This is a genomic window from Janthinobacterium sp. GW823-FHT06H09 (assembly GCF_058794735.1).
The window spans coordinates 374,211-431,060 of sequence record NZ_JBXAHC010000001.1 but is presented as its reverse complement, the minus strand read 5'-3'; the positions used below and the strand labels follow the sequence as shown (position 1 = coordinate 431,060).

General features: G+C 63.3%; 49 protein-coding genes, 1 tRNA gene and 2 pseudogenes (2 of these 52 running past the window's edge). 23 read left to right on the top strand and 29 right to left on the bottom strand.

What is annotated here, in order from left to right; genetic code table 11:
- Window positions 1–415, top strand: partial view of an ABC transporter ATP-binding protein gene (locus AC1Q6X_RS02075; RefSeq protein ID WP_070219149.1) — the 3' portion only. Its footprint begins 659 nt before the window's first position; 415 of the gene's 1,074 nt are visible here — the last part of the coding sequence; its start codon lies off the left edge, out of view; it ends in the stop codon at window positions 413–415.
- A 2-nt stretch (window positions 416–417) separates the two neighbouring features.
- Window positions 418–1,464 carry an AbrB family transcriptional regulator gene (locus tag AC1Q6X_RS02070; protein ID WP_070290559.1) on the top strand — a complete coding sequence of 349 codons (1,047 nt, stop codon included), beginning with the start codon at window positions 418–420 and terminating at the stop codon, window positions 1,462–1,464.
- Here AC1Q6X_RS02070 and AC1Q6X_RS02065 read toward each other — a convergent pair.
- From AC1Q6X_RS02065 to AC1Q6X_RS02055, 3 genes are read right to left on the bottom strand one after another with little or no spacing between them, the layout of a single operon-like run.
- Window positions 1,461–2,243 carry a DUF2145 domain-containing protein gene (locus tag AC1Q6X_RS02065; RefSeq protein WP_492494776.1) on the bottom strand — a complete coding sequence of 261 codons (783 nt, stop codon included), beginning with the start codon at window positions 2,241–2,243 and terminating at the stop codon, window positions 1,461–1,463. The two genes, AC1Q6X_RS02070 and AC1Q6X_RS02065, sit on opposite strands and share 4 nt — an antisense overlap.
- Window positions 2,244–2,248: 5 nt before the next feature.
- A complete protein-coding gene (locus tag AC1Q6X_RS02060) occupies window positions 2,249–2,662 on the bottom strand; it encodes a hypothetical protein (protein ID WP_230505773.1) in 414 nt (137 codons plus the stop codon).
- A 23-nt stretch (window positions 2,663–2,685) separates the two neighbouring features.
- A complete protein-coding gene (locus AC1Q6X_RS02055) occupies window positions 2,686–3,108 on the bottom strand; it encodes a hypothetical protein (RefSeq protein ID WP_230505774.1) in 423 nt (140 codons plus the stop codon).
- A 160-nt stretch (window positions 3,109–3,268) separates the two neighbouring features.
- Here AC1Q6X_RS02055 and AC1Q6X_RS02050 point away from each other — a divergent pair, with 160 nt between their 5' ends.
- Complete coding sequence (locus AC1Q6X_RS02050) at window positions 3,269–4,012, top strand: helix-turn-helix domain-containing protein (RefSeq protein ID WP_230505775.1); 744 nt, start codon at window positions 3,269–3,271, stop codon at window positions 4,010–4,012.
- Window positions 4,013–4,036: 24 nt separating this feature from the next.
- Here AC1Q6X_RS02050 and AC1Q6X_RS02045 read toward each other — a convergent pair whose 3' ends face one another.
- A complete protein-coding gene (locus AC1Q6X_RS02045; RefSeq protein WP_492494773.1) occupies window positions 4,037–5,491 on the bottom strand; it encodes a DUF3999 family protein in 1,455 nt (484 codons plus the stop codon).
- A complete protein-coding gene (locus tag AC1Q6X_RS02040) occupies window positions 5,488–8,670 on the bottom strand; it encodes a DUF2339 domain-containing protein (RefSeq protein ID WP_492494771.1) in 3,183 nt (1,060 codons plus the stop codon). Before AC1Q6X_RS02040 ends, AC1Q6X_RS02045 begins: the two co-directional genes overlap by 4 nt.
- Window positions 8,671–8,916: 246 nt before the next feature.
- Here AC1Q6X_RS02040 and AC1Q6X_RS02035 point away from each other — a divergent pair, with 246 nt between their 5' ends.
- Window positions 8,917–10,803, top strand: a complete 1,887-nt coding sequence (locus tag AC1Q6X_RS02035; protein ID WP_492494769.1) for an MFS transporter — start codon at window positions 8,917–8,919, stop codon at window positions 10,801–10,803.
- 3 nt (window positions 10,804–10,806) lie between these two features.
- On the opposite strand, the gene AC1Q6X_RS02030 is transcribed toward AC1Q6X_RS02035, so the two are convergent.
- Both AC1Q6X_RS02030 and AC1Q6X_RS02025 read right to left on the bottom strand, forming a co-directional pair.
- Window positions 10,807–12,348: a hybrid sensor histidine kinase/response regulator gene (locus AC1Q6X_RS02030; protein WP_492494767.1), complete on the bottom strand. Its 1,542-nt coding sequence runs from the start codon at window positions 12,346–12,348 to the stop codon at window positions 10,807–10,809.
- Window positions 12,349–12,355: 7 nt separating this feature from the next.
- The gene (locus tag AC1Q6X_RS02025) at window positions 12,356–13,870 is read right to left on the bottom strand and encodes an ATPase domain-containing protein (RefSeq protein ID WP_492494765.1); all 1,515 of its coding nucleotides are present in this window, start codon (window positions 13,868–13,870) and stop codon (window positions 12,356–12,358) included.
- Between the two features lie 421 nt (window positions 13,871–14,291).
- Here AC1Q6X_RS02025 and AC1Q6X_RS02020 point away from each other — a divergent pair, with 421 nt between their 5' ends.
- From AC1Q6X_RS02020 to AC1Q6X_RS01985, 8 genes are all read left to right on the top strand, one after another.
- Window positions 14,292–15,512 (top strand): efflux RND transporter periplasmic adaptor subunit, encoded by a 1,221-nt coding sequence (locus AC1Q6X_RS02020; RefSeq protein WP_121670150.1) that lies wholly within the window; start codon window positions 14,292–14,294, stop codon window positions 15,510–15,512.
- Window positions 15,513–15,527: 15 nt separating this feature from the next.
- Window positions 15,528–18,692, top strand: coding sequence for an efflux RND transporter permease subunit (locus AC1Q6X_RS02015; RefSeq protein WP_070219160.1), 3,165 nt, complete (start codon window positions 15,528–15,530; stop codon window positions 18,690–18,692).
- A 1-nt stretch (window position 18,693) separates the two neighbouring features.
- Complete coding sequence (gene adeC, locus AC1Q6X_RS02010) at window positions 18,694–20,142, top strand: AdeC/AdeK/OprM family multidrug efflux complex outer membrane factor (RefSeq protein WP_070219161.1); 1,449 nt, start codon at window positions 18,694–18,696, stop codon at window positions 20,140–20,142.
- A 63-nt stretch (window positions 20,143–20,205) separates the two neighbouring features.
- Window positions 20,206–20,820 (top strand): TetR/AcrR family transcriptional regulator, encoded by a 615-nt coding sequence (locus AC1Q6X_RS02005; protein WP_230505781.1) that lies wholly within the window; start codon window positions 20,206–20,208, stop codon window positions 20,818–20,820.
- Between the two features lie 103 nt (window positions 20,821–20,923).
- A tRNA-Pro gene (locus AC1Q6X_RS02000) sits at window positions 20,924–21,000 on the top strand.
- 126 nt (window positions 21,001–21,126) lie between these two features.
- Window positions 21,127–21,435 (top strand): hypothetical protein, encoded by a 309-nt coding sequence (locus AC1Q6X_RS01995; protein ID WP_230505782.1) that lies wholly within the window; start codon window positions 21,127–21,129, stop codon window positions 21,433–21,435.
- Window positions 21,436–21,694: 259 nt separating this feature from the next.
- Complete coding sequence (locus AC1Q6X_RS01990; protein WP_162995750.1) at window positions 21,695–21,832, top strand: hypothetical protein; 138 nt, start codon at window positions 21,695–21,697, stop codon at window positions 21,830–21,832.
- A 251-nt stretch (window positions 21,833–22,083) separates the two neighbouring features.
- Complete coding sequence (locus AC1Q6X_RS01985; RefSeq protein WP_230505783.1) at window positions 22,084–22,524, top strand: hypothetical protein; 441 nt, start codon at window positions 22,084–22,086, stop codon at window positions 22,522–22,524.
- Between the two features lie 236 nt (window positions 22,525–22,760).
- On the opposite strand, the pseudogene AC1Q6X_RS01980 reads toward AC1Q6X_RS01985, so the two are convergent.
- A pseudogene (locus AC1Q6X_RS01980) lies at window positions 22,761–22,931 on the bottom strand (integrase core domain-containing protein); the annotation flags it as partial.
- 35 nt (window positions 22,932–22,966) lie between these two features.
- Window positions 22,967–23,962 carry a cupin domain-containing protein gene (locus AC1Q6X_RS01975; protein WP_492494761.1) on the bottom strand — a complete coding sequence of 332 codons (996 nt, stop codon included), beginning with the start codon at window positions 23,960–23,962 and terminating at the stop codon, window positions 22,967–22,969.
- Window positions 23,963–24,021: 59 nt separating this feature from the next.
- On the opposite strand from AC1Q6X_RS01975, the gene AC1Q6X_RS01970 reads away from it, so the two are divergent.
- From AC1Q6X_RS01970 to AC1Q6X_RS01960, 3 genes are all read left to right on the top strand, one after another.
- Window positions 24,022–25,272, top strand: coding sequence for an MFS transporter (locus tag AC1Q6X_RS01970; RefSeq protein ID WP_492494759.1), 1,251 nt, complete (start codon window positions 24,022–24,024; stop codon window positions 25,270–25,272).
- Between the two features lie 204 nt (window positions 25,273–25,476).
- A complete protein-coding gene (locus AC1Q6X_RS01965) occupies window positions 25,477–27,486 on the top strand; it encodes a S9 family peptidase (RefSeq protein WP_492494757.1) in 2,010 nt (669 codons plus the stop codon).
- 49 nt (window positions 27,487–27,535) lie between these two features.
- Entirely contained in the window at window positions 27,536–28,585 is a 1,050-nt protein-coding gene (locus AC1Q6X_RS01960; RefSeq protein WP_492494755.1) for a hypothetical protein, read from the top strand.
- 4 nt (window positions 28,586–28,589) lie between these two features.
- On the opposite strand, the gene AC1Q6X_RS01955 is transcribed toward AC1Q6X_RS01960, so the two are convergent.
- The 10 genes and pseudogenes from AC1Q6X_RS01955 to AC1Q6X_RS01910 form a co-directional block, all read right to left on the bottom strand.
- Entirely contained in the window at window positions 28,590–29,330 is a 741-nt protein-coding gene (locus AC1Q6X_RS01955; RefSeq protein ID WP_230505787.1) for a glycosyltransferase family 2 protein, read from the bottom strand.
- Entirely contained in the window at window positions 29,327–29,971 is a 645-nt protein-coding gene (locus AC1Q6X_RS01950; RefSeq protein ID WP_070219170.1) for a class I SAM-dependent DNA methyltransferase, read from the bottom strand. Before AC1Q6X_RS01950 ends, AC1Q6X_RS01955 begins: the two co-directional genes overlap by 4 nt.
- Window positions 29,968–30,738, bottom strand: coding sequence for a PIG-L deacetylase family protein (locus AC1Q6X_RS01945; protein WP_492494752.1), 771 nt, complete (start codon window positions 30,736–30,738; stop codon window positions 29,968–29,970). Before AC1Q6X_RS01945 ends, AC1Q6X_RS01950 begins: the two co-directional genes overlap by 4 nt.
- A 1-nt stretch (window position 30,739) precedes the next feature.
- The gene (locus AC1Q6X_RS01940; protein ID WP_492494750.1) at window positions 30,740–31,768 is read right to left on the bottom strand and encodes an acyl-CoA dehydrogenase family protein; all 1,029 of its coding nucleotides are present in this window, start codon (window positions 31,766–31,768) and stop codon (window positions 30,740–30,742) included.
- A gap of 172 nt (window positions 31,769–31,940) precedes the next feature.
- Window positions 31,941–32,087: pseudogene (locus AC1Q6X_RS01935) on the bottom strand (IS1595 family transposase); the annotation flags it as partial.
- Between the two features lie 80 nt (window positions 32,088–32,167).
- Window positions 32,168–32,782 (bottom strand): hypothetical protein, encoded by a 615-nt coding sequence (locus tag AC1Q6X_RS01930; protein ID WP_492494749.1) that lies wholly within the window; start codon window positions 32,780–32,782, stop codon window positions 32,168–32,170.
- Between the two features lie 141 nt (window positions 32,783–32,923).
- Window positions 32,924–35,014 (bottom strand): methyl-accepting chemotaxis protein, encoded by a 2,091-nt coding sequence (locus AC1Q6X_RS01925; protein ID WP_492494747.1) that lies wholly within the window; start codon window positions 35,012–35,014, stop codon window positions 32,924–32,926.
- 57 nt (window positions 35,015–35,071) lie between these two features.
- Window positions 35,072–35,830 carry a TorF family putative porin gene (locus tag AC1Q6X_RS01920; RefSeq protein ID WP_083293424.1) on the bottom strand — a complete coding sequence of 253 codons (759 nt, stop codon included), beginning with the start codon at window positions 35,828–35,830 and terminating at the stop codon, window positions 35,072–35,074.
- Window positions 35,831–36,117: 287 nt separating this feature from the next.
- Entirely contained in the window at window positions 36,118–36,531 is a 414-nt protein-coding gene (locus AC1Q6X_RS01915) for a hypothetical protein (RefSeq protein WP_492494744.1), read from the bottom strand.
- A gap of 83 nt (window positions 36,532–36,614) precedes the next feature.
- Window positions 36,615–37,316, bottom strand: coding sequence for a FadR/GntR family transcriptional regulator (locus AC1Q6X_RS01910; RefSeq protein ID WP_256267148.1), 702 nt, complete (start codon window positions 37,314–37,316; stop codon window positions 36,615–36,617).
- Between the two features lie 152 nt (window positions 37,317–37,468).
- On the opposite strand from AC1Q6X_RS01910, the gene AC1Q6X_RS01905 reads away from it, so the two are divergent.
- The 4 genes from AC1Q6X_RS01905 to AC1Q6X_RS01890 all read left to right on the top strand — a co-directional run bounded on the left by AC1Q6X_RS01905 (window position 37,469) and on the right by AC1Q6X_RS01890 (window position 42,222).
- Window positions 37,469–38,266: a (Fe-S)-binding protein gene (locus AC1Q6X_RS01905; RefSeq protein WP_492494742.1), complete on the top strand. Its 798-nt coding sequence runs from the start codon at window positions 37,469–37,471 to the stop codon at window positions 38,264–38,266.
- Window positions 38,263–38,979 (top strand): LutC/YkgG family protein, encoded by a 717-nt coding sequence (locus AC1Q6X_RS01900; RefSeq protein ID WP_492494740.1) that lies wholly within the window; start codon window positions 38,263–38,265, stop codon window positions 38,977–38,979. The genes AC1Q6X_RS01905 and AC1Q6X_RS01900 overlap by 4 nt, the downstream gene beginning before the upstream one ends.
- On the top strand, window positions 38,976–40,421 hold the full coding sequence (locus AC1Q6X_RS01895) for a LutB/LldF family L-lactate oxidation iron-sulfur protein (protein ID WP_492494738.1): 1,446 nt from the start codon (window positions 38,976–38,978) through the stop codon (window positions 40,419–40,421). The genes AC1Q6X_RS01900 and AC1Q6X_RS01895 overlap by 4 nt, the downstream gene beginning before the upstream one ends.
- Window positions 40,422–40,515: 94 nt before the next feature.
- Window positions 40,516–42,222, top strand: coding sequence for a lactate permease LctP family transporter (locus tag AC1Q6X_RS01890; protein ID WP_492494736.1), 1,707 nt, complete (start codon window positions 40,516–40,518; stop codon window positions 42,220–42,222).
- Window positions 42,223–42,280: 58 nt separating this feature from the next.
- Here AC1Q6X_RS01890 and AC1Q6X_RS01885 read toward each other — a convergent pair whose 3' ends face one another.
- Window positions 42,281–42,808 (bottom strand): NADPH-dependent FMN reductase, encoded by a 528-nt coding sequence (locus AC1Q6X_RS01885; protein WP_409028145.1) that lies wholly within the window; start codon window positions 42,806–42,808, stop codon window positions 42,281–42,283.
- A 111-nt stretch (window positions 42,809–42,919) separates the two neighbouring features.
- Window positions 42,920–43,153, bottom strand: a complete 234-nt coding sequence (locus AC1Q6X_RS01880) for a DUF3563 family protein (protein ID WP_080698581.1) — start codon at window positions 43,151–43,153, stop codon at window positions 42,920–42,922.
- Between the two features lie 435 nt (window positions 43,154–43,588).
- Between AC1Q6X_RS01880 and fucP the strand changes: the two genes are divergently transcribed.
- The gene (gene fucP, locus AC1Q6X_RS01875) at window positions 43,589–44,890 is read left to right on the top strand and encodes an L-fucose:H+ symporter permease (RefSeq protein WP_070290605.1); all 1,302 of its coding nucleotides are present in this window, start codon (window positions 43,589–43,591) and stop codon (window positions 44,888–44,890) included.
- A gap of 51 nt (window positions 44,891–44,941) precedes the next feature.
- Here the strand turns inward: fucP and AC1Q6X_RS01870 are convergent, their stop codons facing one another.
- Complete coding sequence (locus tag AC1Q6X_RS01870) at window positions 44,942–45,835, bottom strand: LysR substrate-binding domain-containing protein (protein WP_492494733.1); 894 nt, start codon at window positions 45,833–45,835, stop codon at window positions 44,942–44,944.
- Between the two features lie 160 nt (window positions 45,836–45,995).
- On the opposite strand from AC1Q6X_RS01870, the gene scpC reads away from it, so the two are divergent.
- Entirely contained in the window at window positions 45,996–47,492 is a 1,497-nt protein-coding gene (scpC, locus tag AC1Q6X_RS01865; protein ID WP_070219210.1) for a succinyl-CoA:acetate CoA-transferase ScpC, read from the top strand.
- Between the two features lie 60 nt (window positions 47,493–47,552).
- Here scpC and AC1Q6X_RS01860 read toward each other — a convergent pair whose 3' ends face one another.
- Together AC1Q6X_RS01860 and AC1Q6X_RS01855 are read right to left on the bottom strand one after the other, a co-directional pair.
- Window positions 47,553–47,924, bottom strand: a complete 372-nt coding sequence (locus AC1Q6X_RS01860; RefSeq protein ID WP_070219183.1) for a hypothetical protein — start codon at window positions 47,922–47,924, stop codon at window positions 47,553–47,555.
- Between the two features lie 96 nt (window positions 47,925–48,020).
- Complete coding sequence (locus tag AC1Q6X_RS01855; RefSeq protein ID WP_070219184.1) at window positions 48,021–48,683, bottom strand: TetR/AcrR family transcriptional regulator; 663 nt, start codon at window positions 48,681–48,683, stop codon at window positions 48,021–48,023.
- A 299-nt stretch (window positions 48,684–48,982) separates the two neighbouring features.
- Between AC1Q6X_RS01855 and AC1Q6X_RS01850 the strand changes: the two genes are divergently transcribed.
- The gene (locus AC1Q6X_RS01850) at window positions 48,983–50,104 is read left to right on the top strand and encodes a M14 family metallopeptidase (RefSeq protein ID WP_070219185.1); all 1,122 of its coding nucleotides are present in this window, start codon (window positions 48,983–48,985) and stop codon (window positions 50,102–50,104) included.
- Window positions 50,105–50,116: 12 nt separating this feature from the next.
- The gene (locus AC1Q6X_RS01845) at window positions 50,117–50,581 is read left to right on the top strand and encodes a CYTH domain-containing protein (protein WP_492417545.1); all 465 of its coding nucleotides are present in this window, start codon (window positions 50,117–50,119) and stop codon (window positions 50,579–50,581) included.
- A 257-nt stretch (window positions 50,582–50,838) separates the two neighbouring features.
- On the opposite strand, the gene AC1Q6X_RS01840 is transcribed toward AC1Q6X_RS01845, so the two are convergent.
- The 5 genes from AC1Q6X_RS01840 to AC1Q6X_RS01820 form a co-directional block, all read right to left on the bottom strand.
- A complete protein-coding gene (locus AC1Q6X_RS01840) occupies window positions 50,839–52,092 on the bottom strand; it encodes a DUF2863 family protein (protein ID WP_070219186.1) in 1,254 nt (417 codons plus the stop codon).
- A 213-nt stretch (window positions 52,093–52,305) separates the two neighbouring features.
- The gene (gene acnA, locus AC1Q6X_RS01835) at window positions 52,306–55,026 is read right to left on the bottom strand and encodes an aconitate hydratase AcnA (RefSeq protein ID WP_070219187.1); all 2,721 of its coding nucleotides are present in this window, start codon (window positions 55,024–55,026) and stop codon (window positions 52,306–52,308) included.
- Between the two features lie 87 nt (window positions 55,027–55,113).
- Entirely contained in the window at window positions 55,114–55,659 is a 546-nt protein-coding gene (locus tag AC1Q6X_RS01830) for a hypothetical protein (protein WP_230504977.1), read from the bottom strand.
- A 13-nt stretch (window positions 55,660–55,672) separates the two neighbouring features.
- Window positions 55,673–56,671: an HpcH/HpaI aldolase/citrate lyase family protein gene (locus AC1Q6X_RS01825; RefSeq protein ID WP_070219189.1), complete on the bottom strand. Its 999-nt coding sequence runs from the start codon at window positions 56,669–56,671 to the stop codon at window positions 55,673–55,675.
- Between the two features lie 113 nt (window positions 56,672–56,784).
- Window positions 56,785–56,850 carry the end of a malate dehydrogenase gene (locus tag AC1Q6X_RS01820; protein ID WP_070219190.1) on the bottom strand. 924 nt of this gene lie beyond the right edge of the window, so the window shows 66 of its 990 coding nt (coding positions 925–990); its start codon lies beyond the right edge, outside the window; the stop codon is at window positions 56,785–56,787.

The following is a 56,850-nucleotide window of genomic DNA, read 5'->3' as shown; positions in this document are numbered from 1 at the left end:
CAAGATCGAGCAGCAGGGCACGCCGCAAAGCATGTATGAAACGCCCGACACCCTGTTTACGGCCGAGTTCATGGGCAGTAACAACCGCCTGCCGGGCAAGGTGGTGCAGCGCGATGGCAGCGCCGTGCGCCTGCTGGTCGACGGCGCCTCCATGCAGGGCGTGGCGCGCGGCGCCAACGTGGGCACGGAAGTGACGACCATGATACGCGTCGAGGAAGTGAAGATCAGCGCCACGCAGGTGGACAACGCCATCGAGCTGCCGCTCCTGACCTGCATGTACCTGGGCGACCGCTGGGAATGCCTGTTCGAGCGCGGCGGCGCCGAGAACATCAGCCTGCGCGCGTATTCGCGCCACAAGCTCGACGCGGGCAAGTACTGGCTGCACATGCCGGCCGATAAGCTCTGGGTGTTTTAACGGTGCCGTGGTGGCCGCGCTGGCGCGCCTTTGCTGCCGCGCTGGCCGCCGGGCTGGCGGGCGCCGCCATCTGCCTGTGGCTGCACACGCCGCTGCCGTGGATGATCGGCCCCCTGTTTGCCACGGCCGCACTGCGCCTGGCAGGGCGCGAACTGGCCTGCCCCGTGCGCGTGCGCGAGGCGGGCCAGTGGGCCATCGGCACGGCCCTGGGCCTGTATTTCACGGCGCCCGTGCTGGCCGTCCTCATTCTCTATATGCCGTGGATCGCCGGCGCCGTGCTGTTCGCGCTGGCGCTGGGGGCGTCCGGCGCCATGCTGCTGCGGCGCCTTTCCGGCGTCGACCAGGCCACCGCCTTTTTTGCCATGGCCGTCGGTGGCGCGTCGGAGATGGCGGTGCAGAGCGAGCGCCATGGCGCCGATGTGGGCAAGGTCGCCGCCGCGCACAGCTTGCGTATGATGCTGGTGGTGGCGACTATTCCCTTCGGCGTGCGCTACTGGGGCAGCCATGGTCTGGCCGCGGGGCATGAAAGCTTCGTGCCGGGCGCCGCGCTGGTCGACTATGGCGGGCTGACGCTGCTGGTCGGCATCACGGTGCTGGCGGCCCTTGCCTTCAAACGGGGCCAGTTGCCCAATGCCTGGGTCATCGGCCCGCTGCTGGCCGCGCTGCTGCTGACGGCGTGCGGTATCCATCTGTCGCGCCTGCCAGAATGGATGATACGCGCGGGCCAGCTGTTCATCGGCATCGCCCTGGGCACGCGCTTGAGTCCCGCCTTCCTGCATGCCGCTCCCCGCTACCTGGCCGGCGTTGCCCTGTGCAGTGTCCTGATGCTGCTGCTGGCGGCCGCCTTCGGGCTGGGCTTGGCGCACTGGCTGGGCATCCACCCGGGCACGGCCATCCTGGCCACTTCACCCGGCGGCATTGCGGAAATGTCGCTGACGGCCAAGACCCTGCAGTTGGGCGTGCCCATCGTCACGGCGTTCCACGTGGCGCGCATGGTGGTGCTGGTATTGCTGACAGGTCCGCTGTTCCGGCTGCTGCAGCGCCCTTAGTTCCGTACGACGATTTCCTGCACCTGCGGTTCGCGCTGGCGCATGAAGCGCACGATGGAGTCGACGGTGACGACGTCGATCTGGCGCGTCATGCGGCGCTCGAACGGGTGATCGTCGAAGGCGATATTGGCGCGGAACATGCGCGCGCCCAGTCGCGTGGCGGCGGGGATGCTCAGCGTTTGCGGCGCGTAGCTGGCGCTGCGCAGCCAGCCTTGCGCTTCGGCGCGCGTTTCGATCTTGCCAGGCTCGTTGCTGGCGGCGGCCAGGGTTTCCAGCACCCACTGGTTCGAGTTCTGGTACTTGGTGGAAAACGGGTAGGCCAGCATATTGTAGTGCGGCTCATGCAGGCGCTTGGGCGTGTTGCTGGTCAGCAGGCGCACCAGTTGCTGCTGCGTATCCTGGCCGGGAATCAGGATCAGCGTTTCGTACATGAACACGTCATCCATGAAGAAATTGCCCAAGCCTTCGTTGTACAGCGACGACTGCGCCGTGCCGCATTCATTGAGTTCATGCACCACCAGCCAGCGGCCCTTCGGGTGGTCGCGCCAGGCCAGCGCCATGTGCGAATAGCGCAAATTGTACTTCGACAGGTCCTGGCCGGCGCGCGCCACCAGCGCCACCTGCGCGCCCGAGGCGTCGAGCGCCTGCAGGGTCTTTTGCGCCAGGTCCATCGATTTGACGAGGGTGGTCGCATCCGTTTGCTTTTCCTCGCACGAGCGCCCCGCATGGGCGGTGCCGGCCAGGGCCAGGCTGAGAACAATGACGGTCAGGCGTTTCATGGGGTTCACGCTTTCGAATGGTGGAGGATGGCGTTGCCGGCCGCGTTCGGCACATAGGCGATGGCCTTGCCCGACAGCATCAGCATGTGGCCCGTCGAGACGGCCACTACCTTGACGGCCGTGCCGGCCGCCAGCGACAGGCCTTGCATGGCTTTCTGGCTCAGCTTGACGGAGGCCGTAGCCGCCTGCGAGGCACCGTTGGCCGCGCTTTTGAGCACGAGCACGCTGCCGTCGGCCACGTCTTCCACCTTGTCGATGACGATTTCACCGGCGGCGGCCAGCACCGACATGGAGCCGACCAGCACGATGGCCGAGACCATGCTGGCGTTGTCGGACGCGTTGGTGGTATCGGAGTTGGCCTGGGCCAGCGGCGCCGTGGTGGCGGCGCACAGCAGGGTCATGGCGAGCAACTGTTTCATGGAATTTCCGTTCTTCATGGTGGTTACACTTTGGAATGGTGCAGCAGCGCCTTGCCCAGTTCGTTCGGGATGAAGGCGATGGCCTTGCCGGAAAGAACCAGCATGTGGCCGGTGGACAGCGCCACCACATTGACCACGGTGCCGGCCGCCAGCGACAGGCCCTTGGCCGCTTGCGTGCTCATCTGGATGGATGCGCCGCCCGCTTCGGAAGCGCCTTTCAGCACGATGACGATGCCTTCGCCCACTGTTTCCACGCTGGCAACGACGACCTGGCCGGAGGCGACCAGCATCGACATGGACCCGGCGACGACGATGGCGGAACCGTCGCTGAGGTTTTGCGAGCCTTTCGACAGGTTCTCCGAGGCGGCGGCGTGGACCAGGCCGGGGGCGGCCACGGAAAGCGTCAACAGCGACAAGGACAGGCAGAGGGGCAGCAGGCGTTTCATGTGTTTCTCCTTCAAGTGTGCCAAGTGGCAACGCCATCATTGTAGACTGTGGGCAATTGGTCAATGAAAACGCTACTCGTAGCGGGCAGGCATACCGCAGGTAGCGTATTGCGCTACTTTTTTGCCGCCTGAATCAATGCTATTTTTATAAAGGAAGTGCATGCCGCAAACCCACGCCCTGATCGAGGCCTTGAAACGCTTGTTGAAAGCGCGTTCCGTCACGTATGCCGAGCTGGCCCAGCGCATCGGCGTGTCCGAAGCCAGCGTCAAGCGGATGTTTTCGCAGAAACAATTTACCCTGCAACGGCTGGACCAGATCCTGGTGGCCATCGGCAGCGATTTCCAGCAGCTGGCGCTGGCCGTGCAGTCAGCCCAGGCCGCGCCCACCCTGATCACGGGCCTGACGTATGCGCAGGAAAAGGAAATCATCGAAGACACCCGGCTGTTCGTGGTGGCCGTCTCCGCCCTCAACCTGCTGCCGCTGGAGCAGATCGTCGCCATCTACGACATCAGCGAAGCGCAAGCCGTGAAATACCTGCTGCGTCTCGACAAGATCGGTTTTCTGGAACTGCTGCCGAATAACCGGGTCAAACTGCTGGTGGCGCGCACGTTTGCGTGGATACCGAACGGTCCGATTCACACCTATTTCAAACAGGAAGCCTATGGCGACTACCTGAATTCGCAATTCGATGGCGAAACGGAATTGCTGCGCCTGGTGAACGTGATGCTGTCGAAGAAATCCACGGCAGCCTTGCTGGAGCGCTTGAAGCAAGTGGCGGTGGAATTTTCGCAGCAGCACCAGGAAGACGCGCGCCTGCCTGGCGACGAGCGTCTGGCCATCAGCTTCATGCTGGCGGCACGTCCCTGGATGCCGCAGACGTTCAAGGCGCTGCTGCGGCAGTGAGGCAGCAATGTCGCGGCCAAGCGGCTAATGTTCCTGCTTGTCCGTACTGCTTTGTTCCTCTTTCATTTGCGTCAGCAGGCGCCAGGCAAAAAAGCCCAGTACGGCCACGCCCAGCAGAAGCGCGGCCCACAGTGCGGCCAGGCGCCACGGTGCCCCGTCCTTGGTGACGCGTGGAGGGGCTTCAGCGCCGGCGTTGGTCTGGAGCGGGCCGGCGCTGGCCGTCTTGAGCGCCAGCAATTCGTCTGCCTTGAAGCCGGGCGCCACTTGCGACAGCGGCTGCGCGACGGCGGCGGCGTTGCTGTTGCCGAACGCCAGCTGATAGGGCGGCTTGCCGTTGACCAGGAAGACGACAGTGGCCGGTGTCCAGCCCAGGCGCAAGGCGGGCGCATTGCCGGCGGCGAGCGGCTGTTCCGTGGATGTCTGCAATACCCATTCGCCGGTCTGCGTCACGGGCATGGCCAGGTCGCCCGAGATCCGTTCCTTGCCATCGAGGCCGATGCGGTAAAACGTCGTGCTCAGCAGGGGATCGAAATACGCGCCTTGCGCGGGACGCGCCTGCTGGCGCAGGTGCAGCCGGTGCCGGGGAACATAGCTGTTCTGGCGATACACGCCCAGGGTCACGGGCAGCACCGTATTGGTCTGCGTCAATTGCAGGGCGATGCTGTCGGCGGGAATGGCGAGGGGCGTGGCGTAGCGCCATTCATTCGCCTGCTTGCCGGGCAAGCCTTGCAGCACGACGCTGGCGCGCGGCGCGGCGATGTCCGTTTCGCTGACGGCTTGCGCCGTGATCGCCGCAAAGGCCAGCGGTTCGCCCGCTTGCCAGCTCAGGCGCGCATAGCGAAACGCGCGCGGCGCAAAGGCGATGCTGTCATTGGCCAGGGTTTGCGTGTCGCTGTTGCTGAGCCAATTCAGGGTGGTGGTGCCGATGGCGTCCCATTGCTTCAGGTCGTCGCTTACTTCCAGCAGCACTTGCGCACTGTAATTGTCCGTGCGGGCCGGCGGCGTGAAGCGCAGGGCGGCGATGCGCTTGTCTTGCCCTTGCTTGCCCAGGTCGAGGATCAGCGCCTGCAGCGCCGCCGTGGCCGCTGCCGTGCCGGCGCGGGTGCTGACCGACAGCAGCCGGCCATCGTCTGCCGTGCGGATATCGATGCCTTGCAAGCCATCGCCAGTTGCCGGCGCGCCCGTCACGGGGAAGATACGGGCTGGAATGTTCGTGCGCTGCGTGGCCGATTGCGCCGGTGGTGCACCGATGGCATAGGCCAGGCGCTTGCCGTCGGCGTCGAACAGGCGCACGTCGGCCAGGCTGGCCGAGCTGGCGTGCAGGTAGACTTCCCTGGGCAACGATAGCTGGACGATGCCCGCGCCCGTCGGCACCTGCACGGGCATGCTCCAGGCATAGTCCTGCGGCCGGTCCTGGCCAGGCGCGGCCAGCGCGGCGCTTGCCGCCAGCAGGCTGCAACAGATCAATATGGGTTTCATGCGGCTCCCGGGTGCGGTTCGGCCGGCGCTGTCGCGGCAGCCTTGGGAAAAGGTGCCAGGTAGCCGATCAAGACCATCAGCAAGCCGACACCCACGAAAGAGATGATGCGTTCGATGCCGCCCACGTTCGACAGGTCGATCAGGAACAGTTTCAAGACAACCAATCCCAGCAGCACGGCGCCCATGCTCCATTGCTGGCGCCGCTGCTGGCGGGCCGCATGGCGCATCAGCAGCAGGGCCGTGACACTCCACACGAGCGACAGCATCGCTTGCACGAACTGCGAGGCCAGCATGGCGTCAAAGGTGTACGGCACGCCGAGGTAGTGCGAGACCGTGCGCAGCAGCATCAGGTTGAACCAGCAATACAGCAAGCACGCGGCCACGACGGGCAAGCGCGCCTGCCACAGGGGCGGCAGCGGGATCTGTCCGGCCGGGAATAAACGGTAGCTGGCAATGGCCAGCAGCACGGCAAAGCCCGTGCTCAGGTCCAGCGGATTGAGCAGCGGCAAGTAGGGCAGCGGTGCCATGGCGCCGTCGTCAAAGACGTTCCATGCGGCGATCAGCAGCAGCGACCACAGCGCGCCCAGCGGTATCAGGGTGCGCTGGTACCACGCGGCAATCGGCGCCACCGGCCAGGCGCCAGCGCGGCAGCGGCGGATCAGCCAGGCCAGTACCAGCATCATGGCCCAGGCCGGCAAGTAGCGGGCCCAGGCAGGGCTGACGCTGTCTTCATGCTGTGCCAGCCAGGCGCTGACGTGCATGGCGCCCACGGGCCACAGCATCAGCCATGGCGCGGCCGTGCGCAGCGTGTGCAGCAGACGCTGCGCCCGCACATCGAGTGGCCAGCCCGCTTGCGGCCAGGCCCGCAGCAGGTATTCGCCGGCCGCCAGCGCGCAGGCCAGCGCCAGCCAGCTCAAGCCCGTCGGCAGATAGTCGCGCAGGTACAGCGCCAGCAGCAGGTTGGCGCTCCACAGGCCCAGGCCGAGCCAGGCGGCCACGGTCAACCAGCGCAGTTGTGGCCAATCGAGACGCCGGGCCACGATGGCGAACACGGGCGTCGTAACGCACACGGCGATCAGGTACAGCGCCAGCCAGTGCTCGCCCGCGTGCGGCTGCATGGTCAGGTCGCCGTCGATCAGACGCAGCAGCCAGCTGACGAGCGGCATGAGGATGGCGGCAAACCACAGCAGGCCGCTCCAGACCAGCAGCGGGCGCGTTACCAGGGCCAGCAGTTCGTCGCCGCCGCGCGCGCGCAGCGCCAGGAAACGGGCGCTGGCAAAGGCGGCGGCGCCCAGCAGCAGGGCGCTGAGGAAGGAACCGCCGAACAGGCTGGCCGGATGCTGGTCCCAGGCCCAGCTGGCGTGGCTGAGCATGACCATGCCGGCCAGTACCTGCACGGCCAGCAGCAGCGCGCGCGGCGCATGCCATTGCTCGCGCCGCGCCAGCGCCGCCAGCAGGGCCGCCACTGCCAGCGCGCTGATCGTCAGCAGGTTCAGTTGCGTGGCGGCGTCCGTGCGCAGCAGGATTTCGCTCCAGATACCGCCCAGCAGCCAGACCGTGGCGGCTGTCAGGAACAGCACGGACATGCTGCTCATGAACTCCGGATGCAAGGGGCTGCCATGGCGGCGGAAATTGTAGGCCATCACCAGCGCGGCGGCGGCCAGCAGCGCGCAGCCGAGCCAGATGTTGGCCTGCAGGGCCAATGCCGTATTGAGTTGCTGCATGGCGATGAGGAAGGCAATCCACGCGGCCCCCTGCACCAGCAGGCCGAAGGCCCAAGCCAGGGTCTGGCGCTGGCGCAAGCCGACCCAGACGATGCCCGCGCCTTCCAGCGCCCAGGCGGCCGACGTCCAGCGGCCATCGAGGGCGAACGGGATGGCCAGCGTGCCGAAGACGATGCCCAGCGCGAGGAAGGCTTCGGCCAGCAGTTTGAAGCCGTTCCTGCGCCACAGGGCCACGGCCAGCCCCGTGTACGTCAAACCGGCGGCCAGGGCGGAAAACGCCAGGCCAAATTTAAAATTCCAGACCAGGCTGTATTGCAGGCCCATGGCGGCCAGCGGCGTGCCGAACACGAGCGTGCCATCCACGTAGTGCTTGAGGCGCGGCGCCTGGCGTGCGCAGTAGGCGATCGCGATGCCGATATAGAACAGCACGAACAGGATCAAAAACAGTTGCGTCGACAGGTAGTTGTCCGGGGTGTAGCGCAGCAGGCCCCAGGTGGTGGCGACGACGAAGGTAAAGCCAAAGCTCAGCACATTCAGGACGCGCCAGGCGCGTTTCAGGGCGATGGCGAAGACGCCCGCATTGAGCAGCGCGTAATAGCTGAACAGGCCGATATGGTTGCCGCTGCCCGTCGATACGAGCAAGGGCACGGCAAAGCCGCCGACGATGCCGAAGACGGCCAGCCAGACGGCGTTTTGCAGCACGGCCAGCAAACACGTGAACGCCGTCAGCACGAACAGCACGGCAAACGCCAGGCCGGCCGGAATCAGTTCATACAGGCGGAAGGCGCCGAACGTCACCAGCATCAATATCGCCAGCGCCGTGCCTTGCAGCGGCAAGCTGATGCCGGGACGCTTGACGCGGATGCGCCAGGCCCAGGCCAGCAGGGCGATGTCGGCCAGCGCGATGCCGGCCAGGCGCAGTTCGATGGGCAGCGTGACCTGCGCCGACACATACTTGAGCAGGAAGCTGACGCCGAGGAAGAGGATCAGCAAACCCAGCTTGGCGACCAGGTTGCCGGTAAACAGCCAGTTCTTCGCCTTGGCAAACAGGCCATCCGGGCGCGCGATCCAGGACGGGGTATTGGGAGCGGCGGGGACGGGTTTGGCGGGAGCCGGCGGCGCCGGCGGCGCAGGTTTGGGCGGGGCTGCCGCCGGCACTGCCGGCGCCGCCTTTGCCAGTTCGACCGGCTCGATCATGGCCGCTTGCGGCACCGGTGCAGGTGTCGGCGCGGAAACAGGCACAGGCGCCGGCACAACACTCTCTACGGCGGGCGGGGCAATTGGCGCGTCGGCCTGGCCTTCCAGCGCTTGCAGGCGCTGCTGGATGCCGTTGACTTCCTTGCGCAGGCGCGCCGTCAGCAGCTCCAGATCGGCCACCTTTCTGCGGTATTGCAATGCCAGCACGAAGGCGGTAATCAGCAAGCCTAGGATGAACAGCGTGATCAATCCAAACATGGAGTAGCTTTCCTGGAAGGGCAGGGCGAAGGCGCCCGAAGTATGCGCACATTACCTTATTATCAAGAGACTGGCGATTTCTGTTGCGTCATGGCAAGTGCCAGGGGCGGCGTCAGGAAGACATGGCCAGCATGGCGTGGCAGGCTGTTTCCCGTATTGACGCCAAGCAATATGACGACATTCAGATTGTCGCGCGCAAGATAGTGCTGTATTTTAGCAATTCCTTAATTGCCGGTTCCCCATGCCATGAGTCAAAGCAGCCAGTTTTCCTTATTGTCGCAGCGCCGTTTCGTGCCCTTCTTCTGGACCCAGTTCTTTGGCGCCTTCAACGACAATCTGTTCAAGACGGCCCTGATGGTGATCCTCGCCTACGATGCGCTGAGCTGGACCACGCTCGACCCGTCCACCATCACGAATCTGATTCCCGGCCTGTTCATCCTGCCCTACGTCGTGTTTTCGGCCACGGCCGGCCAGCTGGCCGACAAGTTTGAAAAGGCGGGCCTGGCCCGTTTCGTGAAATGGATGGAACTGGCCATCATGGCCGTGGCCGCCGCCGGCTGGATGACGCACACGCTGTGGCTGCTGGTGGCGGCCGTCGTGGGCATGGGCGTGCATTCGACCCTGTTCGGTCCCGTCAAGTATGCGTATCTGCCGCAGCAGCTCAAACCCGAGGAATTGGTGGGTGGCAATGGCCTGATCGAGATGGGGACGTTTGTCGGCATCTTATTGGGTGAAATCCTCGGCGCCGTGCTGATCGTGCACAAGCCGCTGGGCGTGGAACTGGTGGCCGGCGCGACCATCGCCGTGGCTGTCTTCGGTCTGATCGCCAGCTACCGCGTGCCGCGCACGCCAGCGCCCGAGCCGGACTTGAAGGTGAGTCTGAATTTTGTCGCCGAATCGTTGCGCAACCTGAATTTTTCGCGCAAGAACCGTCCCGTCTTCCTGGCCATGTTGGGCAACTCCTGGTTCTGGTTTTACGGCGCCCTGATCCTGGCCCAGTTCCCCGTGTATTCGAAGGATTTCCTGCATGGCGACCACAGCGTGTTCGTGCTGCTGCTGACCGTGTTTTCCGTCGGTATCGGCACGGGCTCCCTGTTGTGCGAGCGGCTGTCGGGCCACAAGATCGAGATCGGCCTGGTGCCGTTCGGCTCCATCGGCCTGTCGCTGTTCGGCATCGACCTGTATTTCGCCAGCAATGCGTATGCGAATACGCACATCGTTGACGCGCTGGCGTTTGTGGGCCAGGCGGGCGTGCCGCGCATTTTGATCGACATCGTCATGATCGGCGTGTTCGGCGGCTTCTTCATCGTGCCCCTGTTCGCGCTGATCCAGACGCGCTGCGACCCGAAACACATTTCGCGCACGATCGCCGGCATGAATATCCTGAACGCCCTGTTCATGGTGGCGGCCGCCGGCGTGGCCATCGTGCTGCTGGGAAAGGGTTTCACCATACCCCAGCTGTTCCTCGTCACGGCGATTCTGAATGCGCTGGTGGCCGCCTACATCTTCTCGCTGGTGCCGGAATTCCTCATGCGCTTCCTGGCGTGGATACTCATCCAGACCGTGCACCGGGTCAAAGTCGTCGATGGTGAGCGCATCCCCGCGGAAGGCGCGGCCGTGCTGGTTTGCAACCACGTCAGCTATGTGGACGCCATCGTCATCATGGCGGCCAGCCCCCGTCCGATCCGCTTCGTCATGGACCACCGCATCTTCAAGATGCCGCTGATGGGCTGGATTTTCCGCACGGCCAAGGCGATTCCCATCGCGCCGGCCAAGGAAGATCCTTTCCTGATGGAAAAAGCCTTCATCGATATCGCGCAAGCGCTGCATCAAGGCGAACTCGTCTGCATCTTCCCCGAAGGCAAGTTGACGCGCACGGGCCAGATCAGCGAATTCAAGGGCGGTATCGCCAAGATCGTCGAGCGCAGCAAGGTGCCCGTGATTCCGCTGGCGCTGCGCGGCTTGTGGGGCCATCTGTTGAGCCATCGCAACGGCCATTTGTTCGAACGCGCCTTCAAGGCGGGCTTGCGCTCGCGTCTGTCGCTGGCCGTGGGCATGCCCGTGGCGCCCGAGGCCGCCACGCCGGAACTGCTGCAGCAAAAGGTGCAGGAATTGCGCGGCAAGTGGAAGTAAGCGCTATGGCGTTTGCGTAGCCGTCCCTTCCTGCCGCGCCAGGTGCGCGCGCAGCAGGGCGGTGATGGCGTCGAAATCCACGGGTTTCGTCAGGTGATGGTCGAAACCGGCTTGCTCCGTGCGTGCGCGCGCCTCGCCCTGGCCCCAGCCAGTCAAGGCGATCATCAGCACGTCGCGCCCCTGCGCGCGCTGGCGGATCTGGCGCGCCGCCTCGTAGCCATCCATGTCCGGCATGCCCAGATCCATCACCACCAGTTGCGGCCATATCCTGTCGACGGCCGCCAGCGCCTGCGCGCCGCCATACGCGACCTGGGCCGCATAGCCCTCGAGCTGGAACAGGCTTTGCAGGGAATCGGCCGCGTCGCGGTTGTCGTCCACCACCAGCACTGGCACGGGCTGGCCCGCGCCGGCGGGCGTGCCGCTTCCGGCGGCGGACGGCGTGGCGGGTGCGGGACCGCCGGCGCTGGCCGGCAGGGTGACGATGAAGCGGCTGCCACGTCCGGGGCCGTCGCTGTAGGCCTCGATGCTGCCGCCATGCATTTCGGCAAATTGGCGCGCCAGGCTCAGGCCGATGCCCAGGCCGCTGGTCATCTGGCCCGCCACCGTGCGTCCCTGTTCAAACATGGAAAAGATGCGCGCGATGGCGTCCGGGTCGATGCCGATGCCATTGTCTTCGATCATCACCTGCAACTGGCCCTGCGCCAGGCGTGCCGTAATGTGGATGAGCCCGCCGTCCGGCGTGAATTTCACGGCATTCGAGACGATATTGGCAAAGACCTGCACCACCCGGGCATAGTCGGCGTGCAATGTCACGGCATGCGGCGGTAGATCGACGGTGATGCGGATGTGCCGGCTGCTGGCCGCAGGCAGGCATAGTTCGATGACATGCTCGAGCACTTGCTGTAACTCAAACTCCTTGCGCTGCAGCAGGACCTTGCCGCTGCTGATGCGCGCCACGTCGAGCAAGTCGTCCACCAGCCGTGTCAGGTGCGTCACCTGGCGCTCGATCACGGCGCTCACCTTGCCGACCTGTGCCGATGCCGGAAACAGGTGCTTGAGCAGGGTCACCGACGACTTGATGGGCGCCAGCGGATTGCGCAGTTCATGGCCGAGGCTGGCAATGAATTCGTCCTTGCGCCGCTGCGTCTCGCGCAACTGGTACTGGCGCTGGCGCGCGCGCAGCATGGCGTGCGCCGAGGTGATCAGGGTCAGGATGTGCACGGGGCGTTCCAGCAGGGTCAGGTTGCCCAAGGTGGAAATAGCTTGCCGCACGGGCAGGGAATCGAGTCCCGCGTGCGTCAGCAGGATGATGGGCAAGTCGGACCAGTCCGGCTGCTGCCGGGCATAGGCGTCGAGCACGGTGTACACGCCAGCATGCAGCGCCTCTTCCACCGTCAGCACGCCGCCGGCGCCCAGCGCCAGCTGCTCGGCCAGTTCGCCGGGCGAGCGGCAGGCGTGGCTGGCGATGGCGCTGCCCGCCAATACCGTGCCGGCCAGGGCGGCATCCTGGCCGGCAGGCGCGTAGATCAGGATGCGCTGCTCCATGGTAGTCCTAAGGGAAAGGCGTGCCGCCGATGGTGGGCAAGCCCGACAGGATGCCGTGAAAGCCGGCCAGGGCCGGTCCGATGCGGATGCCCTGCGGGCTGATCTCGAAGCGGCGGATGGTGCGCTCGTGCGTGCTGTCGCGTTTCTTGAAGACGGAAATGGCTTGCCGCACCTCGCCTTCCGTTTCGTAGTAGCGCAGCATGATGACGCTGTCGGCCAGGTAGCTGGCGTCGGCCGCCGTCGTCATCGAGGTGCCCAGCATGTTTTGCTGCACGCCGACGAGCAGGGTGGCCACGCCGTGCTGGCTCAGGTAATTGAGCAGTTCATGCAGGTAGGTGCTCTGGAAGCGTTCATCGGGCACCGCATGCATGTAGCCGTTCAGGCTATCGATGACGATCACCCTGGCGCCCCGCTGCGCTGCGTCGACCACGGCCTGGGCGAATTCGCCCGGTGTCATCTCGGCCGGATCGATCTGCTGTGCGCTCAGCAAACCCGTGTCGAGCGCCTCCTGCAGGCGCATGCCCACGCTGTCGGCCCGGGTCAGGAGCTTGCTGCGCGCTTCCTCGAACAGGAACATGGCGCACGGTTCGCCGCGCGCGGTGGCCGCGTGCACGAATTGCGCCGCCAGGGTGGACTTGCCGCTGCCGGCGGGGCCGGAAAGGAGCGTGCTCATGCCTTCTTCCAGGCCGCCGCCTATCATGGCGTCGAGTTCGGGCACGCCGCTCGACAGGCGCCGATGGCCGCCATCGCGGCGCGTGTCGGCCGCCACCAGACGGGGATAGACGACCAGGCCGTCACGGGCGATCTTGTAGTCGTGCGTGCCGCTGCGAAACGCCACGCCCCGGTATTTCACCACCCGCACGCGGCGGCGGTCATTGCCATAGTCCTGGTTTTGCAGCTCCAGCGAGATCACGCAATGGGCCACGCTACGCACTTGCAAGCCGTCGTCCAGCGCGGAGCGGTCGTCGATCAGCACGGTGGTGCAGTGCCGGCTGGCCAGGTATTGTTTCAACGCCACGACCTGGCGCCGGTAGCGCAAGGGGTTTTCCGCCAGCAGCTGCAGTTCGGACAGCGAATCGAGCACGAGGCGGGCCGGACGGTGCTTTTCGATGGCGGCCAGGATGCGCTGGTTGGTCGAGGCCAGTTCGATTTCCGACGGGTGGAAGATCGTGTACTGGCGCTCGGGGTCGAGTATATCGTCGCTGGGCGCCACTTCTTCGATGGCGATGCCGGCCAGGTCCCAGCCGTGCGACAGGGCCGCGGCGCGCAGCTCGATTTCCGATTCGGCCAGGGCGATATACAGCACGGGCGTGCCCTTGCGCGCCCCTTCGGCCAGAAACTGCAGCGCCAGCGTGGTCTTGCCTGTGCCTGGCACGCCTTCGAGCAGGTACAGGCGCTCGGGCAGCAGGCCGCCCGTCAGTATGGTGTCGAGACCGGGGATGCCCGTCGACAGCAGTGGCGGCGCGTCCAGGCCGCCCGCGCCATCGTCTTGCGCCGTTCCTTGCGCCTGTGCTGTCGTCATCGCGTCCTCGCTTCGCCACGCTGTGGTCAATATATTAGCGCGTCCGCTGCGGCATGTCTTTTCGATACCATTGGTAAATAATCACGGGCGCCATGCAAGCCGGGGCCGGCAGTGTTGCACACTTGTCGTCAGGCTCAGCAAAGAAATCTTGACCCTGCTAAAGTATTGATTCAATCCAACTCTCCCGCTTTGCCGTTTTGCCGCCGCCGGCCTGAATTTCCGATGGATCCTGCTGGTGCGCACCTGCTGTTGTTGTCGCCATTTAATTGCATCATTAGCAACAAAAAACGCTTAAAGGTTACTTTGTTTCAATTGTAACGCTGCTTGACGATTTTAGAATGATCGTTCATTCTTTGATCTGCGTTAATAAATTTAGTCATTTCTAACGACACTAGCCAGCTTCTTTTTCAGAAAGTCCAAGATGCAACCAACCTTTTCCCTGACGTCGCCGCGTACGAGCGGCGCTATTGCCGTTCTGTGCGCCACTGTAATCATGGCCGGCTGCAGTAAAAAACAGGAAGCACCTCACGCGCAGCAAGCGCCGCAGGTGGTCGTGTTTACTGTTAATCCGGCCGCGTTGCCGATGAGCGCCGAATTGCCCGGCCGCACGAATGCCTACCAGGTCGCCGATGTGCGCCCGCAAGTGGGCGGTTTGATCCAGAAGCGCCTGTTCGTCGAGGGTAGCGATGTGAAAGCGGGCACGGCCCTGTATCAGATCGATTCCGCTACTTACCAAGCCGCCGCCAATTCGGCCAAGGCCGCCCTGTCGAAAGCCAAGGCCAACCTGCTGACGGCCGGTCCGAAAGCGTCGCGCTACAAGGAGTTGGTGGCCATCGAAGGCGTCAGCCGTCAAGAGTACGATGATGCCGTCGCCGCGTTCGAGCAAGCGAAGGCAGACGTCGAGTCCGCCACCGCGGCGCTGGAATCGGCGAACATCAACCTGCGCTACAGCACCGTGACGGCGCCGATCAGCGGCCGCACCAGCCGCTCGACCGTGACGGCCGGCGCGCTGGTCACGGCAGGCCAGGCCGAAGCGCTGACCACCGTGCAGCAACTCGATCCGATCTATGTCGACGTGACCCAGTCGAGCACCGACCTGCTGCGCCTGAAGCGCCAGATGGCCGACGGCTCGCTGAAGAAAGTGGGCGAAGGCCAGGCCAAGGTCGACCTGATCCTGCCGGACGGCAGCAAGTACGGCGCATCGGGCAAGCTGCAGTTTGCCGGCGTGACGGTCGATCCGACCACCGGCAACGTGATCTTGCGCGCGCTGTTCCCGAACCCGAAAGGCGAATTGCTGCCAGGTATGTACGTGCGTGCGCAGCTGGAAACGGGCGTGGATGAGAAAGCCATTACCGTGCCGCAAGTGGGCGTGACGCGCAACCAGAAGGGCCAGGCTACGGCCCTGATCCTGAACAAGGAAAACAAGGTCGAGCAGCGCGTGCTGACCACCAGCGGCACCATCGGCACCAACTGGCTGGTGACGTCCGGCCTGGCCGCAGGCGACCGCGTGATCGTGGAAGGCTTGCAAAAAGTCAAGCCAGGCGCGCCGGCCGTTGCCGTGCCGGCCAAGGCCGAAGCTGCTCCTGCGCCCGCGCCCGCCGCTGCCGCTTCTGCCGCCGCATCGGCTGCCAGCGCCCACTAATTCAGGAGAATATTAATGGCCCGTTTTTTCATTGACCGCCCGATTTTTGCCTGGGTGGTCGCGATCGTCATCATGCTTGCCGGCGTGATTTCGATCCTCAGCCTGCCGATCGCGCAGTACCCGAGCATCGCTCCGCCGTCGATTTCGATCAGCGGCTCCTACCCTGGCGCCTCCGCCAAGACCGTGGAAGATGCGGTCACCCAGGTCATCGAACAAAAGATGAAGGGTATCGACGGCTTGCGCTACATGTCCTCGTCGAGCGATGCGACTGGCGGCATCAGCATCACCTTGACGTTTACCAGCGGCACCAATCCCGACATCGCCCAGGTGCAGGTACAGAACAAGCTGCAGCTGGCCACGCCGCTGCTGCCGACGGCTGTCACGCAACAGGGTCTTGTCGTGTCGAAAGCCACGAAGAACTTCCTGATGGTGTTCGGCTTCATTTCCGAAAACGGCAAGATGGACCAGACCGACTTGAGCGACTATGTGGCCGCCAACGTCGTCGATCCGCTGAGCCGTGTTGCCGGCGTGGGCGACGTGACCCTGTTCGGTTCGCAGTACGCCATGCGTATCTGGCTCGACCCGGCCAAGCTGCAAAGTTTTAACCTGACCCCGGCGGACGTGATCACGGCCGTGCAGGCGCAGAATGCGGAAGTGTCGGCCGGTGAACTGGGCGGCACTCCGTCCGTCAAGGGCCAGCAGCTGAACGCGACCGTCTCGGCGCAAAGCCGTTTGCAAACGGTGGAGCAGTTCGGCGCCATCTTGCTGAAAACCACGACCAACGGTGCCATGGTGTACCTGAAGGATGTGGCCAGCATGGAACTGGGCCGCGAGAACTACAACACCGTGGCCCGCTACAACGGCCATGCGGCCACCGGCGTGGCGATCAAGCTGGCGACGGGCGCCAACGCGCTCGATACGGCCAATGCGGCGAAAGCCATGCTGGGCAACCTGAGCAAGCAATTCCCTGAAGGCATGAGCTACCAGGTGGCGTTCGACACCACTCCGTTCGTGAAACTGTCCATCGAAGAAGTGGTGAAAACCCTGGTCGAAGCGGTCATCCTGGTATTCCTGGTGATGTACCTGTTCCTGCAAAACTTCCGCGCCACCCTGATCCCGACCATGGCCGTGCCGGTCGTGCTGCTCGGTACCTTCGGCATCCTGAATGCGTTCGGCTATTCGATCAATACGCTCACCATGTTCGCCATGGTGCTGGCCATCGGCCTGCTGGTCGACGATGCGATCGTGGTGGTGGAAAACGTCGAGCGCGTGATGAGCGAAGAGGGCTTGTCGCCGCTGGAAGCGACGCGCAAGTCCATGACGCAGATCACGGGCGCGCTGGTCGGTATCGCCATGGTGCTGTCGGCCGTGTTCGTGCCGATGGCCTTCTTCGGCGGTTCGACGGGCGTGATTTACCGCCAGTTCTCGATCACGATCGTGTCGTCGATGGTGTTGTCCGTCGTCGTCGCGCTGGTGTTTACGCCAGCCTTGTGCGCCACCCTGTTGAAACCGGTCGAGAAGGGCCATCACGCGACGAACAAGGGTTTCTTCGGCTGGTTCAACCGCAGCTTCGACCGCAGCAGCAATAAATACCAGGGCTGGGTCGGCGCCATGATCACGCACCGTTTCCGCTCGATGCTGCTGTACGTGCTGCTGCTGGCTGGCCTGGTGTTCATCTTCATGCGCCTGCCGACCTCCTTCCTGCCGGAAGAAGACCAGGGCATCCTGTTTACGCAGATTCAATTGCCGACGGGCGCCACGCAAGAGCGCACCCTGAAGGTGATCGAACAGGTCGAAGACCACTTCATGAACAGCGAGAAAGACAACGTCGCTTCCGTGTTTGCCGTCGCCGGTTTCAGCTTCGGCGGTAACGGCCAGAATACGGGTATCGCCTTCGTGCGCCTGAAAGACTGGTCGCTGCGCAAGGACGTGGCGCAGAAAGCGCCGGCCGTGGCCGGCCGCGCCATGGGCAAGTTGTTGCAGATCAAGGATGCGATGGTATTTACGTTCGCTCCGCCTGCCGTGCTGGAACTGGGTAACGCCACCGGTTTCGACATGCAGCTGCAGGATATCGGCGGTGTCGGCCATGACGCCCTGATGGCGGCGCGTAACCAGTTGCTGGGCATGGCGTCGCAAAACCCGGCCATGGTGGGCGTGCGCCCGAACGGCCAGGAAGATACGCCGCAGTACAAGATCGACATCGACCAGCAGAAAGCCACCGCGCTGGGCTTGCAGATATCGGAAATCAACCGCGTGCTGAGCGTGGGCTGGGGTAGCTCGTATGTGAACGACTTCCTCGACCGTGGCCGCGTGAAGAAAGTGTTCATGCAAGGCAATGCCGAATCGCGCATGCTGCCGGAAGACTTGAACAAGTGGTTCGTGCGCAACACGGCTGGCCAGATGGTGCCGTTCTCCGCCTTTGCCACCGGCAAGTGGATTTACGCGTCGCCACGCCTGGAACGCTACAACGGCTTGCCGTCGGTAGAGATCCTCGGTACGCCGGCGCCGGGCCAGAGCACGGGCGCCGCCATGAACGCGATGGAAGAGATGGTGGCGAAGTTGCCGCCTGGCATCGGCTTCAGCTGGACCGGCGTGTCGCTGGAAGAGCGCGAATCCGGTTCGCAGACGCCGCAGCTGTACGCGCTGTCGCTGCTGATCGTCTTCCTGTGTCTGGCTGCGCTGTATGAAAGCTGGTCGATTCCATTCTCGGTGCTGCTGGTCGTGCCGCTGGGCGTGATCGGCGCCGTGCTCGGCACGTGGCTGTTCGGCCTGTCGAACGACGTGTACTTCCAGGTGGGCTTGCTCACGGTGGTGGGTCTGTCGGCGAAGAACGCCATTCTGATCGTGGAATTTGCCAAGGAAATGCAGGAATCGGGCATGTCGCTGCTGGACGCGACCTTGCACGCGGTGCGTCTGCGTCTGCGTCCGATTCTGATGACCTCGATTGCCTTCGGCCTGGGCGTGTTGCCGCTGGCCATTTCCAGCGGCGCCGGTTCCGGCAGCCAGAACGCCATCGGTATCGGCGTGCTGGGTGGTATGTTGACGGCCACGTTCCTCGGTATCTTCTTCGTGCCGGTGTTCTTCGTGCTGGTGCGCGGCTTCTTCTCGAAGCCGGACGCGCCCGCCACGCCGGCGACGCCTGGTTCGCCAGCCGTCACGCTTTCCAAGGATGCACATTAATATGAAAAAATCACTACTCTCCATGGCGGCGCTGGCCTTGCTGGCCGGTTGCAGCCTGGCTCCCACGTACGAGCGTCCGGCAGCGCCGGCGCCGACGGCGTGGCCGACGGGCCCTTCCTACAAGGCCGACACGGCCGCCGCCGACGCCAAGCCGGTGGCGGACGTCGCCTGGCGCGAGTTCTTTGCCGATGCGCGCCTGCGCCAGGTACTGGAACTGGCGCTGGCCAACAACCGCGACCTGCGCGTCTCGATCCTGAACATCGAGAAGGCGCGCGCCACGTACGGCATCGAACGCGCCGCCCTGATCCCGACCCTGTCGGCCTCGGGCGGCCAGTCGGCCACGCGCATTTCGAAAAATGCCAGCCCGACGGGCGAAGCGTCCATCAACCGCCAGTACACGGCGAACCTGGGCGTGTCGGCCTACGAGCTGGACTTCTTCGGCCGCGTGCGCAGCCTGTCCGACAGCGCGCTGGAACAATACCTGGGCACGGAAGAAGCACGCCGTGCACAGCAGATCAGCCTGGTGGCCGAAGTGGCCAGCACCTATCTGAACCTGGTGGCCGACCAGCAGCGCCTGCGCGTGGCGCAGGACACCTTGAAGAGCCAGCAGTCGTCGTATGACCTGGCCGTGCGCCGCTTCAGCGCGGGCGCCACCTCGGGCCTGGACAAGTACGATGCCCAGACCAGCGTCGAGTCGGCCCGTTCCGACGTGGCTGTCTACACGAGCCAGGTGGCGCTGGACCAGAACGCGCTGGTCTTGCTGGTGGGCGGCCCCGTGCCGGCTGACTTGCTGCCGCCAGCCGAGTTCGGCACCGTGACGGCGCTGACGGACATTCCGTCCGGCGTGCCGTCGGACGTGCTGCAACGCCGTCCCGACGTGCTGGCGGCGGAGCGCACCTTGCGCGCCGCCAACGCCAACATCGGCGCGGCGCGCGCGGCTTTCTTCCCGCGCATTTCGCTGACGGCCACGGCCGGTTCGGTCAGCGACAACCTGTCGGGCCTGTTCAAGGCGGGCAGCGGCACGTGGAGTTTCTTGCCGCAGATCAGCTTGCCGATCTTCGATGGCGGCGTGAACCGCGCCAACCTCGATATCGCCAAGGTACAGCGTGAAATCTCCGTGGCGCAATACGAAAAGGCGATCCAGGTCGCCTTCCGCGAAGTGTCCGATGCGCTGGCCCAGCGCGGCACCATCGACGAGCGCCTGCAATCGCAGGTCTCGCTGGTCGAGGCGTCGACGAAGAGCTACACCATCCACGATGCGCGCTACAAGCAGGGCGCCGAGTCCTACCTGAACGCCCTGGTGGCCCAGCGCGCGCTGTACACGGCGCAGCAAAGCCTGATCACGGCGCGCCTGGCCAAATCGACCAACCTGGTCACCTTGTACAAGGTGCTGGGCGGCGGTTGGCAGCCTGAGCAGACGGCCGTCGCGGCGGCTGGCGGCGCCCAATAATCACGGGGACGCCGACGCCGGCCTTGCCCGCAAGGGCAGGGCCGGCGCGCTACTGGAAAAGTCATGAACCAAGTTGAAAAGAAGCATCCGGATCCCGAGCGCGCCAACACGCGGCGCAAGCAGGTGCTCGACGCGGCCGAAAGCTGCTTCAGCCGCCGCGGTTTCCACGGCGCCAGCATGGCCGAGATATCGAAGGCGGCCGGCATGAGCGCGGGCCACATCTATAATTATTTTGACAGCAAGGATGCGATCATCGCCGCCTTCGTCATGCAGAATACGGAGCGCGTCTCCAATTTGATGCAGGACCTGGCGCAGCGCGAAGACCCGCTGCAGGCCGTGATCGACAATGCGGGCGAGCATGTGCTCGAAGCGCTGGACCCGAGCACGTGGATGATGCCGCTGGAAATCTTTGCCGAAGCGTCGCGCAATCCGGCGATCGCGGAAATGCTGCAATGCTCGGACCGGCGTTCGCGCCAGTTATTTCTCTCCATCATCCGGGATGCGCGCATCAAGCGCGGCTTGCCGGCCGACGAGGAAATGTTGCAGGGGCGCCTCGATGCCCTGGTGGCGCTGTACCAGGGCTTGCCCGTGCGCTTCATTCACCATCCGGACGTGAAGGTCGAACCGCTGATCGCGGGCTTTCGCATCGTCCTGACGGCGCTGCTGCTGAGCGAATAGGGCGCTTGAGCGGGACATGCAAAAAAGTTTGCGCAGATCGACATGAATCGCGCGCAAAAGCATGGCAAAAACCTAAAAGCGTCTGCTATAATTCCCACCTCGTCGGGGCGTAGCGCAGCCTGGTAGCGTACATGCATGGGGTGCATGGGGTCGGAAGTTCGAATCTTCTCGCCCCGACCATTAGATTCAAGGAGTTACAGCGCAGGCTGTATAGAAACCCAGTACTGTTTATTATACGTTTGTATAATATCGGTGCTGGGTTTTTCCGTTTACAGAAGCGGACGCTGCGTTAGAGCTGCACCCGCCATGATTGACTCGACAGATATGTGCACCAAGCAAGTAACGATAGATCTTACCTACGCCAAGAATGCTTTGTTCGTTCGTCAATCCGTTGCGGTCGCTTTTGGCGTGCCAATCGATAGGGAAATAACTTGGGTCTTCCTTCAAGATATGCTCTGTAATGCCAGCGAGTGTGCATTACCTGCGCGGGTGTTAGTCTGTGGCCTGCCAAGTGCTAGCGGCGCGATTGGCGATGAGATTCGAATGCTCCGCACCTTTCTCCGCGCGCTTGCGACAACGCGAAGCATCGAAGTTCAGATTGTTTTGCACGATTAAACATGTGGCGCTCTGCCTCTGCTCTGGGGCGACAGTTGCCGTACGCCGTAGGGCTGACATCGGCCAGGAACAGTCATTCGCGTTGACCTGACAATACGTGACCTTTCTCGCTTGCTAAGTCGTTATGCTCATGGGCCGCTAGCGGCCAAAGACGGACGCCGATGAGCATATTTTTCGATTCACGGAGAGTCATATCAAAACACTTGCACGCGCCATAATTTTCGCCACACAATATATAAATAGTCGAGCCGGCGACGCCTTGGACGACGATGTCGCGGTACTCGAAGAGATTTCAGCGGAGTTGAAAAAAACTTCCGTCGAGGAAAAGAAATGCCTTATCCAAACCGCAAAAGAGCTCGGACTTGAATCTTGGCTGGATGAAATGGGCATTGATTAAGTGCGCAGAAAAAGATATTGGAAAGCTGCTGTTGGGCCGGGAGCGGACGTTGAACAGGCATGCGCTGCTGCTTGCCTGCCTTTACGGGCAAGAACACAATCGTCTTCAACGATTCTGAACGCAAGTCGATTCTGCGTCGAATTTTCCCGGGCTACTTTCAGCGACGCTAACGACTGCAAGAGCAGCCGCTCGTTAGAATAGAGCTTGTTTAATTCAGGGCATGCAGTCGTCCATTTCTAAGTATGGAATCAATGACAGTGATGGCAACAAAGTGGAAGAGCCAGGAGGTGCGAAGCTGCAATGGCCTCCTGTGCAGCAATGGTGATCTCTACGACGTGCACGCAACCAGAATGGCCAGGGTACGTGAAAAACAGGAACTTGGCTGTTGGCTCAATGTCGCGATTCTGGCGCAAGAAGAGTTGTATGGTGGACGGTACATGGTTAAGTGCGGAGAGGCTGCGGAACACGGCTCAATCGGCGTAGTCGTTTTGGAATCGCTGCAAAATCATGAACCTGTTTGGACGTTTGTTTCGGATCAATCCAATCCATTTGATCAAATAACAATCAAGGGCGGCTTGGTGTTGGTGCTGTCAACGTCAGGCGCCGTGTTACGGTTTGGTGCGCCAATGAGGGAGGCAAGGCTTCTGCTTCCGAGTACTTCGATCCATGGTTCTAACGACGAGCGCTTGTAAAGTGAGACGCTGCGCGTCCGCTATGCTTAGGTGATGCCTTTTAAGCAGCCTCCGGCCACAAGCGGTCAGTCGTGAACAGGGCGACAGATCGGCTTCATCAACAGATGTGAAGCGACGCTACGATTATTTGGCGACGACCTCATTCCCGAAGAGGTGTGCCGTCTATTCGGCCATTTCCCTTCGCAGGCATGGATGGTCATCCCCCTGTTTTTAGAGCGCGTTAAAAGTAGCGCTTGAGCGGCCATGGCAAGCTTTTGTTTTGGCGTGATGGCGTCAAGTGCCGTGTTCGGCCGGTCGTGATTGCAAGTCCACAGCCAGCGGGTTGCCAAATCCTCGATATCCTCGAGCATTTCAAACAAATAATGGGCCAACCAGTCGTAACGCACCGTGCGGTTATGTCGCTGAAAAATGGATTGATCAGCGCTTCCCTCCGCTATTCTCCTCAAAGCATATGCCGACAGGCACCCGGCGGCGTGCCGATGACGCGCTTAAAAGCACGACTGAACGCGGCTTGCGATGTATAGCCAAGGCGTCGGGCGACGACGTCGATGGACACGCTTTCGTGAGTGAGCAATTGTCTCGCAAGGCGCATTCTCAATTCCGTGGCATAGCGCAAGGGCGGCACTCCGATGGTGGTTTCAAAGCGTTGGGCGAAAACAGAGCGGGAGATATGGCACTCCGCAGCCAACTGCGCAACTGTCCATTCACGACCAGGCTGGCGGTGCAGCGCCAATATGGCGCGAGCAAGGCGCGGATCACGCAAGGCGGCGAGGAGACCGGAAGCGTTTTCACAACCGCATTCAATCCAGCCGCGCACGATCATTGCTGCAGCGACCTCCGCCAGGCGAGCCAGAATGCCTGCAAAGCCAATACGGCCGGCACAGATTTCACGCTTCATTGACTCAAGAACAGGCAGCAACCCGGGATAGCCTTGCGCTTGCGTGTCAGCCACCATGACAATTGGCATCAGCTTGCCGATCCCTTGCATCCCGCCGAGATCGAATTCCATGCAGCCGTAAAAAATAACTGCACTGGGCACGGGGTGCGTACTGGGACATGTGTCTACTCCGCTAACGGATTCACCCAGGGGCGCGACATCGAACTTTTCGATGTCCTGAAATGCAATACCCGCATCCGATAGAAGCTGATGTTTCCTGCCGTGAGGCATGAACACCGCGCTACCGGCGGACAGCTTATGCAACTCACCATCATCGGTACACAGGAAGGCAGTGCCAACAGCGAGGAAGTGGAAGTAGGCGTGGCCTGGCTTGTCTTCAAAGCCTATGCCGAAAGCTGGACCGGTCTGAATACGCCGGTACTGGACTCCACGCAGGCGCATGCCTGTCAATAGTTCACTGACGAGATTAGATAATGGAAAAATTTGATTTTGCTTGCTCATTTTAGGTGTTTCGATCAAAACATCCGGACCTGCCATCATAGATCATCCTGGATTTTACCTCTAGACTTTCGACTCCGATTGTTTTAGGGATTTCAGAGATGAACAACGATGTTTTTGCTACCGAGCTAACGCCCAACGCGAACGATGTGTCTGTTCCAGAGCCAGCGACAGCGGCATGGATGGCAGTGTTTTCACTGGCCATGGGGGTTTTCGGTTTACTGACGGCGGAGTACCTGCCAGCCAGTCTGCTGACCCCGATGGCCTTCGATCTTGGCGTATCGGAGGCACTAGCTGGTCAGGCAGTGACGGTGACGGCCGTAGTGGCCATGTTCGCCGGGCTGTCGGTGCCAGTTCTCACGCGTAATTTTGACCGGCGTGTCGTCTTGTTGGCTTTCACGGTGCTGATGATCGCCTCCAACTTGCTGGTGGCGTTGTCCTCAAGCTTGACAGTATTGTTGGTGATGCGCATTCTTCTGGGTGTCGCGTTAGGAGGCTTCTGGAGCATGGCGGCAGCCGTGGCCATGCGACTGGTGCCGGCAAAGCTGGTGCCGCGAGCGCTATCCATCATATTCAGTGGCATCGCCATCGGGACAGTCGTTTCCGTACCGCTGGGCAGTTACTTAGGGGGCATATATGGCTGGCGCAGTGCATTTATAGCAGCCGCGGCTGTCGGAGGGCTGACACTTTTGTTTCAATTGTTCACGCTGCCCCGTATGGCGCCGCGTACGATGACGCGCACCACATCGGTGCTGCGATTGCTCCGTCGCCCGGGGATCGGGATCGGGATGTTGGGCTGCGTACTGGCCCATACCGGGCAATATGCATTGTTCACCTATATTCGCCCCGCTCTTGAAAGCGTTGTCCATATAGATGTAAATGGTTTGTCTCTGATGCTCCTGGGTTTTGGTGTCGCCAACTTCATTGGCACGCTGCTGGCCGGCTGGCTAATGGAGCGTAGCCTGCGTGCCACTTTAGTGCTCATGCCTGCGCTGGTGGGCTTGGCGGCATTCGGCATGATCCTGCTGCCAATCCAAGGAACAGGTCTGATGTTTTTGGTCGCTCTGTGGGGCCTGGCGTTCGGCGGCGTACCTGTCGCCTGGTCCAACTGGGTAGCCCGTGCTGTCCCGGATCAAGCGGAGACAGCAGGCGGCATGGTCGTCGCTGCGGTGCAATCGTCAATAGCTGCCGGCGCTGCATTGGGTGGCATTATGTTCGGCTTTGGTGGAGTGACAGGCGTTTTCATGATTGCTGGCGTTGTGATGCTGTTCGCCGCTCTCGTTATCGCTTTAAAAGTTCGCGTGGAACTGCCGCAGCACGGTGCGACCGCTGCCCCGGTGCTGCACGGTTGAACGCAAGCCACATCCGAACTGTCCGCCGTCGCCATGCGGACATGCATCATCTGCTATGCAGTTCATCCCTCCTTTCCACCATCCTGTGCCCCGATTTTCGTCCCCTGTCGCTGTCATCAACCTGGCAGCACGGCTTTGACCTATGATTTGCTGGCACATGCACCATGATTATGTTTTCCTTCATCCCACAACCATGAGGTGTCCATGATTCGCTATGTCCTGCCTGCCCTGTTGTTCGCCAGCGCCCTGCCGGCGCATGCCCAAGCCCCTGTCAAGGAAACGCCGCTGATCGAGCGCACCAAGCTGTTCGGCAATCCCAGCAAGTCCGGTGGCAAGCTCAGCCCCGATGGACGGTGGCTCTCGTGGATCGCGCCGCGCGATGGCGTGCTCAATGTGTGGGTGGCGCCGGCCCGCGACCTGGCGCAGGCGCGGCCGCTGACGGAAGAAAAGGTGCGTCCCATCCGCGGCAGCTTCTGGTCGCCCGATTCGACAACCCTGCTGTTCATCCAGGACAAGGGCGGCGACGAGAATTTCCTGCTGTACGGCGTGAACGTGGCGACCGGCAAGCAGGTCAATTACACGCCGTTCGAGAAGACGCGCGTGCGCATCGTCCAGATCAGCAGCAAGGTCAAGGACCGGATTCTCGTCGGCATCAATAACCGCGATGCGCGCTGGCACGACGTGTACAGCCTGGACCTGGCCAGCGGCAAGCTGACCCTGGTGCAGCAGAACGATGGCTATGGCGGCTACCTGGCCGATGAATTGCTCAATCTGCGTATCGCCAGCAAGGCGCGCGCCGATGGCGGCATGCAGTATTTTCGCCTGACGGACGGCAAGGTCGAGAGCACGCCGCTGACCGAAGTCGGTCTGGAAGACTCGCAGACGACGGCGCCGCTGGCGTTTACGGTCGACGGCAAGACCTTGTACTGGACCGATTCGCGCGGCCGCAATACCTCGGCACTGCTGGCGCAGGACGTGGCCAGCGGCAAGACCACGGTCATGGCGCAAGATCCGCGCGCCGACATCGCCGATGCGCTGTACGACACGCGCACGGGCCGCGTGCAGGCCTATACGGTCAATTATCTGCAGCAGGAATATCTGCCGTTGGCGGACGACCTGAAAGCCGACCTGGACTTCCTGAAGAAAAATACCCAGGGCCAGTTCACGGTGACCTCGCGCACGGATGCCGACGATAAATGGCTGGTGAATGTCGATGCCGTCACGGCGCCCCCATCGAGCTGGCTATACGAGCGCAAGACCAAAAAGCTCACGTGGCTGTACGTGACGCGTCCGGAACTGGAAGGCGCGCCGCTGGTGCCCATGTATCCGCAGCAAATCAAGGCGCGCGACGGCCTGAACCTCGTGTCTTACCTGACCCTGCCGCAGGCGTCGAAGGCGGGCGCCGGCGGCAAGGCCATGCAGGCGGTGCCGATGGTGCTGCTGGTGCACGGCGGCCCGTGGGCGCGCGACACCTATGGCTATAACGGTTACCATCAGTGGCTGGCCAACCGCGGCTATGCCGTGCTGTCGGTGAACTTCCGTGGGTCAACGGGCTTCGGCAAGCAATTCATCTCGGCCGGCGACCTGCAGTGGGGCCGCAAGATGCATGACGATTTGCTCGACGCGGTGCAATGGGCGGTGAAAAGCGGCGTGACGAGCGCCGACAAGGTCGCCATCATGGGCGGCTCCTACGGCGGCTACGCCACCCTGGCCGGCATGGCGTTCACGCCGACGACGTTTGCCTGCGGCGTCGACATCGTCGGCCCGTCGAACCTGTTTACCTTGCTGCAAACCATCCCGCCGTACTGGGAAGCGGGCAAGCAGCAGTTCTACAAACGCATGGGCGACCCGACCACGGAAGAGGGCAAGGCGCTGCTCAAGGAACGCTCGCCGCTGAACTTTGCGCAGAACATCCAGCGCCCGCTGCTGATCGGCCAGGGCGCGAACGACCCGAGAGTCAACGTGGCTGAATCGGACCAGATCGTGGCGGCCATGGCGGCGAAGAATATTCCCGTCACGTATGTGCTGTTCCCCGATGAGGGCCATGGCTTTGCCCGGCCCGTCAACAACATCGCCTTCAATGCTGTGACGGAAAACTTCCTGGGGCAATGCCTGGCGGGCCGCGCCGAGCCGATCGGGGCCACCCTGAAGGCATCCACCGCGCAGGTCAAGCATGGCGCGGAGTTTGCGCCGGGGCTGAAGGAAGCGATGTAACAAGCGCTAGTCAAGTAGCAAAGGCGGCGCGCAGGGACAGACGAACGGTTTGGTTCCTCGTGCCGCCGGCATAGCGCGTGCTGCTTGCTTCGACGATGCTGTGCGGGTGATATTTTTTGCTGCAGCCGCTCAATTTTTAGTTAATAGCGATTTTCGCTTGACATCAAATTTGCCTCAATATAATTTCTATTTGGCAATAGTTCTCATCAATTGCGCCGGTGCTCCGGCGTATCCCGTATCTTGGTCTTGTCTTTGTAAAGTGAAAATGTACAAACAAATTAATTGGAACCGCGCTCTGATTGTCGTAGGGCTCGTGGTGGTCATTCCAGGCGTGGTTTTTCTTCTATTTTCTTGGGCTGCCAAAGTGATCTGGCTCAGGTATTTCTACGTTGTAGCGTGCCTGCTAGTGGTCGCGGGGACAATTATTCATTCATTTCGCAAGCGTGACGAGGTGCTTGCCAAGCAGGGCACGGAACGCAATGTGTTTGTCGCCAGAATGAAATTTCGCGCCGAGGTCATGGCCGCGTTTGCCCTCATCGTATTCATCGGACCCTACTATCAGATCGGCTTGAGCCTGGATAAATTGGAAAGAAATGAGCGGAGCCATTATCTCAACGCCGCCTCGGCTATTTTCAAGGAGCATCTTCCCCCTGAGTATTGCTTGTCACGCCCGCAGTTGAAAAAGAGTTGTGACACCATCACTCAAGAAATAGCTGCGCTGTATGTAAATGTAATGCTGGATACGGGGGAAGAAGTCACGAAAAATATCGATGGAATTATCTTGCAGATAAAATTACTCGATTTACCCGCCGCAAGTGCGAAGGCCAATGCGCTGGATGAGGGCGTTTCCAAACTGAAAGTGATTGATTTGAAGGATGGGCTGCTGACATATGCCTTTAGCCTCTTGCCGTTGGTGATCCTGCTATTTGCCAGTTTAGCGGTGTCGTCCAAGGTCGCAGTGGCCTGGGCAGAGCTAAGGGTACGTCTGGATGAACAGCTCGTGGAGAAGGAGAAGAAGGAGAAGGATGAGGCGGAGCAGGAGGCGCGGCGGCAAAAGCTGGAGGACGAGGCGGGCCGAGCAGAGCAGGCAAGCGCATGATCCCTTATCCTTGATGCTCTGGCAGCATGGCGAGAGTGCACGTTGCCGTCTGCCCTGCCATCTCCGCCACCACCTGCTGCAAGGTATCGCCAAAGCCGCCCCGTGCCCTGGCATGGCGGCGGGCGCTGGTGGTGACGCGCGGCGCGGCGCTCCAGGCGATGTGCGCGCCGCACGCTTGCAGCGCGGCCACCATGGCCACGTCTTCGCTGCAAGCCAGTGGCGCGAAGCCGCCGGCGCGCAGGTAGGCGCTGGCGCACACGCCGAAGTTGGCGCCATGGATGTGGCGGTGGCCGTCGGCATCGGTATAGGTGCGGCTGAAGTGGGCAAGCAGCGCCCCGGCGTTGTCGCCGTGCGGCGACCAGTCGTCCACGGCCACCGTGCCGCAGACGGCATCGGCATTCAGGCCCAGCTGTGTACTCAGCCACGATGGCGAGACGCGCGTATCCGCATCCGTGAAGGCCAGCCAGCGGGCACCGCGTTGCAGCAGTTCCTGCGCGCCCGCGGCGCGCGCGCTGCCCACGTTACGCACATTGACGGCGATACAGTCGAGGCGCCAGCGCAGGTCCGTCTGCATGGCGTGCGTCAGCACGATGCGTTGCGACTGGTCGCTGCAGGCGTCGAGCACGATGACGATGCACACCGCTTCTCCGGACAGTCGGGGGCAGGTGACGGCAAGGCGCAATGCCTCCAGGCAGGCATCCAGGCACGCTTCCTCGTCATGTACGGGCACCACGACGCCGATCATGCAAAGCCCTCGCGCTGCGCCACCGAGCGCGCATCGTTCGACCAGATCCCCAGCAGGAAGTCGGTCTCTTCGTGGCGCAGCACGCGGTGCAGGCCGGGCGCATCCTCGAACGCCGCATGCACGCGCACGGTCGAGATGATGCGTTGCGCGAATGGCGCGCGCCAGTGGCACAGGGCGATGCTGCCGCCCGGCGCCAGGCTGGCGATGCAGTGTTCGACCACGCGCGCCAGCTCTTCCGGCGACAGGTAATAGGCGATCTCGCTGAGGACGATCAAGTCAAACTTGTCGGCGCCGGGCAGGATGCGCGGCCAGTCCTGCGGCAGCCGGTGCTGCGCGAGGCTGACGTTGCCGCCTCCTCCGGCGTCGAGCAGCCGCTGCTGCGTGAGCCCCAGCGCTTCGGCCGAGAGGTCGGCCGCCAGCAGGCGCTCGCAGCGCCGTGCCAGCGCCAGTGTCAGCTCGCCATTGCCGCATCCCGGTTCATATGCGTGGCGGTAGCGTTGCTGCGGCAGGCTGGCCAGCAACAGGGCGCGCTTGCGCTCCTCGTACCAGCGCTGGCGCACCAGCCACGGGTCGGCATCCTGGCGATACAGTTGTTCGAAATAGCTGCGGCGCTGGTCGTCGGGCGTGGAAATGGCGCTCATAGAAAATACACCTCCCACGCGTGCAACAGGCGCTGCAAGGCGTCGCCTGCCACGATGGCGGGGCTGCCCGTCGACGGGTCATCCTGCATCTGGCTGGCGAAGCAACGCAGGGCGGCGCGTTTGCGCTGCAGGAGGGGGGCCGGCAATGGCAGCCGGCGCGCGCGGTGCCAGGGTACGCGCGCGTCGCCCGGCACGGCCCAGTGCCAGCCCCAGACGGGCATTTCCACCAGGGTGGCGCCGCTGGCCGAGCAGGCCGAAGCGCAGGCCCAGCCGCACGCTTCATGGTCCGGGTGGCCATCCAGGCGCCAGGTGGTGAAGACGATGTCGCCGGGCCGCAGCTGCGCTGCCAATGTGGCGCTCAGCTGCGGCGTCCTGCCGGCCACGCCGCCATCGGGCAGGTGCAGGCGCAGCCACGCGGGCAGCGCCAATCCCAGTGCCTGCAGCGCTAGCGCCGATTCCTGCGGACGCACCTGGCGCAGGCGTTCCTGCGGCCAGAGTGGCGAGCCCGGGTGGCTGGCGTCGCCGTCGGTGACGGCGACGAACAGCAGTTCGCTGTCCTGCGCCGCCAGCAGTTGCAGCAAGCCGCCACAGGCGAGGATTTCATCGTCGGGATGGGGCGCGACGATCACGGCACGCGCCCCCGGCGGCACCAAGGCGTGGGCGCTGATTGCGGGTAACTCGTTGAGCCCCGGCCAGGATTGCCACACCTGGTCTGGCGTGCCGCAACCTTCGATGCGGCGCGTATGCGTATCGGCAAGAGTCAGCATGTCATAGCGCCCACGGATGATCTTCAGCGCCGGCGACGATACCGCCGAGTACGGCCTGATCGCGCTCGGCATGGCTCTGGCGCAGGAACACGGGCAGGTCGGCCGCCAGTCGCGCGAAACGGGCGTCGCGGCACAGGGGCCCGGCGCCCAGCGCGCGCGTGGTCAGCAGCAGGGCCAGCGTGGCGGCATCTTCCACGGCCAGGCGCAGGCGCAGGGCCAGTCCCATGGCGTCGCGCTGCGGATGGGCGTCGATTTCCGCCGCGCCTTCGCGCAGCAGGGCGCCAGCGGCGCGTAGCGCACAGTCGATCTGGCCCAGCTGCGCCAGGCGCACGGCATCGGGGGCGGCGTGCTGCGCGCGTGCGTGCAGGTGGCTGGCGATGGCGCAGGCGGCGCCGTACCAGGCGGCCGCGATGCCGGCGCCGCCATGCCAGAAGCCGGGACGGGCCAGATATGCGCCCGGCGCGCCTACGGGAAAGGCGCGCGCGGCGGAAAAGGTCACGTCGACGCTGGCGCAGGCGGCCATGCCGACGGCTTGCCAGCCCTGGTCCGTGACGTGCACGCCCGGCTGCGACAGGGCTACCGAGGCCAGGCAAGCCTGGCCGTCCTCATTCCAGCAGCTGACCAAGGCATGGCTGAGGCCATGCGCACCGGAGCACCAGGCCTTGCGTCCATCGAGCACATAGCGGCCATCGGCCGCCTGCTGCAATTGCACGCGCGCGCCCGGCATTTCCGCGCACCATACGCCCCAGCTGCTGCCGGCCGGCACGCCGGGGCCGTCGATTTCAGCCAGGATGGCCAGCGCATCGGTATGGCCCTCATACAGCTTGAGCAGGGACAGGTCGATGGCGGCGATGGCGGCCAGCATTTGCCAGCGCAGCAGGGTGGCGCCGTGGCCGGGCAGGGGCAGCTGGTCCAAGCCCGCATCGCGCAGGCGCCGCAAGCCTTCGATGGGGAGAAAGGCGCTGTCCTGCTGCTGCAGCAGGGCGCTCAGTGCAGCGTGGGACGGCAGGGGGAAAGCGTGGGACGACATGGCAAGCTCCTGTTTTTCAACAGAATAGCTTTCTATTTACGCAAAGTATGTTCGATTCTACACATACGCTCGCTAACGGACTCGAGTCTACGAGGCGGTGGGTGAGATGGCGCCGCCGCGCCAAGCTGCGGGGCCGGGCGGCCCCACGGCTACTCGTGCGTTTATTTTTGGGCTATGTCACCGTCAGGTGTGGGAACGCTCCCAGTGTTGCCTTCAGTAACGTTTCTGGTGAACGGATGCGCCTGGCGTCGGGTATTCAGCGCCAGCCCAGGTAGTTCGGCAGGTAGCGCGTGGCCACGCCGTGAAACGGCCGCAGCCAGTCGCATGGTGAATATGCAGAGTCAGACAGCACCGCCAAGGGAAGATTCCGTCATTTCCCCTACTTGCCGATGACTGAGCCTATTTTTTTACATACAGCATGTCAGGCACGTAACTGCTGCCGTTGTGCGAGAAGGTGTAGAGGGTGTTGTCACGCAAGACGATGCCGCCTTTGATGGTTTGCGCGGGGAGCGTGCCTTCGTCGAGCAGGCAAGTGGAGCCGCCTTCATATTCGATGCACCATTGCTGTTTGCCATCTTTCTTCACGTATTGCACGCCGGGCCCCGTGACGTTGAAGCTATAGGCGGGGATGGACAGGTTCAGTTTGTCGATGCGCACGTTGCTCGCGGCCCCATTCTCCGTCAGTTTGACGAGAACGTCAGCCACGCCATCCGGTGTCGCCGTGATTTTCGAGGTCATGGTTTCCGTGCCCAGCAAGGTGCCGCTGCAGCCGGTCTTGAGATAGGTTTCGGTGGTGGAGGTCAGTTCCATCGCGCCGCTGCCGTCGGCTTTGGCTGCGACGACCATGGTCTGGCGTTCATGCTCGTCGCATGGCGCTTGCCAGGTGCCGACGTAGGGCGCCAGCGTCGAGCCGGCATTGACATTGCCTGCATCACTGCTGCCGCCGCCGCCACCGCCGCAGCCAGCCAGCAGTGCGGTACTTGATGTCAATAATACTGCTACGATTTTTTTCATGCCCATCCTTTTATGCCGGCAAACATGCGTGCCGTAGACGCGGCAACAGTATAAAAGGATGGCTCAGGGGCAATTCTCACCGAATGTATTTGCCACTTGATTTACATCAAGGATAGCGTGCAATGACCAGGCAAGGCAGGCTTAAAACTCTTCCCAGTCATCTCCTGCCGGTGCCTTGGCCGGCGCGTGCTGTGCCGCTGGCGGCTTGGCAACGGCCAGGCGCTTGGCAGGTGATGCTGTCTTTGGCGGCGCGGCGCGCGGTGTTGCCACGGCTGCCGCCGGCGTTGCTGCCGGCGCTTCCTGCCGTACCTGTTCGCCCAGCTTGAACACGCTGACCACCTCGGCCAGATGGCTGGCCTGGTCTTGCAGGCTTTCGGCGGCCGCCGCCGCTTCTTCGACCAGGGCCGCGTTCTGCTGCGTCACGCCATCCATCTGCGCCAGCGCCTGGTTGACCTGGGCGATGCCGTCGCTTTGTTCGTTGGTGGCGACGCTGATGTCGGCCATGATGGCGGTCACCTTGCGCACGCTGTCGACCACCTGTTCCATGGTGGCGCCCGCTTCATCGACGAGCTTGCTGCCGGCCGCGACCTTGCCCACCGAATCGTCGATCAGCAGCTTGATTTCCTTGGCCGCCGCCGCCGAGCGTTGCGCCAGGTTGCGCACTTCCGTGGCGACGACGGCGAAACCGCGGCCCTGTTCGCCCGCGCGCGCTGCTTCCACGGCCGCATTCAGGGCCAGGATATTCGTCTGGAAGGCGATGCCGTCGATCACGCTGATGATGTCGACGATCTTGTTCGACGAGTCGTTGATCGAGGTCATCGTTTCGATGACCTTGCCGACCACTTCGCCGCTCTTCTGCGCCACGCTCGATGCGGAAGCGGCCAGTTGATTCGCCTGGCGCGCATGGTCGGCGTTTTCCTTGACGGTGCCCGTCAGTTCTTCCACCGAAGCGGCCGTTTCTTCGAGCGAACTGGCTTGCTGCTCCGTGCGGGCCGACAGGTCGTTATTGCCTTGCGCAATTTCCGCGCTGGCGCGGGCCACGTTGTCGGCGCTGGCTTGCACTTGCAGCAGCACGGCATGGATCTTTTCCACGAAGGCGTTGAAACCCTTGCCGATGACGGCCAGCTCGTCGGTCCCCTTGACTTCCAGCTTGACGCGCAGGTCGGCGTCGCCGCTCGACAGGTCCGTCATGGTGCGGCCCAGGGTGCGCAGGGGGCGCGTCAGCTGGTTGACGACGAGGATCAAAATACCGGCCGTGGCCGCCGCGCACAGCAGGGCGACGATCAGTGTGTAGATCATCAGGTCGCGCGCCGAGGCGATGGCCACGCTTTTCGGGAAGTTCAGTTCCACGCTCCAGGGCGCGATATCGGGGTGGATCTGCAGCGGCTGCAGCAAATGGATATAGCCCTGGCCGTCTTCATATTCGTACGGCTGGCCCTGGCGCACTTTTTCCAGGCCGGCCGCAGGCACGTCGTCGGCCTTCTTGCCCAGACGCTCAGGCACGGGATGGCTCGCGTACAGGCCGCCGTTCGAGATCAGGGCCAGCTTGCCGCCCTCGATCACTTTCAGGTCGGCCAGGATTTTCGCCAGGCGCGTGAGCATGAAGTCGGCGCTGGCCACGCCCTTGAAGCCGCCGTCGATCATGATGGGGGCCACCAGCGAGGCCATCAGCACATTCTTGCCGTCGACGGGGTAGATGTACGGTTCCGTAAAGTAAGTCTTGCCCGTGCGCTTGGGCACGTCATACCAGTCGTTGGCGCCCGGTTTCGGGTCGAAGACGATGGGTTCGACTTGCAGCTTGCCGCCGGCGCCCCGCGTCCAGTAGGGCATGAAGCGGCCGCTGGCGTCGTAGTACGGCTTCTGGTTGGCGAAATCCGCATCCTTGCCGTCGAGCGCGTTCGGCTCCCACGTCACGGCCGCGCCCAGCAAGTCTTCCGAGCTGGTCAGGGTGGCCTTGGTCAGTTCATTGATCTGCTCGCGCTGCAGGGGCAGGCTGGCGCTCTTGGTGCCGCGCATGGCGCCGGCCAGGCTGGAAACGCTGGACAGGTTGCTGGCGATGCGCGCCTGCAGCGCGCCGGCCACTTCGCGCGCCGACGTGCGCGCCAGGTCCAGCGCGGCCGCTTCCGCGCTGGCGCTGCTCTTGTAGCCGATCACCGCCGCCGTGACGCCGAGGCTGAGGACGGCGAGCGCGGTGGCGGCGACGCAGATTTTACTGTTCAGTGAGAGTTGCATGATGCTGTTCCTTGATGGGGAGGGGTATCGGTGCCATGGGCGTCGCGGGTGGCGCGCCTAGAACGTCTTGCTGATGGCCACGACCAGCGTGGCCGCGGCCGGGTTCGACGTGTCGAACTGGCCGGCCGCATTCGGAATGCCCAAGGTGTAATGGTCGTAGGCGTCGGTGGCGCCCCAGGCGCGCGTCACGGCCGCGCTGGCGCTCCAGCCGCCGTCGAAGGCCCGGGTGACGCCCACCTTGGCGTCGCGCCAGTTCCAGATGGCATTGCCCGTGCCCGCCACCCGGCCATTGCCGGCGTGCAGGTTCAAGGTCCAGGCATTGCCCAGGTCGACATTCGCGCCCACGTCCAGGTAGCCCGTGCCGCGCGCATGCGTGATGCCGAAGAAGTCCGGCGTGACCGTATGGTTGTACTTGGCGTACAGCATCTTGTAGCTGAGGCCCAGCGACAGTTCGCCATAGTCATACTTGACGCCTGTGGCGCGGTAGACGGCACCCGGATACTTGTAGTAATACGCGAGCACGCTGTAGCCCAGTTCACCCACCGTGCCGCTGTAGCCGCCGTACAGATCCCATTCGACCGTGGCGTCTTGAATGTAGCGGTCGCTGACGGTGGAAGCCCAGGTGCCGAGCGACCAGCCGCTCGGGTGCGCGTAGTCGGCCCCCGCCTGCAGCGCCGGCTTGCCCCAGGTCTGGCGAAAGCCGCGCGAAATGTACTGGGACGTGAGGCTGGCATTGGCGCTGAAGGTGGCGGCAGGGCTGTCCGTGCTCTGCGCCTGCACGGGCAGGGCGGCCAGCAGGAAGAGGCAGCCGAGCAAGGATGTTCCAGGAAAATAGTGGTGCGATGGCATGGCAGTCAGCTCCGTATTTGCTGGCAGCGGCCGTCCAGGCACGTTGCCCTGATGGTTGCAATAAAAATGCGGAATGGACTTTTGTGGAGGCAAGGCGGACCCTGCCTGCAGGCTCGCATGAACGGGCAGATATTCTCGCTAAACTTAACTGAAAGGATAGGGGGTGGGACTAGTGGAAGTCAACAAAGTTGCGCTACGGAAAACGTAAGTTGTTGTTTCCCGGCACTTTTTCATGTGCCTGTCACATGCGCTTGTTACATTCGCGGCCCGCCACGGCTGGCTGCCTCCTGCAGGCTGGCCAGCAAGCCGGGCAGGGCCGCGTGCAAGGCAGGCAGGTCGCCCGCCGACAGTTCGGCCTGCGTTTCCACCCGGCCCGAAGGCTGGCCCCAGACGACCTGTGCGCTGAGCCGGGCGCCCGACTCGAGTCCCGTGACGCTGACCAGCAGGGCGACTTCTTCCGGGGCATCGTCGGGCACGTCCTCGAGCAGGCAGGAAATGCCGAAATGATAATCGTGGAAGGCGCTGGCCGTGCCGCTGGAAAAGGCGAATACGGAGGCGAGCGCCCGTGGGGCCGCCGCCGCGAGTGCGGGCAGGGCGGCGCGGAACAGGGGCAGCAAGTCGTTTTCCAGCTGGAGCACCAGCGGGTGGGTGTGGACGAGGACGGTCATGGCAGGAGGAAGTCAATGGCGGCGCGCGATGTTAGCAGCTTTCGCCGCCGCTGTGGCCATGGACTGTGGTCCTACCAGTGGCGTCAGTCGTCATCGCTGGTGACGCGCGTGCGCACGAAATCGATGTGGCTTTGCATGGCCGTGCGCGCTTCCTCGGGCTGGCTGGCGCAGATGGCCTCGCACAGCGTGCGGTGCTGTGACAGCAGCTGCAGCGAGGTCGCGTCGTCCTGCTGGCGCAAGCCCGTGCCATTGATGGTGATGTGTTCGCGCAGCATGCCGATGATGCTGGTGTGCAAGTGCAGGAACATGGTGTTGTGCGACGCCTGCGCGATGACTTCATGCAGGCGCGCGTCGGCCTGCGCCTCGCCGTGCTTGTCGTCGCTGGCGCGTGCCTGCTCCAGTTCGGCCAGCAGCGCCATGATCTGCGCGCGCTCGTCGCCGTTGGCCCGCTGCGCCGCGAAATAGGCCGTCGCCCCTTCCAGCACGCGGCGAAATTCCAGGATGTCGTCGCGCAGGGCGGGGTGGTCGGCCACCAGCTGGCTCCACGGTGACGCCATGCCGGTGCGCAATTGATCGGTCACGAACACGCCGGCCCCGCGCCGGCTGCGCACGAGGCCGCGCGCCGCCAGCCGCTGCACCGCTTCGCGCACGGTGTTGCGCGAGACCCCATATTGCAGCGCCAGCAGGCGCTCGGCCGGCAATTGCGCGCCCGCCGGCAAGCTGCCGTCCAGCAGGGCCGTCTCCAGCCTGCGCATCACCATCTCGACCCTGCCCCGTGTTTGCATGCCTGTCGCCATCGATGTCTTCCGGTGTTGTTTTAAAGTGGTCCGAGCAATTTGAAGTGGCTTGCGGAAGCTGGAATTATGCGTGAACCGGTCATTCTTAACAACACACAGCGGCGCCGCAGCAACACACAGAGCGCCGGGGAGACACACTCATGCAGCCAGACCCGCGCCAGCCGCGCCACTATCCGCCATCACCACACGAGGTGTACCTGTTCGCCACCTGCCTGGTCGACCTGTTCGTGCCGCAGGCGGGGCTCGACGCGGTGCGCCTGCTGGAGCGGGAAGGCTTGCTGGTGCACTATCCGCGCGGCCAGAGCTGCTGTGGCCAGCCCGCCTACAGCAGCGGCAACCCGGAACAGGCGCGTGCCGTGGCGCGCGCCCAGCTCGACCTGTTTGCGCAGCCCTGGCCCGTGATCGTGCCGTCCGGTTCCTGTGCCGGCATGATGCGTCACCACTGGCCGCAGCTGTTCCAGGACGACCCGGTGGCCGGTCCCAAGGCGCTGGAACTGGCCGAGCGCGTGTACGAACTGAGCGAGTTTCTCGTCTGCGTGCTGCAGCTTGACCTGGCGGGCCTGGCCCTGGCCGGCGCCGGGCAGGCCGATGAAAACGTGGTGCTGCATACCTCGTGCGGGGCGCGCCGCGAAATGGGCACGCGCACCCACGGCGTGGCCCTGGTTGACGCCTTGCCCGGCGTGACGCGTATCGAACACCAGCGCGAATCGGAATGCTGCGGTTTCGGCGGCACGTTTTCACTAAAACATCCGGACATTTCTGGCGCCATGGTCAGCGACAAGATCGCTTCGGCCTGCGCCACGGGCTGCGACCGGCTGGTCTCGGCCGACTGCGGCTGCCTGCTCAATATCGGCCACGCCGCGCAGCACCAGGGCGCGCCGCTGCCCGTCGAGCACATGGCCAGCTTTTTGTGGCGCCGCACGGGAGGCGCGCCATGAGTACGGCATTGACTGCCCGCGAACGCATGCTGGGGCGTTTGCGCGCCGCCGCGCCCTCGGCGCCCGAAGCGGTGGATGCCATCGATACGGCCATCGACAATCACTACCAGGCCCGTCGCGCTGCCGCGCCGCTGCCGGCACGGCACAGGATAGCCGCCATGCAGGCAGCCTTGCGCGCTGCGCACGCGGAAGTCGACTGCGTGAGCGCGGATGCCTGGCCGGCCCTGCTGGCGCAGCGCCTCGGTGAACACGGCGTGCGCCGTTTGCTGCTCGATACCGGCAGCGCCGAAGGGCAGGCCTTGCACGCCGCCTTGCCGCAGGGCGTGGCAGCGCTGTCTTTTGACCGTCCGCTGGCGCAGTGGAAGGGAGAGCTGTTCGACACCGTCGACGCGGGGTTGACCGTCGCGCGCTCCGGCATCGCCGCCACGGGCACCCTGGTCATCGCGCCCGATGCGGCCACGCCGCGCACGGTGTCCTTGGCGCCGCCCTTGCACATCTGCCTCGTGTATGCGAGCAGCCTGCACGTGGACTTGCACGCGGCGGCGCGCGCCGAACGCTGGGCGGACGGCATGCCGGCCAACCTGGTGCTGGTGTCGGGGCCCTCGAAAACGTCGGATATCCAGCAAACCCTCGCGTATGGCGCGCATGGCCCGCGCTGGCTGTGGGTATTGATCATCGACGACTTGCCAGCCCACGAAGGAGGCCAGCCATGAACGCCAAGCCCCTGCAATTCGTCAAGCCGGCGGACTTTCATGCGCGCGCCCGCGCCGCGCTGGACGACCCGAAACTGCGCCAGAGCTTTCGCGGCGCCATGGATTTTTTACAGGACAAGCGCAGCGCCCAATTTCCCGACGGCGACGAGCTGGAACGCCTGCGCGACATCGGCGAAGCCGTGCGCCGGCACGCGCTGGCGCGCCTGCCCGATTTGCTGGTGCAGCTGGAAGACAGACTGACAGCGGCCGGGGTGCAGGTGCACTGGGCCGAGGATGGCGAGCAGGCCAACGCCATCATCCACGCCATCGCACAGCGCAATCAGGCGACGCGCTTCATCAAGGGCAAGTCGATGGCCAGCGAGGAAATCGAGCTCAATCACTACCTGGAAGCGCGCGGCATGCGCTGCCTGGAGTCCGATATGGGCGAGTACATCGTCCAGCTGGCAGGCGAAAAGCCGTCGCACATCGTCATGCCGGCGATACACAAGACCAAGGCCGACATCGCCGGCCTGTTCGCCGAGCACATCCCCGATGCGCCCTACACGGAAGACGTCGACAGCCTGATCCAGATGGGGCGGCGCGCCCTGCGCCAGGCCTTCGTCGAGGCGGACATCGGCCTGTCGGGCGTGAACTTCGCGGCGGCCGACACGGGCACCCTGTGGCTGGTGGAAAACGAGGGCAATGGCCGGTTGACGACGTCCGTGCCGGAGGTGCACATCGCCATCATGGGCATGGAAAAGGTGGTGGCCAAGCTGGAGCACATCGTGCCGTTGGCCAGCCTGCTGACGCGTTCGGCGACGGGGCAGGCCATCACCACGTATTTCAACCTGATTTCCGGCCCGCGCCGGGAAGGGGAACAGGATGGCCCGCGCGAAGTGCACCTGGTGCTGCTCGATAACGGCCGCAGCCAGGCTTACGCCGACGAGCAGCTGCGCGCCACCCTGCAATGCATACGCTGCGGCGCCTGCATGAACCACTGCCCCGTCTACACGCGCATCGGCGGTCACGCTTACGGCACCACGTATCCGGGACCGATCGGCAAGATCATCTCGCCCCATTTGCTGGGGCTGGACGCGACGGCCGACCTGGCCACCGCGTCGAGCCTGTGCGGTGCCTGCGGCGAAGTGTGCCCCGTGCGCATCCCGATTCCGCAGCTGCTGGTGCGCCTGCGCACGGAGGCGAACCGCAATCCTGACGAACAGGTGGCGCATCCGCTGCGCGGGCAGGGGGCCAAGTTCAGCCGCGGCGAAAGCCTGATCTGGCGCTTCTGGAGCGGCGCCTTCGCGCGCCCCGCCAGCTACCGTTTGTTCCGCTGGGCCGCTACGCGGCTGCGGATGCTGACGCCGCGCGCGCAGCTGGGCTGGACGCAGCACCGCAAGCCTTTACAACCGGCGCCGCGCAGCCTGGCCGACCTGCTCAACGCACGGGGGCAGGAAGAATAGCGACGCCCCCCCCATACCGCAAAAAACACGCTGCACACAATTACATCAAAAGCCGTTTTTTCATTCAACCCGCATCCACCGGAGGAGACCCGACATGCAAACCTGGACCCAACTTTATACACCGCTCGGCAGCCTGTGGCTGTCGTCGCTGGCGGCAGCCGTTCCCATCATTTTCTTCTTCATCGCCCTGGCGGCGCTGCGCATCAAGGGCCACGTGGCGGCCGCCGTCACCCTGGCGCTGGCGCTGGCCGTGGCGATTTTCGCGTACGGCATGCCCGTGCCGCAGGCGCTGGCGGCGGCCGGTTACGGTTTTGCGTATGGCCTGTGGCCCATCGCCTGGATCATCGTCACGGCCGTCTTCCTGTATAAAATCGTCGTCAAGACGGGGCAGATCGAGATCATCCGCGCCTCCGTGCTGTCGGTGACGGACGACCAGCGCCTGCAGGTGCTCTTGATCGGCTTTGCCTTCGGCGCCTTCCTGGAAGGGGCGGCCGGTTTCGGCGCACCCGTGGCCATCACCTCGGCCTTGCTGGTGGGCCTGGGCTTCAACCCGCTGTACGCGGCGGGCCTGTGCCTGATCGCCAATACGGCGCCCGTGGCCTTCGGCGCCATGGGCATTCCCATCATCGTGGCGGGCCAGGTGACGGGCATCGACCCATTCCTGATCGGCGCCATGGCGGGCCGCCAGTTGCCGTTGCTGTCGCTGCTGGTGCCGTTCTGGCTGGTCTTCATGATGGATGGTTTGCGCGGCGTGCGCGAAGTGTGGCCGGCCGCCCTGGTGACGGGTTTGAGTTTTGCCGTGACCCAGTATTTCACGTCGAACCATATCGGCCCTGAACTGCCGGACATCACCTCGGCCCTCGTCAGCCTGGTCTCGCTGACCCTGTTCCTGAAAGTGTGGCAGCCGAAGAATGCGAAAGTGGCCTATGCCGTCGGCGGCGGCACGGCCGCGCTGTCCGGTTTTGGCGGCGCGGGCGGTGCTGCGGACCTGCGCGGCGGCGGCAACCGCGCCGCTTCTCCCTACACGACGGTGCAGACCATGCGTGCCTGGGCGCCGTTCGGCCTGTTGACGGCCATCGTCACCGTGTGGAGCCTGCCCGGCTTCAAGGCGCTGTTTGCCGCCGGCGGCGCGCTGTCTGGCCTGGTCATCAAGATCCACGTGCCCTATCTCGATAAACTGGTGATGAAGACGATGCCCATCGTGGCGGAGCCGAAGGCGTATGACGCCGTGTTCAAGCTCGATCTGCTGTCGGCCGTGGGCACGGCGATCTTGCTGACGGCCGTATTGTCGATGCTGATGCTGCGCATGAAGCCGCGCGATGGCGTCAAGGCGTTCGTGGAAACCGTGGCGGAGTTGCGCCGTCCCGTGCTGTCGATCGGCCTGGTGCTGGCGTTTGCCTTCGTTGCCAATTACTCGGGCATGTCGTCCACGCTGGCCCTGCTGCTGGCCGGCAGCGGCGCCGCCTTCCCGTTCTTCTCGCCGTTCCTGGGCTGGCTGGGCGTCTTCCTGACGGGTTCCGACACGTCGTCGAACGCCTTGTTCTGCTCGCTGCAAAACACGACGGCGCACCAGATCGGCGTGTCCGACACCTTGATGGTGGCGGCCAATACGACGGGCGGCGTGACGGCGAAGATGATCTCGCCCCAGTCGATCGCCGTCGCCTGCGCGGCAACGGGCCTGGTGGGCAAGGAATCGGACCTGTTCCGCTTTACCTTGAAGCACAGCCTGTTGTTTGCCGTGATCATCGGCATCATCACCATGCTGCAAGCCTACGTGTTTACCGGCATGATCCCGCATTGAGCGGTCCGTAGAAGTACGTAGTAAAACTAGATGAATTGATAGTAAAACGTGCAGACGGTCATGAAAATGACCTGATGCGCTGCAACATATCGAGGATGGCCCGGCGCAATGCCGGGTCTGCGGCGATGCCGTCCGCATCGAGTCCCGACCCCAGCAGGGGCAGGCTGATGCAGGCCTCGTCGATCAGGCGCGCCGACATGGTGCGCACCGTTTCGCGCAGTGCCGCCTGCGCGTGCGTGGCGCGCGGCGAGGCGTTCAGCAGCACCAGCGGCTTGTCGATGAACGATTCATTTCCCACCATCCAATCCAGCGCATTCTTCATGGGCCCGCTCACGCCGTGCGCATACTCGGGGCTGGCCAGCATCAGCACGTCGGCCGCCAGGATGGCGTCGCGCAGACCCGTCACGGCGGGCAGGCTGTCGGCGTCGAGGTCAGGATTGAACAGCGGCAGTTCACCGAGTCCCGGATGGATGCGGATGTCGAATGACGGCGGGGCAAGCCGGGCAATGGCGCGCAGCAGGGCGGTGTTCAGCGAGGCGGCGCGCAGGCTGCCGGCGATGGCGAGGATGGTAATGGGCGTTTGCATCCCGCCTGTATAGCCCATCCTGTGCTCAAGCGCAAGGCTAGCAGGATGGCGCTATCGATGTTGCAACAGCCGATGACGGGCTGTGATGAGTGGCTGGGTATTACGGCACTCTTAACGGCTCAGACCGCTCATCCAGCTTGGCTGCGGGTTGGCACGGGCCAGTTCGCGCATGCGGTATTCCAGATCGTAACGGTCGGTCGATTCGGCCAGGTAGGCTTCTTCGTAAGCGCGCTCGCGGCGGTCGCTGCTTTGGTTCAGCCAGGCACCGACGCGTTTTGCGGCGTGGACCAGGGTGGCGACGATATTGCTGTTTTGCGTGGTGTGGTAAGTAAATGCGGTAGACATGGCAGACTCCTTATGTGGCGTGCCGCGTTGTGCTGCACTGCAATATAAGTATAGCGACTCCAAGTTATAAGGCTACTTTTGATTTCAAATGTCAGCTATTCAATTTTGAAATAACAGCCGGGAAAGCTGCGCAATACGGGGCTTTAAGGCATAATGCGGGCGCAGTATCGTAGTTTTACTACAAGACTGTTTTGCCCCGAATGTTGTTTTCAGACGCAGCCCGCAGGCATGCCGCGCCTACAAGACGTCATTCTGGCGAGAAACGGTCGGCCGTGCGCCTGCCGCGCGCAAGAAGCGCCAAGCCTGCCCCATTTCGTTGATGGCAGTCATGGCCCACGCTGATATCTGCGTGGCGCTTGCGCGTCCTGGTGCTGCCCGGGTGGAAACGCTTCCATGCCTGGCAAGATCAACTTGGAATTGAAAAATGGAGAAGGTATGGAATACGTAAAGCAAGGCCAAGGCGTCCAGTCCGCGCAGGCCGGCACGCAAAACAATACAGGCGCCCTGATCATTGTCACGGTCCTGTTTTTCATGTGGGGACTGCTGACCTCGCTTAATGATGTGCTGATTCCCCATCTGCGCTCGATCTACACCTTGACCTATGTCCAGGCGATGCTGGTGCAGTTCTGCTTCTTTGGCGCCTACGCCATCGTTTCGCTGCCCGCCGGCATGCTGATCAAGAAAATCGGCTACCAGCGCGGCGTCGTCGCCGGCCTGCTGATCGCCGCCGCCGGCTGCGCCATGTTCTACCCGGCCTCGACCGGCAGCTATGCGCTGTTCCTGTTGTCCTTCTTCATCCTGGCGGCCGGCATCACCGTGCTGCAGGTGGCCGCCAACCCGTATGTGACGGAACTGGGCGACCCGCAGACGGCGTCGAGCCGATTGACCCTGACGCAGGCGTTCAATGCGCTGGGCACCACCGTGGCGCCTGCGCTGGGCGGCATGCTGATTTTGTCCGGCACCGTGCTGACGGTGCAGCAGTTCGACCTGCTGCCGGCGGCCGAGCAACTGGCCTACCGCGCCAAGGAAGCCGCTTCCGTGCAAGGCCCGTACCTGGTACTGGCCGCCACCCTGGTGATCCTGGCCGTGCTGTTCGCGCTGGCCAAACTGCCGAAGATTTCGCATGCCGACGATGCGGCCGCCCTGGCGCAGGACGGCAACAAGGTCTCGATCTGGTCGCACCGCCACCTGGTGCTGGGCGCGCTGGCCATCTTCCTGTACGTGGGCGGTGAAGTGAGCATCGGCAGCTTCCTGATCAACTTCCTGGGCGAGAGCCACATCGCGGGCCTCAGCCACGCCGACGCCGCCTATTTCGTCAGCTATTACTGGGGCGGCGCCATGCTGGGCCGCTTCGTCGGCTTTGCCGTGATGCGCTATGTCAGCCCGGGCAAGACCCTGGCCTTCAACGCCGCCGTCGTCATCGCGCTGATCCTCGTCGCCGTGTTCTCCAGCGGTCACACGGCCATGTGGGCATTGATCGCCGTCGGCCTGTTCAACTCCATCATGTTCCCGACCATCTTCAGCATGGCCTTGAACAAGCTGGGCGCGCAAACGGGGCAAGGTTCGGGCATCCTGTGCATGGCCATCGTCGGCGGCGCCATCGTGCCGTTCATCCAGGGCTTCCTGGCCGACCACATCAACCTGCAACTGTCGTTCCTCGTGCCGGCCCTGTGCTACACGTTTATTTTGTACTTCGGCTGGAAGTACGCGAGCATGTACAGCGACGACGCCAAGTAAACAAGGTAGCGTTATCAATATAAAGGGTGGCCTCGGCCACCCTTTTTTACGTCAGTGCGCGAATTGCGTGCCCTGCACGTCCTGGCACACCTCGAGCCAGGCGCGCGCCGCGTGCGACAGATAGCGCCCGCTCCAGACGTGCGCCACCTGCCACGCCACTTCCGGCTCGACGATGCGCACCGTCTCCAACGGTTCGCCGGCCAGGCGGTGGATGAACGGCTCAGGCAGCAGGGCCACGCCCAGTCCCGCCGACGCCATCGCCACCAGCCAGTCCCACTGGCCGCTCTGCGCGGCGATCGTCGGAGTGAAGCCCGCCTGCGCGAAATGCTGGCGCAGGCTGCGCGTCAGGGCGAAATCATCTTTCAATAACACCAGCGGCAAGTCTGCCAGCGCCTTGAAGGGCAGCGTCGTGCGGTTTTTCTGGAACGTGCCCGGCTCGGCCAGGGCCCAGATCGGGTAGCTGGCCACTTCCACGGCCACGAGGTCGAGTTCCGGGTCTGCCGGCAGCACCGTCATGCCGATTTCCAGCTCGCCGGCCGCCACCTTGCGTTCGATCTGCTGGCCCGTGTCTTCCTGCAGGGTCAGGCTGATGTGCGGATGGCGCGCGCGGAAGGCTTTTAATACAGGGGTAAACAGCACATTGATCATGGGCGGGATGCCCACCGTCAGGCTGCCGCGCTGCAAGGCCTGGGTGTCGCGCACTTCCAGGGTCAGCTGGCGCATGTTTGCCAGCATTTCCTGGCCGTGCTGGTAGACGATGCGGCCCGTGTCCGTCAAGGTCAGCTTGCGCCCGTCGCGCACCAGCAGCTGCGCGCCCACCTCGTCTTCCAGCTGGCGCACCATCTTGCTGATGGTCGACTGGGTCAGGTGCAGCGATTCGGCCGCCTGCGTAAAGCTCGACAGGCGCACGGTTTCGACGAAATAGCGCAGGGAACGGATATCCAAGAGGGTGCTCGGCAGTGGCGCGACATGAAAATATCGACTGGATGTGGCGAAATTAATTCATGCCATGCATGTAAGCGGGATTTTATACTGAAACCACTTATGGGGTTGGTGTATGACAGCCATCCAGTTTGAGAATATTAAGAATATCAGGAGCATCACGATGTACGAGGACCGTATCCGCCACCCAGGCTTGCTCAGCAAAATCATGAGCGCCGACGAGGCAGCCAAATTGTTCCACAGCGGCATGCGTGTCGGCATGAGCGGCTTTACCCGTGCCGGCGACGCCAAGGCCTTGCCGCGCGCCCTGGCCGAGCGTGCCCTGCAAGACCCCTTGAGCCTGACCCTGATCACGGGCGCTTCGCTGGGCAATGGCAGCGACGGCCTGATGGCCGAAGCGGGCGTGCTGGCGCGCCGCATGCCGTTCCAGGTCGACCCTGTCTTGCGCGGCAAGATCAACAAGGGCGAAGTCATGTTCATCGACCAGCATCTGTCGGAAACGGCTGAGCAGCTGCGCTCGGGCAACCTGGCTGCCGTCGACATCGCCGTCATCGAAGCGACGGCCATCACTGCGGCCGGCGCCATCATCCCGACCATGTCGGTGGGCAACTCCGCCGCCTTCGCCCAGCAGGCGAAGCAAGTCATCATCGAAATCAACCTGTCCACGCCGCTGGCGCTGGAAGGCTTGCACGACATCTATATTCCGCATACCTTGCCGGGCCGGGAACCGATACCCCTCACGCGTGTCGACCAGCGCCTGGGCAGCACAGCCATCGCCATCGACCCGGCCCGCATCGCCGCCATCGTCATCACGGACAGCCCCGACAGCCCGTCGAACGCCTTGCCGCCCGACGCGGAAACGCAAGCGATCGCCGGCCATGTGATTGCCTTCCTCGAAGGCGAAGTGGCGGCCGGGCGCATGGGGCCGGAATTGCTGCCGCTGCAGGCGGGCATCGGCACCATCGCCAACGCCGTGCTGCACGGCCTGATCGGTTCGCCCTTCCAGAACATGACGATGTATTCGGAAGTGCTGCAGGACAGCGCCATCGAACTGCTCGATTCGGGCCAGCTGGCGTTTGCCTCGGCTTCGTCGATCACCCTGTCGGCCGCCGTGCACCAGAAGCTGATGGACAATATCGACCACTACCGCTCGAAAATCGTGCTGCGCCCGCAAGAGATCAGCAACCACCCGGAAATCGTGCGCCGCCTGGGCATCATCGCCCTGAACACGGCGCTGGAGTTCGATATCTATGGCAACGTCAATTCCACGCACGTGTGCGGCACGCACATGATGAACGGCATCGGCGGCTCGGGCGACTTCGCGCGCAACGGGCAAGTGTCGATGTTTGTGTCGAAATCGGCGGCCAAGGGCGGGCGCATTTCCAGCGTCGTGCCGATGGTCTCGCATGTCGACCATACGGAGCATGACGTCGACGTGCTGGTGACGGAGTGGGGCTATGCAGACTTGCGCGGCCTGGCGCCGCGCGAACGGGCGCCCTTGATCATCGAGCGCTGCACGCATCCCGCTTACCGCGATCAATTGCGCGCGTATTACGACGCGGCATGCCAGCGCGGTGGCCATACGCCGCACATCCTGGAACAGGCGCTGTCGTGGCATACGCGCTATCAGGAAACGCAGAGCATGCTGGCAGCGCAGTAGTTTGCGTCAGCGTAAACATAGGGCAGGGCGGTGCGGCACCGCGCCTGCCTTTTTCACAATTCAATACATATGCAGCGCCTTGGCGCCCAGGCCCAGCAGGGCAAACGTGGTGGTGGCCTGGATGCCCATGAACCACAGGAAGTGAGTGTGCATGTGTTTGCGGATGTCGCCCAGTTCCGTGCGCAAGGCGTGGCAGTCGCCGCGCAGGTCGCCGCGAAATTGCGTCAGGTCGGCCCGCAGCAGCTGCGACTCGTCGCGCAATTCCGCACGCACGTTGTCCAGGCCTTCGCCAAGACGCTGTTCCAGGGTCTTGAACCATAGCCGGTCATGTTCCCGGTCCGTTTCCAGTTTTGTCAGGCGCGCTTCCATGCGTACAGCATTGTTCGCGCTTTGCTGTTTGTCAAGCCGGTCCGTGGCATAGGCTTCGTTCATCTCGCACTCCTTCGCGCGAGCCGCGCTGCACCAGCGCAGGCGGCGTCACCCCACTGTCCGCCTTTTCCGTCCGGGCGGTTTGCGCTGGGTCAAACGTCACGAGGACGGTGCAAAGCGCAGGCGGATGCCTGCCGTGACGACAGCCAGCAAGTCGTCGATATGTGCGTTCATTTCCAGGTGCGGCGTCCATGGGTCGCCCGCATCCATGACGATGCGCAGGGAAACGAGGCCGTGCAGAGACTGCCAAAAGATTTGCGTCATCGTGTGCAGCGCCGGCTCGTCCTGGCGTACCTGGCCCGCCTGCGCCAGTTCGCCGAACAGGTGCAGCGCGTAGGCATAGGGGTCTTGCTCGATATTGCCGTGTTCCACTTCGACGGCGTCGACTTCCGCGTGCGGACGCAGCTCCATGAAGATCAGCGAATACTCGTCGGGATGCTGGAAGCCGTACTCGATGTAAGCGCGGCCGACCAGGCTGATGCGTTCCCATGGGTCCATGCTATTGGCGCAGGCGGTGCGCATGGCGCGTACCAGTTCCAGCAAATCCTTGTCCATGGCCTGGGCGATCAGGGTGGCCTTGTCGCGGAACAGGGCGTACACGACGGTGGTGGAAAATCCTGCCGCCTCGGCCACCTTGCGGATGGAGACGGCGCGCGCGCCACCCTTTTTGATGAGGTCTTTGACGACGTCGATGATGTGTTCGCGCCGCGCCTGCGCCTCGCGCAACTTTCTTTCCTGAATATTGGTCAACTTCTTGTCCACGACTCTTTCCTGGCGACTCTATGAAAGCAGGAATTATAGGGGCGCGATGGCCCGCTAATGTGTCTGGCATTGTTACAATTCAGTTTTTTGTCCGGTGGATGCGACAGTAGACCGATTTTTCGCGCTTTTGACCCCCGCTTTTCCATCGATGCCCCGGAATGGTGCACGAATCGGCTGGCCAGGCTTTGCGAACGGGGACAAAGGGCGGAAAATAGAGGGATAGCTTACACTGCGTTTAGCGCAACGGCGGCCGCCCGCGAGGCGACGCCGGCACACTTACATTCGGACGGGATCATTACATGACCATTAAAATCAGCCAGAACTTCGACTCGGGCGCCATCGACGTGGTGAGCGCCACCAGCGCCGGCGCCATCGACCTGAACTTGCGCAAGGATAGCCACGCCGACATCCACCAGTGGTTCCACTTCCGCCTGCAGGGCGCGCGCGGCCAGGCATGCACGATGCGCTTCCTGAACGCGGGCCAGGCCACCTATCCGGCCGGCTATGAAGACTACCAGGCCGTGGCCAGCTACGACAGCGAAAACTGGTTCCGCGTGCCGACGACGTTCGACGGCCAGGTCATGACGATCTCGCACACGCCGGAACTTGACAGCGTGTACTACGCCTACTTCGAACCGTACTCGTGGGAACGCCATTTGCGCCTGCTGGGCGAAGTGGCCGAGCATCCGCTGGCGCGCGTATCGGACCTGGGCAGCACGGTCGATGGCCGCGACATGAACATGGTTACCATCGGCAATCCGCAGGCGGAAAAGAAAATCTGGGTCATCGCGCGCCAGCATCCGGGCGAATCGATGGCCGAATGGTTCGTCGAAGGCTTGATCGACTCGCTGCTCGACGACGCCAACCCGATCGCACGCAAACTCTTGCAGCGCGCCGTGTTCCACATCGTGCCGAACATGAACCCGGACGGCTCGATTCGCGGCAACCTGCGCACGAATGCGGCTGGCGCCAACCTGAACCGCGAATGGATGACGCCATCGCTGGAATCGAGCCCGGAAGTGCTGTGCGTGAAAAACAAGATCCACGAAACGGGCGTCGACATGTTCTTCGACATCCACGGCGATGAGGCGCTGCCGTACAACTTTGTGGCCGGCAACGAAATGCTGGAAAACTTCACGCCGGCGCAAGCGGCGCACCAGAAAGCCTTCATCGAGCGCTACAAGCAGGCCAGCCCCGACTTCCAGGACAAGTTCGGCTATGCGGCCAGCAAGTACAAGTCGGACATGCTGACCCTGGCGTCGAAATACATCGGCCACCACTTCGGCTGCCTGGCGCTGACCCTGGAAATGCCGTTCAAGGAAAATGCCGACTTGCCGGATCCGGCCGTGGGCTGGAACGGCGCGCGCAGCGCGGCCCTGGGTGCGGCCATGCTGCAGCCTATCCTGCTGTCGCTGGATTGAGCGGCGTTGATCATGGGCGTCGAGATCGAGCGTAAATTTCTGCTGCAAGGCGATGCCTGGCGCGGCTTGGGGCAGGCGGTGCTGCTGCGCCAGGGCTACCTGTCGTCCGCGCGCGAGCGCGTGGTGCGGGTGCGCATCGAGGGCGAACAGGCGATGCTGACCATCAAGGGCGCCAATGTGGGGGCGACGCGCGGCGAGTGGGAGTATCCGATCCCGCTGGCCGACGCCGTCGAACTGCTCGACGGCCTGTGCGAACAGCCGCTGATCGAAAAGTACCGCCACCGCATCGAACACGCGGGCATGGTGTGGGAAGTCGACGAGTTCCTGGGCGTCAATGCGGGCTTGCTCGTGGCCGAGATCGAACTGGCCTCGGAAGACCAGCCCTTCGAGAAGCCGGAATGGATAGGCGCGGAAGTGTCGGGCGATGCGCGCTACTACAATGCCAACCTGATCCGCCACCCGTTCTCGCAGTGGTGATAGTGTTTTAAATGACGTTGAAATGAAAAAGGCGGAACCGGGGTTCCGCCTTTTTTATGCGCCAACGCTGTTGTCGGATTACGCCGTTCCGGCTAATCCGACCTACGGCCTGCCTTTCAACCATTATATCGACACCTATTGCATCGACACCTCTTCAAACCGTAGTCGGATTACGCCGTTCCGGCTAATCTGACCTACGGCCTATGCCGGCATCGTAGGTCGGATTAGCGCTGCGCGCGTAATCCGACAAGCCCGCATCAATGGAAATGCTCGGTGCCCTGCGGCGTATCTTCTGGCATTTCCGCATGCGCCAGCTCGCCGACCGGGTCGGCAAACAGGGGGGCGCCGCAGTCGTCGCAATACTCTCCGACAAAACGTTCCGCATGGCGCTTGATCTGCGTCACGCCGGCGGCGTTCAGGTGTTCGATGATTTCATCGACGGGCGTCTTTTGCTTGTCCAGTGCGGCGATGCCGACCTGGATCAGGCCTTCGATCGGCGTGCCATCCTCGTCTTCCTGGCCGTACAGGGGCCAGACGATGCCGTAGATGACGTCCGGCGCCTGGCGCAGGGTGAAGGCGATGCGGTACTCGTCGACCTGGCCGTCGGCCGCCTCTTCGCCGAAGCCGGCGATCACGGCGCGCAGTTCCGACGGTTCGATGGCCAGCGTGTGCGTCAGGTAGTGCACGGCGGCGCGCACGGAGACGGGGCGTATCAGCTTGTCCGCCTCGCGGCAAGCCACGTAGTACGCTTCCGGCAGCAGCAATTCCAGGCCGCAGCCGGGCAGCAGGCGGGCGATGGTCGGCGTCGCCTGCGTGCGCCATTGTTCCAGGGCGGCGCTGCGCTCGGCGATGAAGTCGAGCTGGCTCGAAGGCGTCTGCCAGCGGAACAGCGGTGCGCCGGCAGGGGCCACCACGGCCACCAGCAGGTAGCGCGTATCGGCCAGGAAGGGCGCCGTTTCCGCTTCTTTGCTGGAGGGCTTGACGGCCGTGCCCTTCAGGGCGGCCAGGGCCAGCTTCTGCGTCTTGGCATAGGTCTCGACGTGGCTGCGCGGCAACTGGTCGATCGAATACAGGGTGGGCGCCATGGCCATCTTCGTGCCGTCGGCCAGCAGGTGGGCGGCGAAATGCGCGGACAGCACGCCGTGCGCATCGCCGGCCATGGGGCCGGAAGCGATGGAAAAGCGCGTCCACGCGAGGATGGGCACGGCGACGAGCAGGGCGTCGTAGCGCACGTCTTCATGCGTGACGACGGTCGATTCGCTGATGGCTTCAACGCAGTCCATCAGCACGTCGTAGGCGTTCAAGTCTTCCTTGAACAGGCTGCCCAGGGTGTTGTCGATGGTGTCCTGGTGGCCGGTTTTGAGTAATTTCTGGAGCTGCGTATCCAGGCTGTGTTCCCAGGACCGCTCTTCGAGACGGCTGGCTGCCTGTACGATCGCCTGGGCAAAGGTGACCAGGCGCTGGCTGTCGGCAGTCAGTTTATGGGATGAATCTTTGGAAGGACGACGCATAGCGGGATAAGAGTCTCGGAAAGTGAAAAAAATGGATCAGTCAAACAATGATAAACCCTTATAACCGTATTGTAGAGGATTCAGCCGCACGCAATACGTAAGCTGTCCTTAGATCATGCCAATAGTCGAAATTTCAAGTCGGAACGGGGCGCAGGGACGAAAAAAAGCGCCGGTCGGAACCGGCGCTTTTATCTTACCTCACAGCTGGGCTGATTACTCGGCCAGCAGTTGACGCAGCACGAATGGCAGGATACCGCCATGCTTGTAGTAATCGACTTCGATCGGCGTATCGATGCGCAGCAGGACTTTGACTTCCTGGCTGCTGCCGTCGGCGCGGTGGATCACCAGGGTGGCCAGTTGCTGTGGCTTGATTTCGCCTTCGAGGCCTTTCAGGTCGAAGGTTTCATTGCCGGTGATGCCCAGCGTCTGCACGCTGTCGTCGCCGATGAATTGCAGCGGCAGCACGCCCATGCCCACCAGGTTCGAGCGGTGGATGCGCTCGAACGAACGGGTGATCACGGCTTTCACGCCCAGCAGCTGGGTGCCCTTGGCTGCCCAGTCGCGCGACGAGCCCGTACCGTACTCTTCGCCGCCGAAGACCATGGTTGGCGTACCTTCAGCAACATATTTCATCGCTGCGTCGTAGATCGACATCTGTTCGCCGGAAGGCTGGTGGATCGTGATGCCGCCTTCGACCGCCGAACCGTCCGCCTTGGCAGGGATCATGCGGTTTTTGATACGCACGTTGGCAAACGTGCCGCGCATCATGATTTCATGGTTGCCGCGACGCGAGCCGTAGGAGTTGAAGTCCGCTTTGAGGACGCCGTTTTCCTTCAGCCATTTGCCTGCAGGACCGTTTTCCTGGATCGAGCCGGCTGGCGAGATGTGGTCGGTGGTGATGGAATCGCCGAACACGCCCAGTGCGCGCGCGCCTTCGATGCCGGTGGCCACAGCCGCTGGTGTCATCGAGAAGTTGTCGAAGAACGGCGGTTCCGCGATGTAGGTCGATTTCGGCCAGTTGTAGACTTGGCCGGAGACGGTGGTGACTTTCTCCCACAGCTTGCCTGGCGCGCCCTTGACGTCGGCGTAGTTGTCCTTGAATACCTTGGCGTTCATGGCGAACTTCATCATGGCCGACACTTCAGCCGAGGTCGGCCAGATGTCGCCCAGGTAGACGTCCTTGCCGCCCTTGCCCTTGCCGACAGGTTCCGTCATCAGGTCGCGCGTCATGTTGCCGGCGATGGCGTAAGCGACGACCAGCGGAGGCGAAGCGAGGAAGTTCGAGCGGATGTTCGGGTGGATACGCGCTTCGAAGTTGCGGTTGCCCGACAGCACGGCCGAGGCGACGATGTCATGCGTGGCAATCGCTGCGTTCAGCTCGGGCGTCAGGTCGCCCGCATTGCCGATACAGGTGGTGCAGCCGTAGGCGGTCACGCCGAAGCCCAGTTTTTCCAGGTAGGGCAGCAGGCCGGCGGCCGTCAGGTACTCGGTCACGACGCGCGAGCCGGGAGCCAGCGATGTCTTGATGTGCGGCGCGACCTTCAGGCCCGCTTCCACGGCTTTCTTGGCCAGCAGGCCGGCAGCCAGCATCACGCTCGGGTTCGAGGTGTTGGTGCACGAGGTGATCGCGGCGATCAGCACGTCACCGTTCGACACTTTCACGCCGTTCGTCGTTTCGTACACGGCAGCCAGGTCGGCCGGATTCTTGTTGAAGCCGTTTTCGGTCGTCGGCTTGGCGAACAGCTCGGCGAAGTTCGCCTTGACGTTGCCGATTTCGATACGGTCTTGCGGGCGTTTCGGGCCGGCCAGCGACGGAGCGACCGACGCCAGGTTCAGTTCCACCACGCGGGTGTAGTCGATGTCGCCGGCTTTTGGCACACCGAACAGGTTCTGCGCCTTGAAGTAGCCTTCGAACGCGGCGATTTCAGCCTTGCTGCGGCCGGTGCCCTTGAAGTAGTCGATGGTCGCTTCGTCGACGGGGAAGAAGCCCATGGTCGCGCCGTATTCCGGTGCCATGTTGGCGATCGTCGCGCGGTCCGTCAGGGTCAAGGACTCAGTACCTTCGCCGAAGAATTCGACGAACTTGCCGACGACTTTCTCTTTGCGCAGCAATTCGGTAATCGTCAGTACCAGATCGGTGGCGGTGCAGCCTTCGCGCAGCGCGCCGGACAGGTTTACGCCGATGACGTCCGGCGTCAGGAAGTAGACCGGCTGGCCCAGCATGCCGGCTTCCGCCTCGATGCCGCCCACGCCCCAGCCGACTACGCCGATGCCGTTGATCATGGTGGTGTGCGAGTCGGTGCCGACCAGGGTGTCGGGGTAGTACACGTCGCCGGCTTTCTTGCCTGCGTGGTGCACGCCGCGCGCCAGGTATTCCAGGTTGACCTGGTGGACGATGCCGAAGCCCGGCGGCACGACGCCGAAGGTGTCGAATGCCTGCATGCCCCATTTCATGAACTGGTAACGCTCGTTGTTACGCGAGAATTCCAGTTTCATGTTCAGGTCCAGCGCTTTCTTTTCGCGGTAGTGATCGATGGTGACCGAGTGGTCGACCACCAGGTCGACCGGCACCAGCGGTTCGATCTTCTTGGCGTTGATGCCCATCTTGGCGGCCACGTTGCGCATCGCTGCCAGGTCGGCCAGCAGCGGTACGCCGGTGAAGTCTTGCAGCACGACGCGCGCCACTACGAACGGGATCTCGTCGGTGCGCTCGGCGGTCGGGCCCCAGCTCGCCAATTGCTTGACGTGTTCTTCGGTGACTTTTTTGCCGTCGCAGTTGCGCAATACCGATTCGAGCACGATACGAATCGACACTGGCAGGCGGGAGACATTGATGCCCAGGCTTTTTTCCAGCGCAGGCAGGGAATACAGCTTGCCCTTCTTGCTGTCCGAAATATTAAAGTCCTTGAGCGTGTTCAGAGTGTTGCGGGACATGACCTCTCCTTGTTGGGTATCGTCTATTATTGATTATTCAAATTACAAAACATGACTGAGCCCCCGAAGAGGCCCTTGCTACGCACATCAGCCGCCGGTCGCCGGCAGCACGCCCAGCGATGGCGCGGCTTCCATCACTGCCGCCGGCTTGGCTTGCTCCGCATCCTTGCATTCATTGGCCAACTGGCGGCCCTGCTTGGAGTCGAGCAGCATGCCCTTGGCCGGGATGCCGATCCACACGAGACCATACAGACGGTTCTCGAAGCGGTTGGCGCCGGTGGTGGTGCCAACGCGGCTCAGGCGGTGCAGGCGCTTCTTCCAGCGCAGGGCGATGTGTTTGTCGTCAGTAGCATTGGTGTAGATGGTAATTTTATTACCAAGTTCACAATTGAAATCGGTGGAGGCCGAGCCTGCCGTGTTCGGTTCATCGGCTTCTTCCTTGTCGGCGACCGACATGGCCAGCGGATGGGCTTCCTTGGCGGCAGCTTTTGCCTTGGCGGCCTTGGCCTTTGGCTTGGCCTTGACGGCCTTGGGATTTGCCTCTGCCGTGGCGGCGAAGCTGGCTGGCGCCAGCGTGAGGGTCATGGCGCCCAGCGCGACGCTGCAGGCAATTGCTAATTTGGAGAGGGACATCGTGTAATTCCTGTCAGTTTTCAGTGGTGCTGGAAGAGGGGGTGTTGAGTAATGCAGCAGCCGCCTCGGGCAGGCCGAGGCCCGCCAGTTTGGCGCGTTGCAAAACGGTCCAATAATATCGGTAGCTGGCGCGGTCGTGCAAGCGGCCATTTTGCGCAATCGGCCCCCAGTTGGCGCGCAGCGCTTCGTTGAGGATGTTGCTGGCCTCGTTGACTTCGGACAGGCGCGGCGTAAAGGCCTTGATGATGGGCTTGATCTGGTCCGGGTGGATGCTCCACATGCGCGTGTACCCGAACTCGGCTGTTGCGCGCTGGGCGTCGTTGGCCACCACGGCCGAATCGCGCACGTCCGTCGTCACGTTATGCGACGCCACCTTGCCGTGCGCGTGGCAGGCGGCCGCCACTTCGAGCTTGGCGCGCACCACCAGCGGGTGCGTGAACTGGCCCGGCGTGCGCATGGCGGCGGCGGGAATGGCGCCGTAGTGGGCCGAGACGAAATCCATGATGCCGAAGGACAGGCATTCGACCTGGGGCAGGGCGGCGATCGCATAGGCGTCGCGCAGCGCGCCGTGCGTCTCGATCAGGATGTGCACGGGCAGGTTGTCGCGGCCGGCGCGGCGCGCGTGCAGGTTGATCAGGTCGATGGCCAGCATGGCGTCCTGCACGCCGGCCACCTTGGGCACGGCGATGTAGGCCAGGCGGGATGCGGCCGTGCAGATGATTTCCACGTCGCGCGCGAAAAACGCGCTGTCGACGTCGTGCACGCGCACGCCGATGCGGTTGAACTGGTTGTCGTCGCTGGCCAGCAGGCCGGCGATCATCAGGGCGTGGGATTCTTCATTGCCGGCGCTGGCGCCGTCTTCGCAGTCGAACGTGATGTCGAACAGGGGACCAAGCTCTTGTTGCAAAGCAATCGATTTACGCATCAGCTTTTCAGAGCCGGCGTAGTGGTCGCAAGCGGCGAGCAACAGCGGCTGGCGTTTGCCTTGGAATAAAACCTCGGAAGGGTGCATGCTTAAGGCATTTCTGCAGGTAAAGACTACTTGATAAAACAGCCGCGCCGCGAATCTCGCGGGGCGGCCTTCGTGGCGGGCGGCACGTTTGCGCCGCGCCGCCAGAACTGGACTTAGGCCAGCAGGTGTTTCACGCCTTCGCGCTCTTCGGTCAGTTCCTTCAGGGTCAGGTTGATGCG

Coding starts and splice junctions, on each gene's coding strand:
- AC1Q6X_RS02065 (WP_492494776.1), bottom strand. CDS start 2,243: ATGAAACGCCTGACCGTCATTGTTCTCAGCCTGGCCCTGGCCGGCACC.
- AC1Q6X_RS02060 (WP_230505773.1), bottom strand. CDS start 2,662: ATGAAACAGTTGCTCGCCATGACCCTGCTGTGCGCCGCCACCACGGCG.
- AC1Q6X_RS02055 (WP_230505774.1), bottom strand. CDS start 3,108: ATGAAACGCCTGCTGCCCCTCTGCCTGTCCTTGTCGCTGTTGACGCTT.
- AC1Q6X_RS02050 (WP_230505775.1), top strand. CDS start 3,269: ATGCCGCAAACCCACGCCCTGATCGAGGCCTTGAAACGCTTGTTGAAA.
- AC1Q6X_RS02045 (WP_492494773.1), bottom strand. CDS start 5,491: ATGAAACCCATATTGATCTGTTGCAGCCTGCTGGCGGCAAGCGCCGCG.
- AC1Q6X_RS02040 (WP_492494771.1), bottom strand. CDS start 8,670: ATGTTTGGATTGATCACGCTGTTCATCCTAGGCTTGCTGATTACCGCC.
- AC1Q6X_RS02035 (WP_492494769.1), top strand. CDS start 8,917: ATGAGTCAAAGCAGCCAGTTTTCCTTATTGTCGCAGCGCCGTTTCGTG.
- AC1Q6X_RS02030 (WP_492494767.1), bottom strand. CDS start 12,348: ATGGAGCAGCGCATCCTGATCTACGCGCCTGCCGGCCAGGATGCCGCC.
- AC1Q6X_RS02025 (WP_492494765.1), bottom strand. CDS start 13,870: ATGACGACAGCACAGGCGCAAGGAACGGCGCAAGACGATGGCGCGGGC.
- AC1Q6X_RS02020 (WP_121670150.1), top strand. CDS start 14,292: ATGCAACCAACCTTTTCCCTGACGTCGCCGCGTACGAGCGGCGCTATT.
- AC1Q6X_RS02015 (WP_070219160.1), top strand. CDS start 15,528: ATGGCCCGTTTTTTCATTGACCGCCCGATTTTTGCCTGGGTGGTCGCG.
- adeC (WP_070219161.1), top strand. CDS start 18,694: ATGAAAAAATCACTACTCTCCATGGCGGCGCTGGCCTTGCTGGCCGGT.
- AC1Q6X_RS02005 (WP_230505781.1), top strand. CDS start 20,206: ATGAACCAAGTTGAAAAGAAGCATCCGGATCCCGAGCGCGCCAACACG.
- AC1Q6X_RS01995 (WP_230505782.1), top strand. CDS start 21,127: ATGATTGACTCGACAGATATGTGCACCAAGCAAGTAACGATAGATCTT.
- AC1Q6X_RS01985 (WP_230505783.1), top strand. CDS start 22,084: ATGACAGTGATGGCAACAAAGTGGAAGAGCCAGGAGGTGCGAAGCTGC.
- AC1Q6X_RS01975 (WP_492494761.1), bottom strand. CDS start 23,962: ATGATGGCAGGTCCGGATGTTTTGATCGAAACACCTAAAATGAGCAAG.
- AC1Q6X_RS01970 (WP_492494759.1), top strand. CDS start 24,022: ATGAACAACGATGTTTTTGCTACCGAGCTAACGCCCAACGCGAACGAT.
- AC1Q6X_RS01965 (WP_492494757.1), top strand. CDS start 25,477: ATGATTCGCTATGTCCTGCCTGCCCTGTTGTTCGCCAGCGCCCTGCCG.
- AC1Q6X_RS01955 (WP_230505787.1), bottom strand. CDS start 29,330: ATGATCGGCGTCGTGGTGCCCGTACATGACGAGGAAGCGTGCCTGGAT.
- AC1Q6X_RS01950 (WP_070219170.1), bottom strand. CDS start 29,971: ATGAGCGCCATTTCCACGCCCGACGACCAGCGCCGCAGCTATTTCGAA.
- AC1Q6X_RS01945 (WP_492494752.1), bottom strand. CDS start 30,738: ATGCTGACTCTTGCCGATACGCATACGCGCCGCATCGAAGGTTGCGGC.
- AC1Q6X_RS01940 (WP_492494750.1), bottom strand. CDS start 31,768: ATGTCGTCCCACGCTTTCCCCCTGCCGTCCCACGCTGCACTGAGCGCC.
- AC1Q6X_RS01930 (WP_492494749.1), bottom strand. CDS start 32,782: ATGAAAAAAATCGTAGCAGTATTATTGACATCAAGTACCGCACTGCTG.
- AC1Q6X_RS01925 (WP_492494747.1), bottom strand. CDS start 35,014: ATGCAACTCTCACTGAACAGTAAAATCTGCGTCGCCGCCACCGCGCTC.
- AC1Q6X_RS01915 (WP_492494744.1), bottom strand. CDS start 36,531: ATGACCGTCCTCGTCCACACCCACCCGCTGGTGCTCCAGCTGGAAAAC.
- AC1Q6X_RS01910 (WP_256267148.1), bottom strand. CDS start 37,316: ATGCAAACACGGGGCAGGGTCGAGATGGTGATGCGCAGGCTGGAGACG.
- AC1Q6X_RS01905 (WP_492494742.1), top strand. CDS start 37,469: ATGCAGCCAGACCCGCGCCAGCCGCGCCACTATCCGCCATCACCACAC.
- AC1Q6X_RS01900 (WP_492494740.1), top strand. CDS start 38,263: ATGAGTACGGCATTGACTGCCCGCGAACGCATGCTGGGGCGTTTGCGC.
- AC1Q6X_RS01895 (WP_492494738.1), top strand. CDS start 38,976: ATGAACGCCAAGCCCCTGCAATTCGTCAAGCCGGCGGACTTTCATGCG.
- AC1Q6X_RS01890 (WP_492494736.1), top strand. CDS start 40,516: ATGCAAACCTGGACCCAACTTTATACACCGCTCGGCAGCCTGTGGCTG.
- AC1Q6X_RS01885 (WP_409028145.1), bottom strand. CDS start 42,808: ATGCAAACGCCCATTACCATCCTCGCCATCGCCGGCAGCCTGCGCGCC.
- AC1Q6X_RS01880 (WP_080698581.1), bottom strand. CDS start 43,153: ATGTCTACCGCATTTACTTACCACACCACGCAAAACAGCAATATCGTC.
- fucP (WP_070290605.1), top strand. CDS start 43,589: ATGGAATACGTAAAGCAAGGCCAAGGCGTCCAGTCCGCGCAGGCCGGC.
- scpC (WP_070219210.1), top strand. CDS start 45,996: ATGTACGAGGACCGTATCCGCCACCCAGGCTTGCTCAGCAAAATCATG.
- AC1Q6X_RS01860 (WP_070219183.1), bottom strand. CDS start 47,924: ATGAACGAAGCCTATGCCACGGACCGGCTTGACAAACAGCAAAGCGCG.
- AC1Q6X_RS01850 (WP_070219185.1), top strand. CDS start 48,983: ATGACCATTAAAATCAGCCAGAACTTCGACTCGGGCGCCATCGACGTG.
- AC1Q6X_RS01845 (WP_492417545.1), top strand. CDS start 50,117: ATGGGCGTCGAGATCGAGCGTAAATTTCTGCTGCAAGGCGATGCCTGG.
- AC1Q6X_RS01840 (WP_070219186.1), bottom strand. CDS start 52,092: ATGCGTCGTCCTTCCAAAGATTCATCCCATAAACTGACTGCCGACAGC.
- acnA (WP_070219187.1), bottom strand. CDS start 55,026: ATGTCCCGCAACACTCTGAACACGCTCAAGGACTTTAATATTTCGGAC.
- AC1Q6X_RS01830 (WP_230504977.1), bottom strand. CDS start 55,659: ATGTCCCTCTCCAAATTAGCAATTGCCTGCAGCGTCGCGCTGGGCGCC.
- AC1Q6X_RS01825 (WP_070219189.1), bottom strand. CDS start 56,671: ATGCACCCTTCCGAGGTTTTATTCCAAGGCAAACGCCAGCCGCTGTTG.